The sequence below is a fragment of the Nocardiopsis sp. NPDC055824 genome (assembly GCF_053616335.1).
The window spans coordinates 1-43,439 of sequence record NZ_JBSHDN010000032.1; the positions used below are offsets into that span (position 1 = coordinate 1).

General features: G+C 73.6%; 41 protein-coding genes, 2 tRNA genes and 1 pseudogene. 24 read left to right on the forward strand and 20 right to left on the reverse strand.

Annotation, left to right across the window (positions count from 1 at the left end):
- Nucleotides 1-111: 111 nt before the first annotated feature.
- Nucleotides 112-774, reverse strand: a complete 663-nt coding sequence (locus ACWGL3_RS09840; protein WP_267948039.1) for an AIM24 family protein — start codon at nt 772-774, stop codon at nt 112-114.
- A gap of 150 nt (nt 775-924) precedes the next feature.
- Nucleotides 925-1,800 carry a 16S rRNA (cytidine(1402)-2'-O)-methyltransferase gene (gene rsmI / locus ACWGL3_RS09845; protein ID WP_267948038.1) on the reverse strand — a complete coding sequence of 292 codons (876 nt, stop codon included), beginning with the start codon at nt 1,798-1,800 and terminating at the stop codon, nt 925-927.
- A 111-nt stretch (nt 1,801-1,911) separates the two neighbouring features.
- Here rsmI and ACWGL3_RS09850 point away from each other — a divergent pair, with 111 nt between their 5' ends.
- The 3 genes from ACWGL3_RS09850 to ACWGL3_RS09860 all read left to right on the forward strand — a co-directional run bounded on the left by ACWGL3_RS09850 (nt 1,912) and on the right by ACWGL3_RS09860 (nt 4,535).
- A complete protein-coding gene (locus ACWGL3_RS09850; protein WP_452461154.1) occupies nt 1,912-3,558 on the forward strand; it encodes a dolichyl-phosphate-mannose--protein mannosyltransferase in 1,647 nt (548 codons plus the stop codon).
- Between the two features lie 307 nt (nt 3,559-3,865).
- The gene (locus ACWGL3_RS09855; RefSeq protein WP_267948036.1) at nt 3,866-4,069 is read left to right on the forward strand and encodes a cold-shock protein; all 204 of its coding nucleotides are present in this window, start codon (nt 3,866-3,868) and stop codon (nt 4,067-4,069) included.
- 157 nt (nt 4,070-4,226) lie between these two features.
- Nucleotides 4,227-4,535 carry a sec-independent translocase gene (locus ACWGL3_RS09860; protein ID WP_267948035.1) on the forward strand — a complete coding sequence of 103 codons (309 nt, stop codon included), beginning with the start codon at nt 4,227-4,229 and terminating at the stop codon, nt 4,533-4,535.
- Nucleotides 4,536-4,570: 35 nt separating this feature from the next.
- Here the strand turns inward: ACWGL3_RS09860 and ACWGL3_RS09865 are convergent, their stop codons facing one another.
- From ACWGL3_RS09865 to galU, 9 genes are all read right to left on the reverse strand, one after another.
- Nucleotides 4,571-5,113 (reverse strand): hypothetical protein, encoded by a 543-nt coding sequence (locus ACWGL3_RS09865; RefSeq protein ID WP_267948034.1) that lies wholly within the window; start codon nt 5,111-5,113, stop codon nt 4,571-4,573.
- Nucleotides 5,114-6,330: 1,217 nt separating this feature from the next.
- Nucleotides 6,331-6,960: a TetR/AcrR family transcriptional regulator gene (locus ACWGL3_RS09870; RefSeq protein WP_267948033.1), complete on the reverse strand. Its 630-nt coding sequence runs from the start codon at nt 6,958-6,960 to the stop codon at nt 6,331-6,333.
- A gap of 388 nt (nt 6,961-7,348) precedes the next feature.
- Nucleotides 7,349-7,425, reverse strand: a tRNA-Ala gene (locus tag ACWGL3_RS09875).
- Nucleotides 7,426-7,493: 68 nt separating this feature from the next.
- Nucleotides 7,494-8,147, reverse strand: a complete 654-nt coding sequence (sepX, locus tag ACWGL3_RS09880; protein WP_267948032.1) for a divisome protein SepX/GlpR — start codon at nt 8,145-8,147, stop codon at nt 7,494-7,496.
- Between the two features lie 404 nt (nt 8,148-8,551).
- The gene (locus ACWGL3_RS09885) at nt 8,552-9,259 is read right to left on the reverse strand and encodes a GNAT family N-acetyltransferase (RefSeq protein ID WP_452461155.1); all 708 of its coding nucleotides are present in this window, start codon (nt 9,257-9,259) and stop codon (nt 8,552-8,554) included.
- Nucleotides 9,260-9,509: 250 nt separating this feature from the next.
- Nucleotides 9,510-10,028, reverse strand: a complete 519-nt coding sequence (locus ACWGL3_RS09890) for a MogA/MoaB family molybdenum cofactor biosynthesis protein (protein ID WP_267948030.1) — start codon at nt 10,026-10,028, stop codon at nt 9,510-9,512.
- Nucleotides 10,021-10,539: a cyclic pyranopterin monophosphate synthase MoaC gene (moaC, locus tag ACWGL3_RS09895; RefSeq protein WP_267948029.1), complete on the reverse strand. Its 519-nt coding sequence runs from the start codon at nt 10,537-10,539 to the stop codon at nt 10,021-10,023. Before moaC ends, ACWGL3_RS09890 begins: the two co-directional genes overlap by 8 nt.
- 170 nt (nt 10,540-10,709) lie before the next feature.
- Complete coding sequence (glp, locus tag ACWGL3_RS09900; RefSeq protein WP_267948028.1) at nt 10,710-11,942, reverse strand: molybdotransferase-like divisome protein Glp; 1,233 nt, start codon at nt 11,940-11,942, stop codon at nt 10,710-10,712.
- Between the two features lie 156 nt (nt 11,943-12,098).
- Complete coding sequence (galU, locus tag ACWGL3_RS09905) at nt 12,099-13,037, reverse strand: UTP--glucose-1-phosphate uridylyltransferase GalU (protein ID WP_267948027.1); 939 nt, start codon at nt 13,035-13,037, stop codon at nt 12,099-12,101.
- Nucleotides 13,038-13,241: 204 nt separating this feature from the next.
- Here galU and ACWGL3_RS09910 point away from each other — a divergent pair, with 204 nt between their 5' ends.
- The 4 genes from ACWGL3_RS09910 to ACWGL3_RS09925 all read left to right on the forward strand — a co-directional run bounded on the left by ACWGL3_RS09910 (nt 13,242) and on the right by ACWGL3_RS09925 (nt 15,886).
- Complete coding sequence (locus ACWGL3_RS09910; protein WP_267948026.1) at nt 13,242-13,874, forward strand: 5-formyltetrahydrofolate cyclo-ligase; 633 nt, start codon at nt 13,242-13,244, stop codon at nt 13,872-13,874.
- Between the two features lie 373 nt (nt 13,875-14,247).
- Nucleotides 14,248-14,628 (forward strand): FmdB family zinc ribbon protein, encoded by a 381-nt coding sequence (locus ACWGL3_RS09915; protein ID WP_267948025.1) that lies wholly within the window; start codon nt 14,248-14,250, stop codon nt 14,626-14,628.
- 107 nt (nt 14,629-14,735) lie between these two features.
- Nucleotides 14,736-15,386, forward strand: a complete 651-nt coding sequence (locus ACWGL3_RS09920; protein WP_267948024.1) for an SAF domain-containing protein — start codon at nt 14,736-14,738, stop codon at nt 15,384-15,386.
- 95 nt (nt 15,387-15,481) lie between these two features.
- Complete coding sequence (locus ACWGL3_RS09925; protein WP_267948023.1) at nt 15,482-15,886, forward strand: MscL family protein; 405 nt, start codon at nt 15,482-15,484, stop codon at nt 15,884-15,886.
- Between the two features lie 102 nt (nt 15,887-15,988).
- Here ACWGL3_RS09925 and ACWGL3_RS09930 read toward each other — a convergent pair whose 3' ends face one another.
- A complete protein-coding gene (locus ACWGL3_RS09930) occupies nt 15,989-17,095 on the reverse strand; it encodes a D-alanyl-D-alanine carboxypeptidase family protein (protein ID WP_267948022.1) in 1,107 nt (368 codons plus the stop codon).
- Nucleotides 17,096-17,512: 417 nt separating this feature from the next.
- On the opposite strand from ACWGL3_RS09930, the gene ACWGL3_RS09935 reads away from it, so the two are divergent.
- Nucleotides 17,513-17,585, forward strand: a tRNA-Arg gene (locus ACWGL3_RS09935).
- Nucleotides 17,586-17,786: 201 nt separating this feature from the next.
- Nucleotides 17,787-18,371, forward strand: coding sequence for an SMI1/KNR4 family protein (locus ACWGL3_RS09940; RefSeq protein WP_452461156.1), 585 nt, complete (start codon nt 17,787-17,789; stop codon nt 18,369-18,371).
- A gap of 279 nt (nt 18,372-18,650) precedes the next feature.
- Here ACWGL3_RS09940 and ACWGL3_RS09945 read toward each other — a convergent pair whose 3' ends face one another.
- The gene (locus ACWGL3_RS09945; protein WP_378554025.1) at nt 18,651-19,829 is read right to left on the reverse strand and encodes a right-handed parallel beta-helix repeat-containing protein; all 1,179 of its coding nucleotides are present in this window, start codon (nt 19,827-19,829) and stop codon (nt 18,651-18,653) included.
- A 420-nt stretch (nt 19,830-20,249) separates the two neighbouring features.
- On the opposite strand from ACWGL3_RS09945, the gene ACWGL3_RS09950 reads away from it, so the two are divergent.
- Complete coding sequence (locus tag ACWGL3_RS09950; protein ID WP_344183021.1) at nt 20,250-20,474, forward strand: calcium-binding protein; 225 nt, start codon at nt 20,250-20,252, stop codon at nt 20,472-20,474.
- A gap of 103 nt (nt 20,475-20,577) precedes the next feature.
- Here ACWGL3_RS09950 and ACWGL3_RS09955 read toward each other — a convergent pair whose 3' ends face one another.
- From ACWGL3_RS09955 to ACWGL3_RS09965, 3 genes are all read right to left on the reverse strand, one after another.
- Nucleotides 20,578-21,789, reverse strand: coding sequence for a phospholipase D-like domain-containing protein (locus ACWGL3_RS09955; RefSeq protein WP_267948019.1), 1,212 nt, complete (start codon nt 21,787-21,789; stop codon nt 20,578-20,580).
- Nucleotides 21,790-21,966: 177 nt separating this feature from the next.
- Nucleotides 21,967-22,758 carry a class I SAM-dependent methyltransferase gene (locus tag ACWGL3_RS09960; protein WP_452461157.1) on the reverse strand — a complete coding sequence of 264 codons (792 nt, stop codon included), beginning with the start codon at nt 22,756-22,758 and terminating at the stop codon, nt 21,967-21,969.
- 136 nt (nt 22,759-22,894) lie between these two features.
- Entirely contained in the window at nt 22,895-23,485 is a 591-nt protein-coding gene (locus ACWGL3_RS09965) for a class I SAM-dependent methyltransferase (protein ID WP_452461158.1), read from the reverse strand.
- A 57-nt stretch (nt 23,486-23,542) separates the two neighbouring features.
- Here ACWGL3_RS09965 and ACWGL3_RS09970 point away from each other — a divergent pair, with 57 nt between their 5' ends.
- The 9 genes from ACWGL3_RS09970 to ACWGL3_RS10010 all read left to right on the forward strand — a co-directional run bounded on the left by ACWGL3_RS09970 (nt 23,543) and on the right by ACWGL3_RS10010 (nt 32,175).
- Complete coding sequence (locus ACWGL3_RS09970; protein ID WP_267948016.1) at nt 23,543-24,067, forward strand: MerR family transcriptional regulator; 525 nt, start codon at nt 23,543-23,545, stop codon at nt 24,065-24,067.
- A 40-nt stretch (nt 24,068-24,107) separates the two neighbouring features.
- Complete coding sequence (locus ACWGL3_RS09975; protein WP_267948015.1) at nt 24,108-25,100, forward strand: STM4015 family protein; 993 nt, start codon at nt 24,108-24,110, stop codon at nt 25,098-25,100.
- 75 nt (nt 25,101-25,175) lie between these two features.
- Complete coding sequence (locus ACWGL3_RS09980; RefSeq protein WP_267948014.1) at nt 25,176-26,252, forward strand: STM4015 family protein; 1,077 nt, start codon at nt 25,176-25,178, stop codon at nt 26,250-26,252.
- Nucleotides 26,249-27,376 carry an STM4014 family protein gene (locus ACWGL3_RS09985; RefSeq protein ID WP_267948013.1) on the forward strand — a complete coding sequence of 376 codons (1,128 nt, stop codon included), beginning with the start codon at nt 26,249-26,251 and terminating at the stop codon, nt 27,374-27,376. The genes ACWGL3_RS09980 and ACWGL3_RS09985 overlap by 4 nt, the downstream gene beginning before the upstream one ends.
- Before the next feature lie 68 nt (nt 27,377-27,444).
- Complete coding sequence (locus ACWGL3_RS09990; RefSeq protein ID WP_267948012.1) at nt 27,445-28,302, forward strand: STM4013/SEN3800 family hydrolase; 858 nt, start codon at nt 27,445-27,447, stop codon at nt 28,300-28,302.
- A complete protein-coding gene (locus ACWGL3_RS09995) occupies nt 28,299-29,651 on the forward strand; it encodes an STM4012 family radical SAM protein (protein WP_352986997.1) in 1,353 nt (450 codons plus the stop codon). Before ACWGL3_RS09990 ends, ACWGL3_RS09995 begins: the two co-directional genes overlap by 4 nt.
- Nucleotides 29,652-29,803: 152 nt before the next feature.
- Entirely contained in the window at nt 29,804-30,790 is a 987-nt protein-coding gene (locus ACWGL3_RS10000) for an STM4011 family radical SAM protein (RefSeq protein ID WP_267950237.1), read from the forward strand.
- On the forward strand, nt 30,790-31,608 hold the full coding sequence (locus tag ACWGL3_RS10005) for an HAD family hydrolase (protein WP_267948010.1): 819 nt from the start codon (nt 30,790-30,792) through the stop codon (nt 31,606-31,608). The genes ACWGL3_RS10000 and ACWGL3_RS10005 overlap by 1 nt, the downstream gene beginning before the upstream one ends.
- A 69-nt stretch (nt 31,609-31,677) precedes the next feature.
- The gene (locus tag ACWGL3_RS10010) at nt 31,678-32,175 is read left to right on the forward strand and encodes a DUF2087 domain-containing protein (RefSeq protein ID WP_267948009.1); all 498 of its coding nucleotides are present in this window, start codon (nt 31,678-31,680) and stop codon (nt 32,173-32,175) included.
- Nucleotides 32,176-32,200: 25 nt separating this feature from the next.
- On the opposite strand, the gene ACWGL3_RS10015 is transcribed toward ACWGL3_RS10010, so the two are convergent.
- Together ACWGL3_RS10015 and ACWGL3_RS10020 are read right to left on the reverse strand one after the other, a co-directional pair.
- Nucleotides 32,201-32,884, reverse strand: a complete 684-nt coding sequence (locus ACWGL3_RS10015; RefSeq protein ID WP_267948008.1) for a GntR family transcriptional regulator — start codon at nt 32,882-32,884, stop codon at nt 32,201-32,203.
- A gap of 67 nt (nt 32,885-32,951) precedes the next feature.
- Nucleotides 32,952-34,055: a molybdopterin-binding protein gene (locus tag ACWGL3_RS10020; RefSeq protein ID WP_267948007.1), complete on the reverse strand. Its 1,104-nt coding sequence runs from the start codon at nt 34,053-34,055 to the stop codon at nt 32,952-32,954.
- Nucleotides 34,056-34,260: 205 nt separating this feature from the next.
- On the opposite strand from ACWGL3_RS10020, the gene ACWGL3_RS10025 reads away from it, so the two are divergent.
- From ACWGL3_RS10025 to fdhD, 5 genes are all read left to right on the forward strand, one after another.
- Complete coding sequence (locus tag ACWGL3_RS10025; RefSeq protein WP_267948006.1) at nt 34,261-35,280, forward strand: 2-dehydropantoate 2-reductase; 1,020 nt, start codon at nt 34,261-34,263, stop codon at nt 35,278-35,280.
- 103 nt (nt 35,281-35,383) lie between these two features.
- A complete protein-coding gene (locus ACWGL3_RS10030; RefSeq protein WP_267948005.1) occupies nt 35,384-37,327 on the forward strand; it encodes a molybdopterin oxidoreductase family protein in 1,944 nt (647 codons plus the stop codon).
- A gap of 217 nt (nt 37,328-37,544) precedes the next feature.
- Nucleotides 37,545-39,539 carry an NAD(P)H-dependent oxidoreductase subunit E gene (locus tag ACWGL3_RS10035; RefSeq protein ID WP_267948004.1) on the forward strand — a complete coding sequence of 665 codons (1,995 nt, stop codon included), beginning with the start codon at nt 37,545-37,547 and terminating at the stop codon, nt 39,537-39,539.
- Nucleotides 39,536-40,510, forward strand: a complete 975-nt coding sequence (locus ACWGL3_RS10040; RefSeq protein WP_267948003.1) for a 2Fe-2S iron-sulfur cluster-binding protein — start codon at nt 39,536-39,538, stop codon at nt 40,508-40,510. Before ACWGL3_RS10035 ends, ACWGL3_RS10040 begins: the two co-directional genes overlap by 4 nt.
- 95 nt (nt 40,511-40,605) lie before the next feature.
- Entirely contained in the window at nt 40,606-41,487 is an 882-nt protein-coding gene (gene fdhD / locus ACWGL3_RS10045) for a formate dehydrogenase accessory sulfurtransferase FdhD (RefSeq protein ID WP_267948002.1), read from the forward strand.
- Between the two features lie 222 nt (nt 41,488-41,709).
- Here fdhD and ACWGL3_RS10050 read toward each other — a convergent pair whose 3' ends face one another.
- Together ACWGL3_RS10050 and ACWGL3_RS10055 are read right to left on the reverse strand one after the other, a co-directional pair.
- Nucleotides 41,710-43,257, reverse strand: coding sequence for an aldehyde dehydrogenase family protein (locus ACWGL3_RS10050; RefSeq protein ID WP_267948001.1), 1,548 nt, complete (start codon nt 43,255-43,257; stop codon nt 41,710-41,712).
- Nucleotides 43,254-43,439, reverse strand: a pseudogene (locus ACWGL3_RS10055) (succinate--CoA ligase subunit alpha); the annotation flags it as partial. The pseudogene ACWGL3_RS10055 and the gene ACWGL3_RS10050, both read right to left, overlap by 4 nt.

Genomic DNA, 43,439 nt, shown 5'->3' on the forward strand with positions numbered 1-43,439 from the left:
GGGGCACCGGCCGACCTGGTGGCGTACGACCGCGATCCGACCGCGCACCCGGAGGTGCTGGGGCGGCCCGCGCGGATCGTCTCGCCGTTCCCCGCCCGGACGGGCGGCGGATCAGCCGGCGGCGACGGGCGCCGGCGGCCCCTCGGAGGCCTGCACGAGGACGAAGCCCTGCCCCTCGAAGGACAGCTGGACCGCCTCGCCGCTGCCGCGGCCGATCAGCGCCCCGGCCTTCATCGTGCGGCGCACGCCGGTGCGCAGAGTGCTGGACCAGGCCACGGCGGAGTCGGTGTCGACGAAGGTGGGCTGGTCGACGTTGATCAGCACGGGAGCGCCGTGGCAGGCGACGGCCACGCGGCCACGCCCGCCGAAGACCGTGTTGAACAGGCCGCCGGCCGCTATCCCGGCCCCCTCGACCCGGCGGATGTCCCAGCTCAGACCCCCCTCGAAGGCCAGCACGTTCTGACCGTTCACGGTGAGCTGCTCGTCCTCCAGGTCGATCAGGTGGACGTCCCAGGCGTCGCGGGCGAGGAACACGTCCCCGCGGCCGGAGACCTTCATCAGCGGCAGGCCCTCGCCCGTGAAGGCCTTCTTGAAGAACTTGCCGACGCCCCCCGCCCCCTCGTAGGAGAAGTCGACCTGCCCCTGGTAGGCGACCATGGCGCCCTGGCGGGCGTAGAACTCGCCGTTGAGGCCCACACGGAGCATCTTGTGGTTCTGGAGGTGCATGCCAGGCTGGGTGTTCTCCTGGGCCTGCTGGAAGAGCTGACTTCTCATGAACGATCCTCGATCGACGGTCACGTGTGCTCCTGGTGAGACGCTCCGGACGCGGAAAGGTTCCGCGTGCCGCCCCTGTTCTCCCGGGCTCCGTCCGCCTGTGCCCCCGCTTCCCCCGGGGCCGGGGGAAGCGCGGGGCGGGGCGCGGGGTCAGTCGGCAGCGACGATCCCGTGCACGAGGTCGTAGACCCGGCGCTTGGGCACGCCCGTCTCCTTGGCCACGCGGGTGATCGCCTCCTTGCGGCGCACGCCCTCCTCCTCCAGAGCGGCGACGGCGCCGGCCAGCTCCTCGTCCGTCGCCTCCCCCGCGCGCCCGCGGGCCCCCTCCACCACGACGGAGACCTCGCCCCGCACCCCGTCGGCCGCCCAGGCCGCCAGCTCCCCGAGCCCGCCCCGGCGCACCTCCTCGTAGGTCTTGGTCAGCTCCCGGCAGACGGCGGCCCTGCGGTCGGCGCCGAACGCGTCCGCCATCGCCCCCAGGGTCGCGGCGACGCGGTGCGGGCTCTCGAAGAACACCATGGTGCGGCGCTCCGCCGCCAGGTCGGCCAGGTACCCGCGGAGCCCCTTGCGGGGCGGGAAGCCCTCGAAGCAGAAGCGGTCGGTCGGCAGCCCGGACACGACGAGCGCGGTGGTGACGGCGGAGGGCCCGGGGATGGCCGTGACGGGGATGTCCTCCTCGGCGCAGGCGGCGGCGAGCCGGTAGCCGGGATCGGAGACCCCCGGCATCCCCGCGTCGGTCACGACGATGACGTCGCGGCCCTCCCTCAGGTCGGTCATCAGCTCGTCGGTGCGCCTCGCCTCGTTGGCGTCGTAGTACGACACCACGCGGGCCCCCTCGGCCCCGCCCAGGCGCACATCCGCACGCGAGGCGAACTGGCGTAGCCTGCGGGTGTCCTCGGCCGCGATGACACGTGCCTCCCCCAGGGCCCGGAGCAGCCGGGGCGGCGCGTCCTCCACGTTCCCGATGGGCAACCCGGCGAGAGTCAGGGTCCCGACCCTCCGCGTCGCAGCTCCGCCCTCAACCACTGTGATCCCCGTCCTGTCACGCTACGGTTGGCTCTATCACGCCACCCGAAACCTGGTTTCGTGGTACGTCCGCAATGGACAACCATCTCCGACCCCAACCTACGAGCCGAGATGACCTCCACCGCACTTTCCTCCGAGGCAGAGCCCTCGACGCCGCCCTCTCCGCCCCGCAGGGTCCCGCTGCGCGCACGGTTCCTGCCCGCCGATCCCTCCCCCTGGTGGCTGGCCTGGCTGGGGGCCTCCCTCGTCGCGCTGTTCGCCGGGGCGCTCAGGCTCTTCAACCTGGGGCAGCCCGAGCGGATCTACTTCGACGAGACCTACTACGCCAAGGACGCCTACGGGCTCTGGCGGTACGGCTACGAGCACGAGACCCGCGAGGAGCCGATCGAGGCCGACGACCTCCTCAACAGCGGCAGCCAGGACATCTTCGCGGGAGGCGGCGACTTCATCGTCCACCCCCCGGTCGGCAAGTGGATGATCGCCCTGGGCGACTGGGTCTGGTCGCTGTTCCCGTTCGGCGCCACGATGACCCCGGAGGGGTGGCGGTTCGCCGCGGCCCTGGCCGGCACGGTCTCGGTCCTCGTCCTGGTGCGCCTGGCCACCCGCATGACCCGGTCGCTGCTGCTGGGCTGCACGGCGGGCCTGATCATGGCGCTGGACGGCCTGCACTTCACGCTGAGCCGCATCGCCATGGTGGACATCTTCCTCACCCTGTGGATCCTCGCCGGGTTCACCTGCCTGGTCATCGACCGGGACAGGACGCGGGAGCGGCTCGTCCGGCTGTCGGAGGCGGGGGCGGACCTGGCGGCGGTGGGCTGGCTGGGGATGCGCTGGTGGCGGCTCGCGGCGGGGCTGTGCTTCGGGCTGGCGATCGGCACCAAGTGGTCGGCGCTGTTCTTCGTGGCGGCGTTCGGACTGCTCACGGTGGCGTGGGACTACGGGGCGCGGTCCAGCGTCGGCCAGGTGCGCCCGTTCTGGCGCTGGCTCGGGACCGACGCCGTGCCGGCGTTCCTCCAGACCGTGGTGGTGGCGGGGGTCGTCTACCTGGTCTCGTGGTCGGGCTGGCTGTTCACGCGGGGCGGCTACAACCGCGACTACGCGGACGGGATGCTGCCGGACGTGGTCCCCGGGTTCCTGCACGCCCCGGTGGAGGCGCTGTGGAGCCTGTGGGACTACCACCGGCGGATGATGGGGTTCCACACCGAGCTCACCAGCGACCACTCCTACATCTCCGCTCCGTGGGAGTGGCTCGTCATGCGCACACCGGTGATGTTCCACTACAACGGCGAGGCCGTCGGCTGCGGGACCGGCAACTGCGTGACCTCGGTCGTGTCGATCGGCACGCCGATCATCTGGTGGGTCAGCCTGCTCGCCCTGGTCGTCATGTTCGCCTGGTGGGTGACCTTCCGCGACTGGCGCGCGGGCGCGGTGCTGCTGGCCGTCGCCGCGGGGTGGCTGCCGTGGTTCGCCTACCCGGACCGCCCCATGTTCCTCTTCTACGCGCTCCCGCTCCTGCCCTTCCTCGTCCTGGCGATCGTGCTTGCGCTCGGCCTGGTGATGGGGGCAGGGGACGACAGCCCGCGTTTCGCCCCCTATCTGAGGGCGGGCGGAGGCATCGTCTACGGCGTCGTCCTGTTGTTGATCGTCGCCTACTTCGCGTACTTCTATCCGGTGTTGGCCGCCTATCCGATCGAGGAGTCGGTCTGGCGGGAACGCCTCTGGTTCGACGTGTGGATCTACGGCAACGACGCTTCCTGAACCACCGGTGGAGAACACGCATTCCGCCGATCTCCATTAGTGGCAGAGAGAGCGGAAAGCAACAGTTTCCAGTAGCCGAAACAGGACACCGGGGAAGGGCGGATTCCTGCCGCGAAAGGCTCGGCACGGCACCACCCTCCCTGGTACTGTCTGCAACTGGTTGCTGTTGTAGTTTCCATGGATGCCCGAGGCGCCTCGCGGAACTTCACGTGGGCGCTCGTCGATACGGGGATTACTCGTCGGTTCGGCGCCCGGCGACCCGGGGCCAGCAGGGTGCGGCCCCGCCGTAGTCCCCAAGGGAGAGCACATGGCTCAGGGCACCGTGAAGTGGTTCAACTCTGAGAAGGGTTTCGGGTTCATCGCCGTCGAGGGTGGTCAGCCCGACGTGTTCGTGCACTATTCGGCGATCACGGGCACCGGCTTCCGGAACCTGGAAGAGGACCAGAAGGTCGAGTTCGACATCATCCAGGGCCCGAAGGGCCCGCAGGCGGCGGACGTTCGAGCGATCTAGACCGCCGCACGTGCGTTTCCCCAGCCCTCCGCTCTCCGAGTGGGGGGCTGGTCCGCGTTCCGTCTCCCAGGTGTGACCGGGGCAGGGTTACCGCACCCGGCTGATACCGGTTAACCTGCATGGGGCCGGTAGGTACACCGAGGGACGAGGGTCGCGCATGTTCAACATCAGCGGGGTGGAGTTCGTCATCCTCCTCCTTCTCGCGCTGCTGATCTTCGGGCCCGACCAGCTGCCGAAGGCCGCCCAGCAGGTCGGGCGGGTCCTGAGACAACTGCGGACCATGGCCAACTCGGCGTCCAACGACATCAAGGAGGGGCTGGGCCCGGAGTTCAAGGACTTCGACGTCCAGGACCTCAACCCCAAGCGCTTCGTGCAGAAGCACTTCTGGGAGGAAGAGGAGCAGGAGAGGAAGCCCGCGGCGCGCCTCAACGGCAAGCGCCCGCCCTTCGACGACGAGGCCACCTGACCCCGTCCGCTCCGCAGCCGGCCCTCCCCGCGCCCTCACCCCACGAGCATGAGCACGAACAGGCCCAGGCCGAGCAGGATCACCGAGCCGGTGATGATCGCCGGTGAGCCGAACGCCAGGATGAGCACCTCCACCGCGAGCGCGCCCCCGACGGCGCCCGCCGCCCACGGCCAGCGCGGCGCGGGGTCCCACCCGTGGCGGCGCTCACGCACGACGGTGACCGCGAACGCGACCGCGATGAGCAGCCAGAACACCAGGTGGGCGAAGGCGCGGGTCTCCGGCTCGACGTAGTCGGCCATCCCCCCGACCACCATCACGTAGGTGAGCGTCCCGGCGAGCAGCCGCCAGTGGCCCCCGCTCCTGTGCGCCGGGATCGTCCTGAGGCGGGCCGGCGTGGTGCGCCGGAAGCGCTCCGCCGCGGCCAACGGCCCGCCCTCCTCGTCCCCGGCCGGTCGGACCGTGGTCTCCGGAGGCGGCTGCGGGGGTTCGGGCCGGGGGCCGGGCGGCTCGTACCCTCCGGCCGGAGCCGGTTCCTCCGGGTACTCGTAGCCGCCGGGGGGCTGGGGGGAATCGGGCACGGTCCGCCCCTTCACGGTTGGCGGGACCCGGCCCTGGCCGGACCGGGGGTCGTGTCCGTGTCCCTACCCGGTGCGGTCCGCCGTCAAATCAGCGCGCCGCGAACCGTCGGCCGGCGGAGCGGGGCCGACCGGGCGCCGGAAGGACGAAGGGCCCACCCGATCATGGATCGGACAGGCCCGGGCTTCGGGGTTCAGTGAAACCCGTTCGGCGGACTGGTTACAGCCAGGACCACCCGTTGTTACGGACGGTCATCGCGTGCGTGGTCATGGCATCTACCTTTCGTTTGGCTTCCAGCCCATCCCACGACCACGATGTCGTGGGGTGCTCTGTTCACGCAAGACCCGGAGTGAAACATTCATCGTTTTACGACACGGGGACCGGAAAAATCACCGTGCTCACCTTCCACATAAACGACCTCGACGCGTCTTCGCAGTTCAGAGGGGCTGCTATTCATGTACATGACACTCACCCTGCCCCACGACCTGCCAAAACAAGCCCACCCATCCGCAAAATACATTCCACACGGATAACAGAGAGCGACAGTGGCGAACGTGAACTCCGAGTGAAGACCGGAGCTATTCTTCGACCGACTCCCCCCGAAATCCGCAGGGTGACGGGCGGACACCATCCAGGATCTCACGGACAGAGTGCCAGAAAACGGAGGTATCCACATCTTTTCACCGCGAACTCGTCACCCCTGACGGTGACAGCGCGTCATGGACTCCCTGGCACGCCGGGCGACGACCGTCCGACGATCGGATCTCGGCGCCGAGTTTCGGTCACCCGCTAAGGCTCATAACCACCAGCCCCTTCTGGTCCGCCGCCCCGGGGGCGGCCTCCCCCGGGGAGCGCCGGGCCCCCGCCCCGAGGGGTCGGGAGCGGAGGGGACGGGAGGACCGCGGGTCCCCCGCCGGGGGCTCCCGCACGCGGGCCCGGCGCCCGCGGCCCGCGCGGTCCCGCCGGACGCCGGGCGCCCCGGAGGAGCCGCCTCCGGAGCCCGCGGTCGGCGTCCTCGACCCGGGGTCCCAGCGCCCCCCGATGCCCCTCAGTGCCCCTCCGGCGCCCCGCAGGGGCGCCGGGGCGTCCGCCTCCCGTCACCCGGGCCGCGGAGCCCGCCCGCGGCCGCCGGGGCGCCGTTCCGCCGGTGCCGGGACCGGGCCCGGCGCGGTCGCCGCAGCAGGGGCCGGCAACGGCCGCGGAACCGCGTCCGGCGGGATCAGCCGGACCCGGTTCCCGGCACTCCCCCCGAGGGGCCGGACACCGGGCCGAACAGGAGCCCCGCGCTCCGGCGTGTGATGGTGAGCAGGTCGGTGTCCTCGAACAGCCGCCGGACGCCGGACCTGTCGAGGTTGCCGGTGAGGGCGAGGGTCGCGATGCCGTGCACGATCGCCCAGCCGGCGACCACGGCCGCGGCGCCGTCCTCGACGGGGCGCCCCTCCTCGGCCAGTGACCTCACACCGCCCTGGAGCTCGGCGAACGCCGCCTCGCGCGCGGCCTCCAGCTCCTCGTCGCCCTCGCCCAGCAGGGTGGGCGCGAACATCACCTGGAAGTGGGCCGGGCGGTCCGTGGCGAACCGCACGTACTCGACCCCCGCCTCCAGGAACCCTCCACCGGCCTCCCGGTCGGCCCTCAGCCGCGCGGCGAGGTCCCGGAACCCCTCGACGGCCAGGGCGTTGAGCACGCCCTCGCGGCTCCCGAAGTGGTGTCGCGGGGCCGTGTGGCTCACCCCGAGGTCGGCCGCGAGCGAGCGCAGGCTGAAGGAGTAGGGCCCCTCCCTCTCGATGACCTCCGCGGCCCGTTCCAGGACGGCGGCCCGCAGGTTTCCGTGGTGGTATCCGTCTGCCATGACTCGAACTGTACGCCGGTAAGTTTCCGGCGTGAAGATGACGGGCGGCTCCTGCCGGGAAACCCCCCGGGAGCCCGGGGGTAGTCTGTGGGGCACCGGCCCGCCCCGTCTCAGGGGATGGACACTTCGCCGGTGAAACTCGGGGCTCCGGTCCGGAAACGACCGCCCGCCGCAGGGAAGAGCAGTGCCCCTCGGTCCGGGGCCGCACGGCAAGGGGTCCGCGTCCGACCGGGCGCGGGCCCCTTCCGCCTCTCCCGTCCAGCGGCGGCCGCGGGCGCCCCGGACACACCGGAGGGGCCGCGGCGGCGGCCCCTCGACGCGCCCTCGGTCGGGCCGCGAAAAAAATCCAGGCGGGCCCGTCCCGAAGGACGTGACCCGCCTGGTCTTCTGGTGGAGCTATGGGGATTTGAACCCCAGACCCCCTCGATGCGAACGAGGTGCGCTACCGGACTGCGCCATAGCCCCGAAGACGAGTTAAACGATAGCAGGAATCCCGGGGTGGTCCGAACCGACCGTTCCACCCCGGGCCGGGGTCAGTCCCCGGCGGCTCGCAGACGCGCGTCCGCGTACTGGTCGTACACCTGGCTGCGCCGCTCCTGGAGGGCGATGACCTTGGCCTCGCGCTCGGCGTCGACGCGCTGCTCCTCCTCGGCCCTGCGGGCGCGGAGCACGGCCCTGCGGCGGGCCCGCGCGGCCGCCTCCCGCTGCTCGGCGTCGGCCTTGGCCGCCTCCCGGAGGAGGATCAGGTGCCCGGAGAGCAGGAGCACCGGCGGGGCGATCACCCACCACGGCCCCAGCCCCAGCGAGACGGCGGCGGCCGTGGCGACGGTCACCAGCGTGAGCACGCTGGTGCGGCGCCGGCGGCGGGCGATCACCCGCGCACGCGGCTCGCGGCCGGCCCGGTACTGCTCCCGGGCCCGGTCGATCTCCTGCGCGCCGCGCACCCCGGGATCGGGCTCCAGGTCGTCCCGGTGGATGACCTGGGTCTCGGTGAGGTCGGGGTCTTCGTCGTCGGCCCGGCCGTCGACGTCCTCCCCGGGCCCGTCGGCGCCGGGCTCGCCGGGACCCTCGTCGTCCCCGCGCTGCTCGTCGTAGACGACCTCCGCGGAGTCCTTGCGCAACAACATCGGCACAAGGACTATGAGCCACACCACCACGATGGCCAGGTACAGAGGAGAGCTGCTCATCACCCCTCCTCACGATGACGGCCACTGGACGTTGATCGACACGTCGTCGACACCGCGTCGCGTGGTACCCCCGGTCCTCCCGGATGTAGAGACGTCTCCCGCTGGGACATCGTTCCGGACCCGCCTCGGGTCCGGGGTGATTCCCGGGAGCCATATCCACGCGTTGGCCGCATCGTCAATGCGTCTATGTTCCGCACGGTACGACCCCGTGTCCATAAATGCGCCACATTCCGACCGGAGTGTCGCAAGATTGTGGACCCCCAGTTTCGGCCGCCCGACGCCCGGGGGTAAAAACGCAGGTCAGTAGTTGACTGCGGAGCGCAGTCCCAATTCAACGCAAAGTAATGAGTCAATGTCGCTAAAGCGAGGTTTAGACGCCGAGCGCAACCGTGATCGTGCCACGTTCAGTTCGCCCCGGACTGCGGACTCGCCGGGTCCCGCGGATCTCCGCCGCCGTTCGGGCCCTGTGACCCCAAAGCGGAACCGGGGCCGGAACCGGACCCCGAGGACGACCCGTCGCGCCAGCGGCGCAGCATTCCCTGGGGGACCTCCTCCGACGTGATCGCGTAGCAGATGTGGTCGCGCCATGCCCCGTCGATGTGCAGCTGGCGCCTGCGCACCCCCTCGTCCCGGAACCCCAGCTTGGCGACCACCCGCCTGCTCGCCCGGTTCTCCGGGCGGATGTTGGCCTCGATCCGGTGGAGGCCGACCCCGAAGAACGCGTGGTCGACCGCGAGCGCGACCGCCGTCGGGGTGACGCCCCGGCCTGCGTAGGCGCTGTCGATCCAGTAGCCGACCTGGGCCGAACGCGCCGAGCCCCACACGATGGCGCCCACCGTGAGCTGGCCGACGAACCGGCCGTCGTAGGTCACCGACCACGGCATGGACAGGCCCTGTCTGGCCTCTCTCCGGATGGACTGGAGCATCGCGACGTAGGGCGCCAGCCCCGTGGTGCGCAGCGGCATCTCGGGATACGTGGGCTCCCACGGACGCAGCCACTCCTCGTTGCGCGAGCGGGTGTCACGCAGTGCGACGGCGTCGCGGAGCCGCAGGGGTCTGAGCGCGACCGGCCCCTCCTCCAGAGTGACGGGCCACCCTTGTCTGCGATTCACGACCGTCCCTTCGATCCCCCCGGCGCCACCGCCCGGGGGCGCGCCACCGGGGACGGAGGCGCCGGACCCCCCGCGTCGGTGACGGGTTCCAGTATTCCACTCCGCACGGGTGACGTGGCGGGCGTCACTCTCACAACGCGGGAATCGGCTGATTCCTAACTCCAATACTCACGCACCGAAAAGCGATCCAAGGTCAAAGAATGATCGAGGGACGGAATGCCCGGCCTGTGATTCCGGTCATTGTTCGGCGTCATTCGGGGCGGGCGTGATCTCCGCCACGCAGTTGGTCCAAGGCATGGCCGAGCACCGGCTCCAGCACGTCCATCCCGTCGTTCGCGCCTCCCCGGGAACCGGGCAGGTTGACCACGAGCATCCGGTGGCCTCCCCTCTCCGCCACCCCGGCCAGCCCCCGCGACAGGATCGCGGTGGGCACGCCCTTGTCACGGCCCGCCGCGCGCAGCGCCTCGGCGATCCCCGGGATCTCGTACGACAGCAGGGGCCGGGTCGCCTGGGGCGTGAGGTCCTGCGGCGTGAGCCCCGTGCCTCCGGTCGTGACGACCGCGTCGGCCCCCTCGTCCAGGGCCCGGGAGATCGCCTCCGCCACCGGGGCCCCGTCCGGAACCACCCACGGACCGACGACCGCGAAGCCCGCGGCGCGCAGCCGGTCGGCGACCACGGGCCCCGACCGGTCCGGGTAGACCCCGGCCGCCGCCCGGTTGGACGCCGTCACCACCGCGACGCGGCGCGTACGGCCCCCCGGCTCACTCACCGCCGCCACCGCGCCTCCAGTGGCCCTTGCGCCCGCCGGTCTTCTCCTCGACCCGCACCCGGGTGACCTCGGCCCCGGGGTCGATGGCCTTGACCATGTCGACCAGGCCGAGGGCCGCGGTCATGACGCAGGTGAGCGCCTCCATCTCCACGCCGGTGCGGTCGGCCGTGCGCACCGTGGCGCTGATGTCGACCCCCTCGTCCACGACGGCGAGGTCCACCTCCACGCCGTGCACGGCGATGGGGTGGCACAGCGGCACCAGGTCGGGGGTGCGCTTGGCCCCCTGGATGCCCGCGATCCGCGCGACGGCCAGCGCGTCGCCCTTGGGCACCGTCCCCCCGCGCAGGGCGGCGACCGCCTCCGCGCCGAGCAGGACGCGGCCGGTGGCCGTGGCCGTGCGCGTGCTCACGCGCTTCTCCGAGACGTCGACCATGCGCGCCGCGCCGGAGGCGTCCAGGTGGGTGAAGCCGGAGGGGTGGTCTGCCCCCTCCGTCCGTGGGGTGTCGCTCATCGGTCCGCCAGCTTCTGCGCTCGTACGCGGAACACGGCCGGGACGGCGGTGTCCGGGCGCGCCGCGGCGCGCCATCCACGACCGTACGGCACCCCGGCGACGGTCCGCCCACCGATCCGCGAACTCCCGGACCGCCGCACCCGGGGGAGGCCGGACGCGCGGGCCGCCCCTCAGGCGGGATCGGGGAGGCGCACCACGTCGACGGCTCCGCCCGCGGCCAGCTCCGTGGTCTCCTCCGGCACGACGATCAGCGCGTTGGCCCCGGCGAGCGCGGAGAGCTGGTGGGAGTCCTGGCGCAGGGCCGGGGACACCGTGGGGGCGGCCTCGCGCCCGTGCGGCGACTCCTCCAGGACGCCGCGCAGGTAGGAGCGGCGGCCCTTCGGCGAGGTCACAGGGGCGGTGAGGACCGCGCGCGCGGTCGGCAGCCCCCGGGGGTCGAGCCCGCGCAGGCGGCGCAGCGCGGGGAGGACGAAGATCTGGAACGACACGAAGGCGCTCACGGGGTTGCCCGGGAGGGTGACGATCGGGGTCCGGTCCGGGCCGATCGCCCCGAAGCCCTGGGGCTTGCCCGGCTGCATCGCCACCTGTGTGAACTCCACGGTGCCCTCCCGCGTGAGCACCTCCTTGACGACGTCGTACGCGCCCATGCTCACACCGCCGGTCGTGATCACGATGTCGGCCCGCACCAGCAGGCCCTCCAGCGTGTCCAGCACCGTCCGGGGGTCGTCCCCGACGAAACCGTGGCGGTGGACCTCGCACCCGGCGTCGCGGGCGGCCGCCGCGATCATGAAGCTGTTGGACTCCCAGATCTGGCCGGGCCCGAGCGGGCGCCCCGGCTCGACCAGCTCCTCACCGGTGGAGAGCACGACGACGCGCGGCCGGGGGTACACGGACACCGAGCGGCGGCCGACGGCCGCCAGCACGCCCATCTCCCCCGCGCCGATGCGCCCGCCCGGCCGGAGCACGACCGCGCCCTCGACCACGTCGCCCCCGGCCGGGCGCACCGCGTTGCCGACGCGGACCGGGCGGTCGACGGCCACCGTGGCCACGCCGCCGTCGGTCCACTCGACCGGCACGACCGCGTCCGCCCCGGAGGGCATCGGAGCACCGGTCATGATGCGCGCGCACAGGCCCGGGCGGACCGCCGCGGGGGAGGGGTCGCCGGCGGGGATGTCGCCGACCACCGGCAGGCGGACCGGGGAGTCGGCCGTGGCCGGCTCCAGGTCGGCGGCGCACACGGCGTACCCGTCCATGGCCGAGTTGTCGAAGCCCGGCAGCGACACCGGCGAGGTGACGGTCTCGGCGAGCACCGAGCCGTGTGCCCGGAGCAGGTCCAGCTCGGTGGGCTGCGGGTCGGCGATCAGTGCCAGGACGTCGGCGACGTGCTGTTCGACGCTCTTCACGGGGGTTCCTCCGTTGTCGCGGTTCCTGGGGCGGAGCGTCTCCCCTCCCTCAGGAGTTGATGCGCATCCCATTGTCACCACGTCCGGCCCCGTGTGCGCGGCCTCCCGGCGCCGCCGGGCCGTGCCGGGCCCGCGGGCGGGCGCCCCCGGTGCGGGTCAGGGGCGTCCGGCGTCCTGGCGCTCGACGAAGTCGCGCAGCCACGGCAGGAGCTCGTCCGCGAGGTCGGGCCGGCGGCAGGCGAAGTCCACCACCGTGCGGATGTAGTCGGCCTTGTTCCCCGTGTCGTAGCGGCGGCCGCGGAACAGGACGCCGTGCACGGTCCCGCCGTCCTCGGGCTTGCGCCGGGCGAGCTCGCGCAGGGCGTCGGTGAGCTGGATCTCCCCCCCGCGGCCGGGCGGGGTCTCGTGCAGGACGGGGAAGACCGCCGGATCGCAGACGTAGCGGCCGATGATCGCCCAGCGGCTCGGGGCGTGCTCCGGCGCGGGCTTCTCGACCAGGTCGGTGACGGCGACGACGTCCTCCTCGTCGGTGGGCTCGATGCCCGCGCACCCGTACAGGGAGACCTGCTCGGGCTCCACCTCCATGAGGGCGACGACGCTGCCCCCGCGCCTCTCCCGCACCTCGATCATGCGGCGCAGCAGGTCGGCCGACTCGATGAGGTCGTCACCGAGCAGCACGGCGAACGGGTTGTCGCCCACGTGCGCCTCCGCGCACAGGACCGCGTGGCCGAGTCCCCTGGGCTCCCCCTGGCGGACGTAGTGGACCTGGGCGAGGTCGCTGGACTCGCGCACCGAGCGCAGCCGGGCGTCGTCGCCCTTGGCCTCCAGTGCCTCCTCCAGCTCGTAGGCCCTGTCGAAGTGGTCCTCGATGGAGCGCTTGCTGCGTCCCGTGATCATCAGGACGTCCTTGAGGTCGGCGGCGACCGCCTCCTCCACGACGTACTGGATCGCGGGCTTGTCCACGATCGGCAGCATCTCCTTGGGCGTGGCCTTGGTCGCGGGGAGGAACCGCGTGCCCAGGCCGGCCGCGGGCACGACCGCCTTGGTGACGGGCGCGGACGCGGAGGGTCGCTTCTGCTCGGTGGCGTCGTTCATGTCGGCACTTTAGGACAGTCCCCGGCCGTCTCGGCGCCCCGACGCCCGGCCGGGCGCCAAGAAGTCCCCGCTCTTTCGGGCGGCGGAGCGCAAACCGCCACCGGGCGTTCACCGCCCGGGGCAGGCTCCGCCGGACGCGCCCGGACCGCCCCGGCGGGAGCGGCCCCCTCGCCGCCCGGTCCGTCCCGCTGCCACACTGGCCCCATGAGCGGGAGCAGCGGTGACGGCGGTCCGTCGGAGAAGGCCCGGCTGCGCGGGGACGTCCTCGCCCGGCGGCGGGCCCGGGGCGCGGAGGAGCGCGCGCGGGTCGGGTCGGCGGTCCGGGACGCCCTGATGGGCGTCCCGTGGCTCGCCATGGGCGGGACGGTCGCGTGCTACTACTCCGTCGGCGGGGAGCCCGGCACCCGCAAGCTGGTGACGGCCCTGTGGAAGCGCGGCACGTACGTGCTGCTGCCCGTGTTCCTGCCCGGCGGCGACCTGGACTGGGCGGCCTTCGACGGGCCCGAGGGCCTGGCCCCGGCCGGGCACGGCCTGGTGGAGCCCACCGGGCACCGCTACGGCCCCGGGGCGCTCGCCCGGGCGGACGCCGTGGTCTGCCCCGCCCTCGCCGTGGACCGGAACGGGAACCGGCTCGGCCGGGGCGCCGGCTGCTACGACCGCGCACTCGCGCACAAGGGCCCGCACACCCCGGCGATCGCCCTGGTGCACGACGACGAGCTCGTGGACTCCCTGCCCGCCGAGCCGCACGACCGGCCGGTGGACGCCGTCCTCACACCCGGCGGCGGCCTGCGCGTGTTCGCGGGCGGGGTGTGGCCCGGGGGAGACGACACCGTGTGACGCGGGTCCCCGGCGCGGACGGCGGCCCGCGGACGCGCGGGCCGGGTGGCGGTCCCGCCGAAGGACGGCCCGAGCACGGACGGCGGCCCGCGGACGGGGTGCGGACCGCCCGCCGGGGGCGCCCTCGCGGGGAGGAGCGGTCCGGGAGGGCCCCGGGCAGCCGGCCGGGGCGTCCTTCCCGGCCCGTGGCGGCGGGGATTATCCCGCCCGGGCCGGGCGTTGTCCCTGGCGGTCGCGCCCCGGCGACGCCACCGTTCCGGCACCTGGGCCGCTGCCGCGCGCTCGGCGCGAGGTGCTGTCGCGGCTCCGGTCGGCGAGCGCGTACTATTTAGCAGTCAACGGGCGAGAGTGCCAGCAAGGAGGACCCGGAACAGTGCCTACGTACCAGTACGCGTGCACCGAGTGCGACGCCCAGATGGAGGTCGTGCAGAGCTTCAGCGACGACGCGCTGACCGTCTGCCCCGAGTGCGAGGGACGCCTGCGCAAGGTGTACTCCGCCGTGGGAATCGTCTTCAAGGGCTCCGGCTTCTACCGCACCGACAGCGGCAAGACCTCCAACAGCTCCGTCCTGACCGGGTCCAACGCCGGTTCCGGCGACGGCAAGGACTCCGGCTCCTCCGAGTCCGGCGGCACCGCCTCCTCCGGCACGGACGCCAAGAGCTCCTCCGGCGACTCGGGCTCCAAGGCGGGCACCGGCGCCGGCACGAGCACCAGCACCAGCACGACCAGCAGCACCGCCGCCGCGGCAGGTTAGCCGCAGGGCCGTTGACCGACGCAGCGCCGCCGAACACTCGGCGGCGCTCGGCACGTCCGGCCTGTGGACAACGGCCGCACGGCCCCGCCGCGGCCTAGCGTTGGAACATGACCAGCGCACCACCCCCCTACCGGCACCGCCGGGCGCTCACCCGCCTGCTGGACCGGCACCGGCGCGTCGTCGCCGCCCTCCTCGCGGCCGCCGCGCTCCTCAGCGCCGTTCTGGCGGTGCGCCCGCCCCCGGAGCCGGCCGGCCTCGTCCTCGTCGCCGCCAGGGACCTCGACGCCACGTCACCGCTCGCCGCGGGCGACCTCGCCCCGCGCCCCCTGCCCTCCGACGCGGTGCCGGACGGCGCGCTCCCGGCCGACACGGAGGCGGCGGGCCTCTCCCTCACGTCCCCGGTGCGCCGGGGCGAGGTGATCACCGACGCCCGCCTCTCCGACCCTCCCGCGGGCCCGTACGGGCCCGGCCTGGTGGCCGTCCCCGTACGGGTCTCCGACCCCGGTGCGGTCGGGCTCCTCTCCCCCGGCAGCCGGGTGGACGTCCTCGCCGCGGGGAGCCCCGACGAGTTCGCCCCGGTGCGCGCGGGGCCCGCCGTGGAGGTGGTCAGCGACCGTCCCGTCCTCGCCCTTCCGGCCGAGTCCGACCGGGGCGGCGGGGGAGGTGCGCTGATCCTCATCGCCGCGACGCCCGCGGAGGCCCGGAGCCTGGCGGGGCACGCCACGGCGTCACGCCTGTCCATCACCATTCGCGGTTGACCGATGACGTGTGGTGGTGAAAGCTGGCGGGCGCCGGTGAGCGCCCCTCGGACGCCCCGGCTCTCCCACACACATCGAGTACGTAGGGCTGTTCCATGGAAGGCTTCAAGAAGTTCCTGCTCCAGGGAAACCTGGTGCAGCTGGCGGTCGCGGTCGTGATCGGCACGGTCTTCGCCAACCTCATCACCGCGTTCACCGAGGGGTTCATCACCCCGCTGATCGGGATCTTCGGCGGCATCCCCACCTTCGGGGACCTCTACTTCGAGATCAACGGCAGCCGGTTCATGTACGGCTCGTTCATCGACGCCCTGATCTCGTTCCTGATCACCGCCGCGGTCCTGTACTTCCTGATCGTCCTGCCGCTCGGCAAGCTCATGGAGAGGTTCGTCAAGGCCGAGGAGGCCACCACCCGGGCCTGCCCCTACTGCTGCGTCGACATCGACAAGAAGGCGTCCCGGTGCTCCCACTGCACGAGCGAGGTCGTGCCGGAGACCGTCTGACCGTTCCGGGGCCGGGCCACGGTCCCTCCTCCCTGCCGCGCGGGAGGCCGTGAACGGCCCGGACACAGGTCGGGGGCGGCCCGTGCGGGCCGCCCCCGGGGGTCACCTGCTGTACTCCCAGTGCCAGGGCTCGAAGGGACTGGACTTCGCCCAGGCGGGATGGTGCCAGCCGAAGTCGGCCCCGTTGGCCTCCATCCAGTTCCAGCGCTCGGACCTGAAGTTCTGGATCCCGCAGCCCAGGTCGATCGCCTGCCCCAGGCCGTGGTTGCTCGTGCCGGGGACTGCGGCGAAGCCGGGCGGCTCCTGCGCGTAGACGCGGTGCTGGTTGGGCAGGTCGCGGTAGGCGCTGGTGATGCAGATGTTTTCGCCGAACTCCGTCACGTACCTCATGTTGAGTTCGAGGAAGTCGACCGCGGCGTCGGCGCGCAGCTGCTTGTCGTCGTACAGGTCGCACAGGGCGTCGGACGGCAGCAGGCCGTTGGGCGAGCCGTTCGCCCTCGACGCCGCCGAGGGGTCGCAGTCCGCGGCGGCCATGTAGGCGTCCGGGTCGATGCCCCGGTCCTCCAGCTCCTGGACGAGCTCGTTCATGCTCGTCTCGGACTGCTCGCGCAGCTCCTCGACCTCCGCCGCGAGCTCCACCTGTTCCAGCTGGGTGGTGGTCTGGAGCTCCTGCGCCTGGCTCGCCAGCTCGACCTGCTCCTCGCGGAGGTCGGTGGCGTCCTGGATGAGCGCCTGGTTGTTCTCGGAGATCTTCGCCGCGTAGGACTGCGTCTGGAGGTCGTCGTCGAGCGTGCCCGACGTCAGCATGGTGAGCAGGCCGCCGTCGGGCTGCTGGTACAGGGTGCTGGCGAGGGTGGCCAGGGGCTCGCGCATCTCACCGAGTTCGAGCTCGGTCTGCTGGAGCTCGTGGAGCGTGGAGACCAGCTCCTCCTGGGCGGACTCCAACTCCTCCTGGCGCTCGACGTGGCGCTCGGTGGCCTCCTCCAGCTCCTGCGAGGACGCCTCCGCCCGCTCGCGGAACTCGTCCAGGTCGGCCGCGGCCGGCGCCAGCGCGGCAGGGTGGACGGGGACGACGAGCAGAGCGGTGACCAGCACGAGCGTCAGCGCCTGGACGCAACGGACACGCTGGAACGCCGCGAACGCGGTGAGCGCCCCGCCGCCATCCGGCACGCGGGACCTGCGCCGCGCCGGATCAGAAGTGAACGGCACGAATGATCCTCCGGCTGCTTTTCCTCGAACACCTACCCGTGACCGCAAGGAACGTACTACATGTCCACATGCGGACACACGGAACCGTTGCGCCGGAGGAAGCGGACGCGGTGCGGGCTCGCGCCCGTCCCGCCGCCGTCTTCCCCGGCCGTCGGTGAAGTACCTGGTCATCACTGTGCGGGCCTCACTCCGACCCGCCCTTCAGGGCGATCGGCGCACATATCCGGCCATGACGCACCACGCGTCATGAACAACGTCACAACGCGCCAGGACAACCAATCGTAGGTCAGCGTACTCCGCCATGCACGCAGAGTCCCCCAGTCACACCCCGGGAACACGGTCCGACACCCCATTCACCTCTATCCTGGGTTAGGCTTGGCCCTGCGGCGGGGCAACGCATACCTCCGCCGAACCCATGGCTCCATAGCTCAGGGGATAGAGCACCGCTCTCCTAAAGCGGGTGTCGCAGGTTCGAATCCTGCTGGGGCCGCACGTGTGGATCGGGGTCCCTCCTTCGGGAGGGACCCCGATCCGCTTCCAGGGCCTGCTCCGGATCCCGGTCCACCCGGTCCGCGGATCCCTGTCGGCCCTCGCGCAACGGCGGCTTCCTCCCGCCCCGTCCGGCAGACACGGCGGCGACGCGGGGGTGCGAGAATCGTCGCCGCTCCCCAGCCCCCTAAGGACGACCGACATGGACCCCTCCCCGCCGAGGACCGCGGCCCGGTGGCGTGCGTTCCTGAACGAACACAGTTCCGAGTTCCTGGACTCCGCCTACCTGCGCACGGCGGAGGCCGAGGACAGGGCCGAGTGGATGGTGAGCCCCGCCCAGCGCGAGAACCGCTGGCTCGGGTACGAGCCGGCCGCCGAGGAGGCCGTCCTCGCCGCGGAGGAGCGCCTGGGCGTATCGCTGCCGCCGTCCTACCGGAACTTCCTCCTGGTCAGCAACGGCTGGAGCACCCTGGCCTACACCTTCGACCTGCTCCCGGTGGAGAGGATCGGCTGGTTCCCCGAGGAGGACCCCCAGCTCTACTCCTGGTGGTCGGAACCGCACATGGGCCACTTCGCCGACCGGCTCCGCGTACTGGAGCGCTGCCTGCTGATCTCCGACGACGACGGGGGCAGCGGCGGCATGTGGCTGCTGCACGCCGACAGCGCCGACGGTGACGGCGAGTGGACGGCCTACACGTGGTGGCCCGGCGACGGCGGGGACCCCGAACCGTACGGGGACTTCGCGGCGCTCGTGGCGGAGGCGCACCGGATCGCCGTCGGCTCCTGACCGGGGCCCGGCCTCGGGCCGCGATGCCCGCCCGTGTGTGGGCCGACGGCCGGAGGATCGACGGAAAGCGCTCTCCCCGCCGCCGGGGGCGTCTTCCCCGCGTGGACGCCTCCGCGCGGCGGCGGTGCGGCGAAAGGCCCGTCCGGCCGCCCCGGAGGGCGCCGGACGGGCGGTGGGGGCCGGACCGGCGTGCGTGCACGGGTCCGCGGCCTCAGGGGCCGGTGCGCGCGTCCGTCGGAGAGCCGGGATCCGGCGGTGCGGCGCGCCCGGGGCCCCCTCCTATCGCGTCACCGGGGTGCCGCCGAAGGTGACGACGAGGGTGCCGTCGTCGTCGAAGGACCAGTCCAGGTCCCCGTCGTAGGACGAGCACCGGGGGCCGTCGGAGCCGGACCAGAACTGGTTCGAGCCGTCGGAGTCGCCGATGATCCGGTCGTTGGAGCCGCTGTCGCACGAGGTGTTGCCGCGGAACACCGAGGAGCCGCCGTCGAAGTTGAAGTTGCGCTCCTCGCTGCCGATGGAGATGTTGTCCGACACCGTCATCGAGCCGACGTTGCGGTTGTACGTGAACCCGTGCTTGCCGTTGTCGTAGGCGATGTTGCCCCGGATGACGTGGTCCACCCCGATGTCCTCGCCCCCGAGCTTGAAGCCGTTGCGGTCGCCGTCGCCCGCCTGGGAGCCGTCGCTGAGGGTGCCGTTCCCGTAGGCGAGGGAGTCCTCGACGGTCACGGCGCCGATGGGGCCGGTGTCGGACTTGGTGTAGAGGTCCCAGCCGTCGTCGATGTTGTTGTGGGCCACGGTGTCCCGGAAGACGTTCCCGGGACCCGAGGTGAGCTTGGCCGCGAAGCCGTCGGCGTCCTCGCCGTCGGAGTCGACGTTGTCGTGGGACACCGTGCTCACGACCAGGTTGTTCGCGGGCCACTCGCTCTCGGGGGTGTCGGAGGTCCGGCGGGAGATCTGGAGCCCCGTGTCGCGGTTGGAGCGCGTCACCGTGCGCTCGACGACGTTGTCGCTCCCGCTGATGAAGATGCCGTTGTCGCCGGCGTTCTGGACGACGATCCCGCGGATGTGCCAGTGGGAGCCCTCCAGGGCGAGCCCCCGGTTGGCCGGGTCCTCGCTCTGGGCGGAGAAGTCCAGGACGGGGCTCTCACCGGGGGCGGCGAAGAGCTCGGTGGGGGCGCCGGAGGAGCCGCCGGAGCCCTCCGGGAGGGTGACCGTGTCGGGGAGGTCGTAGACGCCGCCCTGCAGGTAGACCGTCCCGCCCGCGCTGATGCGGTCGATCGCGGAGGTCAGGGTGGTCGGGTCCGACTCCGTGCCGCCCGCGCCGTCGTCGCCGTCCGGCGACGCGTACAGCACGGTGTCCGCCAGGGGGGTCGGCTCGGCCTGCGCCGCGCCGGCGGAGGTGACGCCGAGCGCCGCCGCCAGCAGGCCGGCGCACGCGATGAGGGGTCTGGTTCGCATTCTTCTTCTCCGACTTCGTCCGAGGGTCCGAGGGGGGTGGAACCGTCCCGCCGCGGCGTCCGGACCGTCCCCGGGGTGCCGGGGCCCGCGTCCGCCGCGCGGGTCGCGCCTGCCCCGGCCGCCGCCGTGGCGCCGGTCGAGGTCTTCCCTTCTATTGGAAAGCGCTTTCAGCACAGAAGGTAGAACGCCGCCCACGGGGTGTCAACGGTCTGGCCGTCATGCGGATTTCATGTTATGGAAACATGCCCGCCATGCCGCGGCCCCCGGCTCGGCCCCTCCGCCGGCGCCCGTCCCGGCGGAGGGCGGCCTCCCCCGGCAGAAGGTCGCGCGCCGGCCCCCGTGTCGGCATGACAATTCGCCCCCGCCGATCGATGATGGACCGGTCGGAGCAGACGTCACAGCAGGTCGGGGGGTATTCGGATGACAGACGGGGACCACGCCCCCGACGAGGGGCCGGACGGGGACGAGGAGACCGGCCCGCCCTCCCGGCAGCGGGGCGGATCCGCCTCGGCCATCGCCAACGCGCTCCACCGCACACCGCACCCCGGTCCGCAGCACTGGGGCGGCCCCAGGCCCCGGAAGGCGGATCCGGACCCCTTCTTCACGACCAGGCTGGGGCCGCCGCCCAAGCGCCGCCGCGGCTGACCCGCCCACCCGGCGCCGCGCACGGACTCGGGACGGGACGGGACGGGAACGGCGGCGGCGCCGCGGCCGATCCGCCGGACCTCCACCGCCGGAAGCGGCGCCCTCAGAGGAACGGGCGCCAGGGTGCGAGCACGACCTCGCTGAACTTGGCCGCGAACGGCCGGCTCCGCCACTCCTCGGCGGTCAGCTCCCGGCAGTTGGTGAGGTCCTTGGCGAAGACGTCCTCCAGGTGAGCCGCCACGTGCTCGTCGAAGATCTCCACGTTGATCTCGTAGTTCCCGGTCAGGCTCAGCCGGTCGACGTTGGCCGTGCCGACCGTCGACCAGCGGCCGTCCACCGTCGCCGTCTTGGCGTGCACCATGGCGTCCTGGTACAGCCACAGCCGCACCCCGCCGCCCAGGAGCGCCGAGTACAGCCCGCGGGCCAGCCAGTCGGCGATGATGTGGTTGGAGTTCTCCGGGACGAGGATGTTGACGTCGACCCCGCGCTCGGCGGCGTCGATCAGCGCCCGCTGGAGCTCGCGGTCGGGGATGAAGTAGGCCTGGGTGAACAGCACCCGGTCCTTGGCCCGGTCGATGGCCTCCAGGAACATGGCCCGGATGGGGTAGATGAGCTGCTCGGGCACGTTGCGGTGCACACGGAACCGCGGGTTCCACTCCGCTTCCCCCAGCCCCACCAGTTCCGGGTGTCCGCCCCGGCGGTTCATGTTCCAGAAGTCCGCGAACGCGTTCTCCAGCTCCCACACCGCCGGGCCGGACACCCGGAGGTGGGTGTCGCGCCACTCGGTGGCGTACAGCGACCCGACGTTGTAGCCGCCGACGAACCCCACCTCCCCGTCGACGGTGAGGATCTTGCGGTGGTCGCGGCCGGACTTGCGGACGTTCAGGAGGAGCACGCCCGGCCGGAACGCCGGGTAGCGCAGGACCTTCACGCTGTCGGGGAAGCGGTAGAACGACCGGGGGACCACGAGGTTGGCGAAGCCGTCGTAGACGACGTACACCTCGACGCCCCGGTGGGCCGCCTCGATGAGCGCCTGCTTGAACCGGTGGCCGACCCGGTCGTCCTTGATGATGTAGGACTCGAACAGGACCCGGCGGCGGGCGCCCCGGATCGCCGCGAGCATGTCCTCGAACACGTCCTCGCCGTAGGTGTACACGGTGGCGGCGGTGTCGCCGACCGGCAGTTCGGCGGGGGCGGTCCGGGGGAAGTTCGCGCGGTGCGGCCGCACCTTCCTGCGCCAGTGGTTGATCCCCATGAGGGTCGCGGCGACCGCGACCTGGGTGGTCACCAGACCCACGAGCCCCCACTTGACCACGGATCTGAGCGTGGAACGTCTGGAGCGTGGCAAAGTCGCCTCCCGAACAGGCCGGCCGCCGCGCCGGGGGCCCGACCCCGGAGGCCGTCGCATCCGGCACAAGGTGGACCCCAACCGTAACCCGGCGCGCCGCCCACCCCCTCACACGGTCGGCACGTGTCCCCCGTCACATCGGCGTCACGCCCGCTCGCGGAGGCGGAGCGCGACGAGTTCGGTGGTGGGGCTCTCCTTCCGCCCCCGGACCAGTCGCCGCTCCAGCGGGTAGAGGGCGGCGCCCGCGAGCCAGCCGGTCGGCGCGGTCACCGTGGCGGCGCGCAGGATCCCGCCCCATGCCTTGCGCCACGGCAGGGCGGCGTCGACCTGGGCGTTCATCAGCACGAGCATCGGGACGCGGCGCACGATGTCGAACCCCGCCTTGTCCGCGGTCCCGGCGATCCACGCGAGGGTCCGGTTGACCTGGTGCTCACCGCGCTGCTCCGGCCGCCGGAGGCAGTTCTCGGAGATGACGAGCAGGCCGCCGGGGCGCAGGACCCGCGCGAACTCGCGGACCGCGGCCGTGTAGCGCTCGTCGTCGGTGATGTGGAAGAGCATGTCCATGCAGGAGACCGCGTCGAAGGAGCCGTCCTCGAAGGCGTCCAGCTCCGAGGCGTCCTGGCGGACGAACCGGTGCTCGGGGAACCTCTCGCGCAGGCGTTCGACGGCCGCTTCGGTCATGTCGGAGCCGGTGACCGCGGACGCGCCCAGCCGGTCCCACAGCCGCACGTAGAAACCGGTGCCGCTGCCGACGTCGAGGACGTCGGCCCCGCGCGGCCGCAGGCCCGCGACCTCGCGCAGGAACACCTCCTCGCGCACCCGGTACATCCACGTGTTGAAGGGCCTTCCGAGGGCCCGGTACCCGACGCCGCTCTCGGTCCAGTCGCCTTCGAGCCGGCGTTCCCAGAAATCGCGGAGTTCGCTGTGCGTAGCCATGCCACCACTGTCACACCGGCCACCCGGGCTTGTCCCGTCGCAGCGCCGGTGAGGCCCCGGAACCGCCGCGGCGCCGTCCGCGCGGGGCGGGCCGAGGGGGACCGCCCGTCCCACGGGGCGGGCCCGCTCCGCCCCGTCAGGGCCCCCGGTGGGCGGCGACGAGCTCGACGAACCCCAGGGCGACCCGGTCGTGGGAGTCCACCGTGAAGCCCGCCTCCGCGGCGACCGTCCTCGGGAGCCGCCGCGGGTGCTCCTTGCGCGCCTCCCGGAGGCGGAAGGGCCAGCGCGTGTAGTCGACGTGGTCGACCAGCAGCAGGCGCCCGCCGGGCCGGAGCACCCGGTGCATCTCGTCCAGGGCCCGGCGCTGGTCGGGGATCGTGCACAGGGCGAGCGCGCACACGACGGTGTCGAACTCCCCGTCCGCGAAGGAGAGCGCCTGGGCGTCGCCCTCCCGGAGCACAGCGTCCACGCCCAGGGCCGAGGCCCGGGCCCGCGCGTGCTCCAGCATGGCGGGGCTCAGGTCCACGCCGGTGACCTCCGCTCCGGCGGGGTAGTGGGCCAGGTTCCGGCCCGTGCCCACCGCGACCTCCAGGACCCTGCCCTGGGCCGGGGCGCACAGCCTCGCGCGGACGCCCCCGAGCACGGCCTCCTGGAGGCGCGCCCCCTGTTCGTACCGCCCCGACAACCGGTTCCAGTCACCGCGCACGCGCTCGGTCCGCTCGTCCATGACACCCTCCCCGTTCCCGCCCTTGACCGGACCTCCAGTCTGGAAGTTAATGTCCACATGAAGTCAAGTGCGTCGGAGCTGTCCATCGGGGAACTGGCCGGGGAGTTCGGCCTGGCCGCCCACGTCCTGCGGCACTGGGAGGCGGAGGGGGTGCTGGAGCCGGCCCGCCGCTCCGGCGACCGGCGCCGGTACGCGCCGGAACAGCGCGTCCAGGTCGCGCTGGTCCTGCAGGCCCAGGAGGCGGGGCTGAGCCTCGCCCAGATCCGCGGGGTGGTCTCCGCCCCGGACGGCGGGTCGCGCCGGGCGCGGCTGGCCGAGCACCTGGCCCTGCTGGACGAGCGCCTGGAGCGGCTGCGGGCCGCCCGCGAGATGGTGGCGCACGTCGTGTCCTGCGGCGCCGAGGACTTTCTGGAGTGCCCGCGGATGCGGGAGATGCTGGAGGCGTCGTCGACGTGTCCCGCCCTCCACGGCCCCGGCCGCACCCCCCGGGAGAGGCTCCCGGACGCCCTCCGCCCCCCGGCGGGCACACCGTGCCCCGGGACCGGGACGCGGTCCGGGCGGCATGTCGTCCCGGACTGCTAGAACGGGTGCCGAAACCCCGGACCGGCCCCTGGAGCAGACGATGCCGAACAGCACCCACCTCACCGAGTACGCCGACCTCCCCGTGGTCGAGTTCCCCGCGACGGAGGCGAAGGAGCCGGCCCCCGGCGAACTGGCCGCGGCGCTCGCCGACCCGGGTTCGGTGGCGTGGCGGCTGCGGGCCGACCCGTACGAGGCGGCGGAGACCTTCCCCGCGTACTTCGCCCGCTTCCTGGCGGACGTGGACACGGCCCGGGTGGGGGCGCTCGTCATCGGGACCTGGGGGGACGGCCCCGAATCGCCGTCGACGGTCCCGCGCGACCTGCTCATCGCCCACGCGGAGGCCTTCCCGTCGCTCCGGGCGCTGTTCTTCGGGGACATCGTCTACGAGGAGAACGAGATCTCCTGGATCGAGCAGAGCGACCTCTCCCCCCTGGCCGCGGCCTTCCCCGCGCTGGAGGAGCTGGCCGTGCGCGGGACCGGCGAGACCTCCGTGGGCGGCGGCAGGCTCGACCTCCACCTCCCCGAGCACACCGGCCTGCGGACCCTCACGGTCCAGAGCGGCGGCCTGCCCGGGCGGGTGTGCCGGGGGATCGCCTCCTCCGGCCTGCCCGCCCTGGAGAACCTGGAGCTGTGGCTGGGGGTGGACACGTACGGGTGCGACACCACGCCGCAGGACCTGGCGCCCGTCCTCTCCGGCGGGGCCTTCCCCGCCCTGCGCTACCTGGGCCTGCGCAACGCCGAGGGGATCGACGACTGGATCGCCGTCCTGGCGGGGGCGCCCGTGACCGCCTCCCTGGACGTCCTCGACCTGTCCCTGGGCACCCTCACCGACACCGGCGCCGAGGCCCTGATCGGCGCCGCCGACGCCTTCCGGCACCTGCGGAGGCTCGACCTGCACCACCACTACGTGTCCGAGGGGACGGCCGAACGCCTCCGCGCCGCGCTCCCCGGCGTGGAGGTCGACCTGTCCGATGTCCAGAGCCCGCGTGCCCACGACGGGGAGTTCCACTACTACACGGCGGTCTCCGAGTGAGCGGAGGCGCCGTCGGCGGTGTCGCACCAGGCTGTTAGACATAGGGGCGTCCGCAATCCCAGGCAGGAGAAACCATTGCCGAACCGCAGCCACCTGACGGAGTTCGCCGGCCTCCCCGTGGTCGAGTTCACGGGGTGGGACGCCCTCAGGGACGACTTCGGGCTCGCCATGTACTGGGCCCGCAACCGCCGCGAGCCGCACACCGAGCACCCGAAGAACTACGAACGGCTCTTCGAGGCCATCGCCGACCCGGGTTCGGCGGCCTGGCGGCTGCGGATGGAGACCCCCTCCTACGGCACGGGCTCCAACGGCCCGATCGACACCCTGGGCCAGTACCTCGGCCGGTTCGCGGAGATCGTCGCGCCCGCGGAGGTGACCGCCCTGATCGTCGGGTACATGGGGGGCGACTACGAGGCGATGCCCCCGGACGAGGTCCGCGACCGGCTGCTCGACATCGCGCCGAAGCTGACCGCCCTGCGGTCCCTGTTCTTCGGTGAGATCCGCCAGCAGGAGAACGAGATCTCCTGGATCGAGCACGGCGACCTCTCCCCGCTCCTCGCCGCGTTCCCGGACCTGGCCGAGTTCACCGTCCGCGGCGGCAGCGCCGGCCTGGGGCTGGCGCTCGGGGAGCACCGCGCGCTGCGCAGCCTCACCGTGCAGAGCGGGGCGCTCCGGCCCGAGGTCGTGCGGGACGTGTGCGCGTCCCCGCTGCCCGGCCTGGAGCGCCTGGAGCTGTGGCCGGGCTCCAAGGAGTACGGCGGTGAGAGCACCCCGGAGGACCTGGCCCCCGTCCTCTCCGGCGAGGCCTTCCCGCGCCTGCGCCACCTGGGACTGCGCAACGCCGAGGAACTGGACGACTGGATCCCCGCGCTGGCCGGGGCGCCCGTACTCTCCTCGCTGGACACGCTCGACCTCTCCCTGGGCACCCTCACCGACGAGGGCGCCCGGGCGCTCCTCGGGGCGCCGGCCTTCCGCGGCCTGAAGCGGTTGGACCTGCACCACCACTACATGTCCGAGGAGACGGCCGCACGCGTCCGCGCGGAGTTCGCCGGGGCCGGGGTGGAGGTCGACGTGTCCGACCCCCGGGAGCCCGACGTCGGCGAGTACGGCGGAGAGACGCACGTCCACCGCTACTCGGCGGTCTCCGAGTGACCCGGGAGCGGCCCCTGGTCGTGGTGGGGGTCCCCGGCAACCGCCGCCTGGACCTGTTCCTCGCGGCGGCCCGGTCCGCGGGCCTGGCGCCGCCCTCGGTCGTGCCGTGGCGGGAGCTGGCCGCCGGGCCGGTCCGCCTGCCCGACGGCGGACTGGTCCGGGTGGACTCCCCCGGCGGCGACGTGGAGACCGAGCGCCTGCTGCGCGGCTGGGACCGCGCCCCGGACCCGTACCGCGCCGAGGGCACCGCCGACCACCACGCCGGGTTCCGGGCCGCCCTGGACCGGCTCTCGGAGGCGGTGGCCGCCGCCCCGGGCGCACGCCTGCTCCAGGATCCGCAGGACCTGGTGGACATGTGCGACAAGCGGCGCTGCCACACCCGCCTGGCCCGCGCGGGGGTCCCGGTCGCCCCCGCGCTGCCCGGCCCGGTCACGGGCTACGCGTCGCTGCGCGCCGCGATGGCCGACCACGGCTGGACACGGGTGTTCGTCAAGCCCGCGCACGGCTCCTCCGCCTCCGGGGTGGTCGCGCTGGCCGTCGCGTCCGACAGCCGGGTCCGGGCGGTGACCACCGCCGACCTCGTGCGCGGCGGGGACGGGTCCGTGCGCCTCTTCAACAGCCTGCGCCCGCGCACCTACACGTCGGAACCCAACATCGCGGCGGTCGTGGACGCCCTGGCCCCCGAGGGGCTGCACGTCGAGCGGTGGGTGCCCAAGGCCGGTTTCGACGGCCGCGTCCTCGACCTCCGGGTGGTGGTGGTCGCGGGGCGAGCCACCCACGTCGTGGCGCGCACGTCGTCCTCGCCCATGACCAACCTGCACCTGGGCAACGCCCGGGGCGACATCGACGCCCTGCGGGAGTCGGTCGGCCCCCGTGCCTGGGCCGAGGCGACGGCCACCGCCGAGGCCGCCGCCGCGTGCTTCCCCCGCACCCTGCACGCGGGGGTGGACCTGATGCCCTCGCCCGGCTGGCGGCGGTTCACGGTCTGCGAGGTCAACGCCTTCGGCGACCTCCTCCCCGGGGTGCTGCACGAGGGCCGCGACACCTACGCGGAGCAGCTGCACGCCCTGGCCGCCGGCCGCTTCCCGACCGGCGCGCCCGCCCCTCCCGTCCCCGCCCCCTGAGGGACCGCCCCCGAAGAGCCGGACCCGCACACCGGGCCTGCGCGCACACCTCCTCCCGAAGAAGAACGATGAGCACCGAACCCGACATGAACGCCGTGGTGGGCACGCACGACATCCTGCTGCTCACCCTGGACACGCTGCGCTTCGACGTGGCCGACGAACTCGCGCGGGCGGGCCGCACCCCCCACCTCGCCCGTCTGCTGCCGGACGGGGGGTGGGAGCGCAGGCACGCCCCGGGGAGCTTCACGTACGCCTCCCACCTGGCGATGCTCGCCGGGTTCCTGCCCACCCCGGCCGCGCCCGGCCCCCATCCGCGCCTGTTCGCCGCCGCCTTCCCGGGAAGCGTGTCCACCGCGCCGCACACCTGGACCTTCGACACCCCCGACCTGGCCTCCGGCCTCGCCGAAGCGGGGTACCACACGGCCTGTGTCGGGGGGACGGGGTTCTTCAACCGGCGGTCGGCGGTGGGGTCGGTGATCCCGGACATGTTCGCCGAGAGCCACTGGGAGGAGTCGTTCGGCGTGGCCGACCCCCGCTCCTTCGAGAACCAGGTGGCGCGGGCCGTGCGGATCGCCGGGGAGCGCCCGGCCGACCGGCCCCTCTTCCTGCTGCTCAACGCGTCCGCACTGCACCAGCCCAACTGGTTCCACCTGCCGGGGGCCTCCCCCGGGGACGGCGACACCCCGGAGAGCCACGCGGCCGCCCTGGAGTACGTCGACCGGCACCTGCCGCCCCTCCTCGCCGCGATGTCCGCCCGCCGCCCGTGCTTCGCGATCGTGTGCTCCGACCACGGCACCGCCTACGGCGAGGACGGGTACACCGGCCACCGGATCGGCCACGAGACCGTATGGACGGTCCCCTACACCCACGCGTTCCTGCCCCGGGGACGCACCGCACCCGTCCACGCCGAGGAGGCGACCCCGTGACCGTCACCCCCGTGCCGCGCCCGGAACCCGTGCGCGAGGACTCCCCGTACCGGTCGTACGTGTACGCCTATCCGCACAAGAGCGCCTACCGGCCCTTCGCGGACCGCCCGCCGCTGGCCGACCTGTGGCGGGACGAGGACGTGAGCGCGCTGTCCCTGTACGCGCACATCCCGTTCTGCGAGATGCGCTGCGGGTTCTGCAACCTGTTCACGCGGTCCACGCCCCCGGCCGAGCAGGTCACCGCGTACCTGGACGCGATGGAGCGCCAGGCCGGGGAGGTGGCCGCGGTGCTGCCCGACGGGTTCCGGTTCGCGCGCGCCGCCCTGGGCGGGGGGACGCCCACCTACCTGACCGCGGACGAACTCGTCCGGGTCTACGACCTGACCGAACGCGCGTTCGGGGTGGACCTCTCCCGGACACCGGTCTCGGTGGAGACCTCCCCCGCCACGGCCACGCCCGACCGGCTGGACGTGCTCCAGGCGCGCGGCCTGACCCGGATCAGCATGGGCGTGCAGAGCTTCCTCGACTCCGAGGCCCACGCCGCGGGGCGTCCGCAAAAACGCGCCGAGGTGGACCGGGCCCTGGCGGCCGTGCGCGGGCACACCTCCGCCGACCTCAACCTCGACCTCATCTACGGGATCGACCGGCAGGACGCCCGCACGTGGGCGTACTCCCTGGACACGGCGCTGGAATGGGCCCCGGAGGAGGTCTACCTCTACCCCCTGTACGTGCGGCCTCTCACCGGCCTGGGCCGCCGCGCCCGGGACTGGGACGACCACCGGCTGGGCCTGTACCGGCAGGGGCGCGACCACCTGCTGGAACGCGGCTACGAGCAGGTGTCCATGCGCATGTTCCGGCGCGCGGACGCGCCCGCCACCGGCGCGGACGTGCCGGACCACTGCTGCCAGACCGACGGCATGGTCGGGCTCGGGTGCGGGGCGCGGTCGTACACGGCGTCCGCCCACTACTCGTTCGACTACGCGGTGGGGGTGGGCCACGTGCGGTCGATCATCGCGGACTACGTGGGACGCGGCGCGGGGGACTTCGCGCACGCGGAGGTGGGGTTCCTGCTGGACGACGGGGAGCGCCGGCGCCGCCACCTCGTCCAGTCTCTGCTGCGGGCCGAGGGCATGGACGCCGCCGCCTACGCGGAGCGGTTCGGCGGCCACCCCGCGGAGGACTTCCCGGAGCTGTTCGCCGCGCTCGGCGCGCGCGGCTGGCTGGAACCGGACGGCGGTCCGGGCACGGTGCGGCTGAGCCCGGAGGGCCTCGCGCACTCCGACGCCGTCGGGCCGATGGCCTTCTCCGCCCGGGTGTCGGCGCTGATGGCCGAGTACGAGGCCCGGTGAGCGCCGTGGAACCCGCCGCGGACCACGGGGCTCCCCCCGCCCGCGCCTCCGACCCGGCCGCGTGCCCCGCCGCGGCCGGGTCGGAGCGTCCCCCCGCCCCGGCCGCGCCCCCGCGGGTGACACCGCTCCCCTGGCCGGGGATCCACGGGGCCCTGTCCCCCGCGCCCCGCGCCCCGGGCGCCCCCGACCGGGCGCGCCCCGCGCCGGAGCTCCCCCCGCACCTCACCCTCCTCTACCGGGGGCCGCTGGCCAGCTGCGACTACGACTGCCCGTACTGCCCCTTCGCCAAGCGGCGCGACGACCCCGGGACCCTGCGCGCGGACCGGGCCGCCCTGGAGCGGTTCGCCGACTGGGTGGCCGACCGCCCCGCCGAGAACCCGGGAACCCGGGTCTCGGTGCTGTTCACCCCCTGGGGCGAGGGGCTGGTGCGCTCCTGGTACCGGACCGCGATCGTCCGGCTCAGCCGCCTGCCCCACGTGGAGAGGGTGGCGATCCAGACCAACCTGAGCGGCCGACTGGGCTGGCTGGCCGACTGCGACCTGTCGTCCACCGCGCTGTGGACCACCTACCACCCCGGCCAGGTGTCCCACGAGCGCTTCCTCGCCAAGGCCCGGGAGCTGGCCGCCGCGGGGGTGCGGTTCAGCGTCGGCGTGGTCGGCGAGCCCGACCACCTGGAGGCGGCCCGGAGGATGCGGGCCGACCTGCCCGGTGACGTGTACCTGTGGGTCAACGCCGCCGAGGGCCGGACCTACACCGACGGGGAGGCCGCGGAGTGGCAGGCCCTGGACCCGCACTTCCACTACAGCCGGCACCCCCACCCGAGCCTCGGACGGCCCTGCCGCACGGGTGACAGTGTGCTGTCCGTGGACGCCGACGGCGGGGTGCGCCGATGCCACTTCGTGGACACCCCGATGGGCAACCTCTACGACGGGTCGTTCGCCCTGGACCCCGGACCGTCCCCCTGCCCTCTGACCAGCTGCGACTGCCACATCGGCTACGTGCACCTGGAGACCCTCGACCTCTACGACGTCTTCCGGGGCGGCGTCGTGGAACGCGTCCCGGCGGTCCTCCCGGCCGCGGCGCCGCCCGCACCGGGCCCGGACGGCGCCACTTCAAACCGTCACCGGAGACAGACATAATGCGACACATGGTCTTTCCCCGGGTCATCGCGACCGACCTCGACGGCACTCTCCTGGGCTCCGGAGGCCTCGTCTCCGCCCGCAACCGACAAGCGCTGGCGGCGGCCGCCGACGCGGGGGTGAGGGTGGTCGTCTCCACGGCCCGCCCGCCCCGGGAGACGTGGCACATCTCCTCCCAGTTCACCTCCGCCGCCGTCCTCTGCGGCAACGGCGCGCTCGCCCACCTCCCCGACGAGGAGCCCCTCGTACGCGCCCTGTCCCCGGAGACGGCGGGCACCGTGGTCGAGAAGCTGCGCGGCGCGCTGCCCGACCTCGGCTTCGGCGTGGAGACGGGTACCGGCTTCTTCCACGAGCCCGGCTACCTGCTCGAACCGTGGGCGCACCGCGACTGGGTGAGCGGGGTCCTGGACTCCGCCGAGGAGCTCCTGGAGCGCACCTCCCCGATCGCCAAGCTGCTGGTGCGCTCCGGCGGCACCCCGGTCCACCTCCTGCACGAGGCGGCCGTGGAGACGGTCGGATCGCTGGTGGAGGTCACCTACTCGGGCGGGCACGGACTGCTGGAGCTGAGCGCGTCCGGGGTCAACAAGGGCACCACCCTGGCACTGGTCTGCGAGCGGTGGGGGGTGGCCGCGGAGGAGGTCGCGGCCTTCGGCGACATGCCCAACGACCTGGCCGCGCTGTCCTGGGCCGGTATGGGCTACGCCATGGCCGACGGGCACCCGGACCTGCTCGATCCCGCCCTGGGCCTGGGCGTCGCCCCGGCGAGCACCGAGGACGGGGTGGCCAGGGTGGTGGAGCGGCTGCTCGCCGGGCGCTGAAAACCGCTGGCGGGGCGCCCGTCCCCTCCGGTCTCATGGGTGCGGACAACCCATGCCAGGAGGAGCACCGTGCCGCACCCCGCCCAGATCGTCTCGTCCCTCGCCGACCCCGACCGGCTCGCGCTCTACGCCCGCGTGGTCGCGGCGGGCGCCGGCGGCGCCGCCCCGGAGGACCTCCGCGCGGGCGGCTCCGCGGCCGTACGGCACCTGCGCCGGTTGGCGGACGCCGGCCTCGTGAGGGAGGAGGGCGGGCGCGTGGTGTGCGTGCCCGGGGTGTTCGCGGCCGCCCTGGAGGAGAACGCCCCCGCCGGGCGCGACCCCGTGGACGCGCTGTTCCACCAGGGACGGCTGACCGCCCTGCCCGTCCGGCGCGAGCTGCGCCGAGGGGTCTTCGCGCGGATCGCGGGGCGGCTCTTCGCGCCCGGGGTGGTCTACACCGAGAAGCAGGTGAACACGGCGATCCGCACCTGCTTCGACGACCCGTCCTCGATGCGCAGGTACCTGGTGGAGGAGGGGTACCTGACGCGCGAGGCCGACGGGAGCGCGTACCGGGTCGCGGCGGACTGAGCCGCCGCGACCCCGCCGCGGGGACTCAGGAGCCGTCGCCGTCCACGCGCTCGTGGTAGGTGCGCCGGGTGCGCTCGGTGTGCTCGCTCATCAGTCTGAGGGCCTGGTCGGCGTCCCCCGCCTCGATGACGTCGACGAGGCTGGCGTGCTCGTCCCAGGAGGCGGCGCCGCGGATGCGGGCGACCGGGGCGTAGTACCAGCGGACCCGCCGGTCCACCTGGGCGGCCAGTTCGGCGAGCACCCGGTTGCCCGAGGCCTCGGTGACGGTGCGGTGGAAGTCGGCGTTGGCCTGGACCACCGCGTCGGTGTCGGCGAGCTCGGTCGCCGCGCGCCCGGCGGCGACCAGGTCGCGCAGGTGGCCGACCTGTTCGGGCGAGGCGTTGGCGGCGGCCAGGCGGGCCGACTCGGTCTCCAGCAGCGCGCGGACCGCCAGGAGCTGGTCGGCCTCGCTCTCGGTGGGCGTGTGCACGAACGCCCCGTAGCCGGGGCGCAGGTCCACCCACCCCTCGTTGCTGAGCCGCTGCATCGCCTCGCGGACGGGCTGGCGCGAGACGCCCAGGGTCTGGGCCAGCTCCGTCTCGACCAGGTGGTGGCCGGGTGAGAGCGCCCGGGTGGTGATCAGGTCCAGGATGGCCTCGTACACGGCTTCGCGCAGCGGTACGGGACGCTGGATCCGTCCTGCGACGGTGTTCAACCCCTGCGAGGCCATAGGGAATCTCCGGAATCCTGGTGCGCGGTCTTTGTAGACAGTGTACAAAACGCAGGACGTGCGTGGGTCACGTCGGAACCTCCACGAGCTCGACCCTTCCGGGGACGCGCCCCGGGACGCGCGAGGGCGGGACCACGGCGAGGGCGTCCGCCGTGGCGGCGCCCCTCAGGTCGGCGGAGCCCGAGACGGGCAGCTCCACCGCCAGGTCCTGGCTCACGCGCACCGGCACCAGACGGGTGTCGGACGGGTGCGGGCCGGTCGGGCCGATGAGCCCGATCCGCCGGCCGGCGTGCGCGGGGTCCCGCCGGTCCGCACGGCCGCTGAGCACCGGAACCAGCAGGGTGAGGGCGGCGGCCAGGGCCGCGCCGGGGTTCCCCGGCAGCCCCACGACCACGGTCCCGGAGGGCAGGACGGCCAGCAGCTGCGGATGGCCGGGGCGGCAGGCGACGCCGTCGACGACGACCCTGGCGCCCAGCCGGGCCAGGACCGGGCGCAGGTGGTCGGCCGGGCCGGCCGAGGAGGAGCCGCAGACCGCGACGACCTCGGCCGGCCCTGCGACGCCGAGCGCCCGCGCCAGGTCCCGGCCCCGGTCGGGGACCCGCACCGCGGGGGCGCAGGCGCCCCCGGCCCAGGCGACGAGCCCGGGCAGCACGGGACCGATCGCGTCCCGCACCGCCCCGGGGCGCGGCGCCCCCTCGACCACGACCTCGTCCCCCGTGACCAGGACCCGCACGAGGGGCCGGACCACGGGCAGGGTGTCGCGGCCCAGGCTCGCGGCGAGCCCCAGGAGGGCGGGGGTGACGGGGCTACCCCGGCGGGCGACCGGCGTTCCCGCCGCCGTGGTCTCGCCCCGGCGGCGGATGTGCCGCCCCTCGCCGATCCCGCCGCGCACGGCGCCGGAGGACTCCGTCGCCAGCTCGCGCGGCAGGACCGCCGTGGTGCCGTCCGGCAGGACGGCGCCGGTGGCGACCTCCACTGCCTCACCGCCCCCCAGCCGGACGACCGGGCACCGCCGCCCCGCGAGCGAGCGCCCGAGGACCGACCAGGGGCCCTCCCCGGACACCGCGTACCCGTCCATGGCGGCGCTGTCGAGCGCGGGGACGTCGACCGCCGCGACGAGGTCGGCGCCGAGGGTGGCGCCGAGGGCGCCGGCGAGCGGCTCCTCGGCCATGGGCGTGCCACCCTCGGCACCGGTCACCCGCGCCAGCTCCCGCGCAGCGGTCCAGGGCAGCGGGGGTCGCGGGTGGTCTCCGACGTGAAGAAGCGGAGAAGTTTCCGGGGAACCCTGGTCGGGCATTCCTTCTCTCCCTACCGACATGTGGAGAACGATATCTCGGAGCATACTGTATACAGTATGTGAAAGGAAGGGAGTCCTCATGCGAATCGCCGTACTCGGCGCCGGAGCGATCGGCGCCTACGCGGGCGCCGCACTCCACAGGGGCGGGGCCGACGTCCACCTCATCGCCCGCGGCGCCCACCTGGAGGCCCTGCGGGAGCGGGGCGTCCGCGTGCTCAGCGCGCGCGGCGACTTCACCGCGCACCCGCACGCCACCGACGACCCGTCCGAGGTCGGCCCCGTCGACGCCGTCCTCCTCGGCCTGAAGGCCCAGCACTACGCGGGCTGCGGCCCGATGCTGCGCCCCCTGATGGGCCCCTCCACCATGGTCGTCGCCGCCCAGAACGGCATCCCGTGGTGGTACTTCCACGGGGTCGAGGGCCCCCTCGCGGGACACCGCATCGAGAGCGTGGACCCGGGGGGAGCGGTCAGCCGGACGATCCCGGTCGAGCGCGCGGTCGGGTGCGTGGTCTACGCGGCCACCGAGCTCGCGGGCCCGGGGGTGATCCGGCACATGGAGGGGACCCGGTTCTCCATCGGCGAGCCGGACCGGTCCTCCTCCGCGCGCTGCCGCGACTTCCAGGCCGCGATGGAGGCGGGCGGCCTCAAGTGCCCGATCGAGCAGGACCTGCGCGAGGACATCTGGGTGAAGCTGATGGGCAACATCGTCTTCAACCCGCTGAGCGCGCTGACCCGCTCCACCATGGCGCAGATCTGCCGGAACCGCTCGACCCGGGAGATGGCGCGCACCATGATGGCCGAGACCCTGGAGGTCGCGGCGCGGCTCGGCGTGCACCCCGCCGTCTCCATCGACCGCCGCCTGGCCGGGGCCGAGCGCGCCGGGGACCACCGCACCTCGACCCTGCACGACCTGGAGCGCGGGCGGCCCATGGAACTGGACGTCATCCTGTCCGCCGTGGTGGAGCTGGCCGACCTGACCGGCACCCCCGCCCCGGCCCTCCGGGCGGTGGACGCCGTGGCCGGGCTGCTCAACGACCGGATGCTCGACGCCCCCGGACCCCCGGCTCCCCCCGCACCCGCGCCGGCCGCCCGGTCTTGACCCATGACTCATGATCGCTAAATACTGTATGCAGTATCCCCGTCAGGCGCCACGGGCGCCGTCGGACCAGGCGAATCCGGCCACGACCACCAAGCGAGGCCACATGCGATCCGACGATTTCTCCGCTCCCTACGACCGACTCACCCGCCCCCTCGTCCGCGACGGCGGCGAACTGCGCCCGGCCTCCTGGGAGGAGGCCCTCGACCGCGCGGCCGCCGGGTTCCGGCGCGGCGTGGACGAGCACGGGCCCGACTCCTTCGGCATGCTCTCCTGCGCGCGGGCGACCAACGAGATGAACTTCATGGCGCAGAAGTTCACCCGCGTCGTCGTCGGCACCAACAACGTCGACTCCTGCAACCGCACCTGCCACGCGCCCAGCGTCGCCGGCCTGGCCGCGGCCTTCGGCTCGGGCGGGGGGACCTCCTCCTACGCCGAGGTCGAGGACACCGACCTCATCGTGATCTGGGGGGGCAACCCGCGCTTCGCCCACCCCATCTTCTTCCAGCACGTGCTCAAGGGCGTGCGCAACGGCGCGCGCCTGTTCGTCGTCGACCCCCGGCGCACCTCGACCGCCGAGTGGGCCGACCGCTGGCTCGGACTGAACGTGGGCACCGACATCCCGCTCGCGCACGCGATCGGACGCGAGATCCTGCACGCGGGCCTGGCCAACGACACCTTCGTCCGGCGCGCCACGAGCGGGTTCGACGAGTACCGCGCGCTGGTCGAGCCCTGGACGCTCGCCGCCGCCGAGGCCGAGACCGGCGTGCCCGCCGAGGCCATCCGCGAGCTGGCGCACGCCTACGCCCGGGCCGAGCGCGCCCAGATGTGCTGGACGCTCGGCATCACCGAGCACCACAACGCCACCGACAACGTCCGCTCGCTCATCAACCTGGCCCTGCTTACCGGGCACGTGGGACGGCACGGCTCGGGGCTCAACCCGCTGCGCGGCCAGAACAACGTGCAGGGCGGCGGCGACATGGGCGCCATCCCCGACCGGCTGGCCGGGTTCCAGGACATCCTGGACCCGGAGGCGCGCGCGCCCTTCGAGGCCGCGTGGGGCCGCGAGATCCAGGGCACCAAGGGCAAGACCCTGACCCAGATGTTCGAGGCGATGGACGAGCGGGAGCTCAGGACGCTCTACGTGATCGGCGAGAACCCGGTCCAGTCCGAGCCCGAGACCGAGAAGACCACCCGCCGCCTGCGCAGCCTGGACCACCTGGTGGTGCAGGACATCTTCCTGACCCGCACCGCCGAGCTCGCCGACGTGGTGCTCCCCGCGAGCGCCTCCTGGTGCGAGTCCGACGGCACCTTCACCAACAGCGAGCGCCGCGTGCAGCTGGTCCGCAAGGCCCTGGACCCGCCGGAGGGCGCCCGCGACGACATCGAGATCATGTGCGACCTCGCGACCCGCCTCGGCGTCGACTGGTCCCGGCCCTCGGCCGAGGAGATCTGGAACGAGGTCCGCTCCCTCTCCCCCATGCACCGGGGCATGAGCTACGCGCGCCTGGCCGAGCTGCACGGCATCCAGTGGCCCTCCTACTCCGAGGACGCCCTGGAGCCGAGCTACCTGCACTCGCGCCTGTGGTCGGAGGACCCCGCCGAGCGCGGCGAACCCGCCCCGTTCGGGATCGTGGGCCACTCCCCGCCGGTCGACCTGCTCGACGAGGACTTCCCGTTCCGGCTGACGACGGGGCGGCGCCTGGACGACTACAACACCGGGGTGCAGACCGGCGGCTTCTCGTCGCCGCTGCGCCGGGGCGAGCTGCTGGACCTCTCGCCCGAGGACGCGGCCAAGCTCGGCGTCGCCGACGGCGAGACGGTGCGGGTGACCTCGCGCCGGGGCTCCGTCCTCGTCCCCGTCTCCGTCACGGAGGCGATGCGGCAGGGGTTGGTGTTCATGACGTTCCACTTCCCCCACCAGGTGGACACCCAGCTGCTGACCATCGACGCCACCGACCCGATCGCGGGGACGGCCGAGTACAAGGCCGCGGCGGTGCGGATCGAGAGGGTGGAGGAACACGCCGGCAGTGCGGCGCCGGCGCCCTGACGTGCGCGGACGGCGGACCGCGCCGTCGCCCCAGCCCCCTGCGGCGACGGCGCGGTCCCCTCCCTGGGCGACGCGTTCGGGCGCGCGCCCCGGGGGCCGGGTCTCCTTACGCGATCTTGGCGCGTACGGGGGTTGTCAACCCGATAACCAGCATCATACTGTCCTCTGTATACAAAATCCTGTGATCTGGATTACACGAGATTGAGGTGACACAGACGTGGACCTGCGATTCCTGGACGAGGCGCCCACCGCCGTCGAGCGCGAAGCCGTCGACAGCGTGCTCGGTCCCCCCGAATCCGGTTGGGACGGCGGCGCCCGCCAGGACGTCGACCTGCGCTACGCGCGGGGAGGCCACACCGCCCGGGACAGACGCGACCTGCTCATGCCCGCCCTCCACGCGGTCAACGACCGGGTGGGCTGGATCAGCAGGCCCGCCCTGGACCACATCTGCCGACGGCTCACCGTCCCGCCGGCGGAGGCCTACGCCGTCGCCTCCTTCTACGCGATGTTCTCCCTGCGCAAGCGCCCCCGCCGGGTCGTGCACCTGTGCACCGACATCGCCTGCGCGGCGGCCGGGTCGTCCGGCCTGCGCGACCGGCTCGCCGAACGCCTCGGCCCGCCCGGCGGACACGACGGCGACACCACCTGGCACGAGAGCCCCTGCCTCGGCATGTGCGAACGCGCGCCCGCCGCCCTGGCCCTCGAGGCCGGCGCCCCGGCACGGTACGCCGTCGCCGCGCCCGCCGCCCCCGGGGACCTGGACGCGCTGGCGGGGGACGCCTCCCCCGGCTCCGCCGCACCGGTCTCCGCGAACGGACACGGCGCCCCCTCCCCCACCACCTTCGGCGCCGATCCCCTGCCCGGCGCCGCCCCGGAGCCCGCCCCCTCGGCGGCGGTCCCCGACGCCGGGTCGCCCGGCCACGTGCTCCTCCGGCGCGTCGGTACCGTCGACCCCCTCAGCCTGGACGACTACCGCGCCGCCGGCGGCTACGCGGCACTGCGCCGGGCGCTGCGGCTCGGCCCGGCCGGCGTGATCCGGGAGGTCTCCGACTCCGGCCTGGTCGGCCGGGGCGGAGCCGCCTTCCCCACCGGCCGCAAGTGGCAGGCCACCGCCCAGCAGCCGGACGGCCCGCACTACCTGGTGTGCAACGCCGACGAGAGCGAGCCGGGCACCTTCAAGGACCGCGTCCTGATGGAGGGCGACCCCTTCTCCGTCATCGAGGCGATGACGATCGCCGGCTACGCCGTCGGGGCGCGGCTCGGGTTCCTGTACATCCGGGGGGAGTACCCCCGCGCGCTGCGGCACCTGGAGAACGCCGTCGCGCTCGCACGGGAGCGCGGACTCCTCGGGCCGGACGTCCTGGGCTCGGGGTTCGCCTTCGACATCGAGATCCGGCGGGGCGCCGGGGCCTACATCTGCGGCGAGGAGACCGCGATCTTCGGCTCCATCGAGGGCTACCGGGGCGAGCCCCGCACCAAGCCGCCCTTCCCCGTGGAGAAGGGCCTGTTCGGCAAGCCCACCGCCGTGAACAACGTCGAGACGCTGGTCAACGTCCTGCCGATCATGCTGATGGGCGGCCCCGCCTACGCGGCCGTCGGCACGGGCGGGTCCACGGGACCCAAGCTGTTCTGCCTGTCCGGCGGCGTGCGCCGCCCCGGGCTGTACGAGCTGCCGTTCGGGGCCACCCTGCGCGACCTCATCGAGGCGGCCGGGGGCATGCCGGAGGGCCGCACCGTCCAGGCGGTCCTGCTCGGCGGGGCGGCCGGGGCGTTCGTCCGCGGCGACGAACTCGACATCCCCCTGACCTTCGAGGGCGCCCGCGCGGCCGGGACGACCCTGGGCTCGGGCGTGGTCCTGGTCCTGGACGACACCGCCGACCTGGTCGCGACCCTGGTCCGGGTGGCGGCCTTCTTCCGCGACGAGTCCTGCGGCCAGTGCGTCCCCTGCCGTGTCGGTACGGTGCGCCAGGAGGAGTCGCTGCTGCGGATCAGCGCGGGGGCAGACGCGGCCGCCGAGGTCCCCCTGCTCCGCGAGGTCGGCCGTGCGATGAAGGACGCCTCGATCTGCGGACTGGGGCAGACGGCCTGGAACGCCGTGGAGTCGGCGATCGACCGGCTCGACCTGTTCGGCGGCCCCGACCGGGCCGCCTCCGACGACATCCAGCAGAGCACCGCCGCGGGCGACCGGGCGGCAACCGAGGAGGCCCGATGACCGTCCCCGTACTCCTGGCCCCGCCCAGGCGGCTGATCGACGCGACCATCGACGGAGAGCAGGTCCGTGTGCCCGAGGGCACCACCGTCCTGGAGGCGTGCGCCGAGCGCGGCACCGAGATCCCCACCCTCTGCCACGGCGACACCCTCACGCCCAGGAACGCCTGCCGCGTGTGCGTGGTGGAGGTGGAGGGCGCGCGCACGCTCGCCCCCGCCTGCTCGCGCAAGCTGGAGCCCGGCATGTCCGTGGCGACCGACTCCGAGCGGGTGCGCCACAGCCGCAAGCTGGTCCTGGAGCTGCTCGGCTCCTCCGTGGACCTGTCCACCACCCCGAAGGTCGCCGAGTGGATGGAGCGCTACGAGGCGGAGCCCGACAGGTTCGGCCCGCGCGCCGAGGCCGCCGCGCTCGGCGTGCGCGACGCCCGGCGCTCCGGCGAGCACGAGCCCGGCGACGGCTCGGTCGCGGCGACGGTCGAGCAGCCCGCGAAGATCGACAACGACCTGTACGTGCGCGACTACTCCAAGTGCATCATGTGCTACAAGTGCGTCGACGCCTGCGGGGACCAGTGGCAGAACACCTTCGCGATCGGGGTGGCCGGGCGCGGGTTCGACGCCCGCATCTCCACCGAGCACGACGTCACCCTGCCCGACTCGGCCTGCGTGTACTGCGGGAACTGCATCGAGGTCTGCCCCACCGGGGCCCTCTCCTTCGGCACCGAGTTCGACATGCGCCAAGCGGGGACCTGGGACGAGGACAAACAGACCGAGACCACCACGATCTGCACGTACTGCGGGGTCGGCTGCAACGTTACGCTGCACGTGCAGGACAACGAGATCGTGAAGGTCACGTCCCCGCACGACAACCCCGTGACCCACGGGAACCTGTGCATCAAGGGACGGTTCGGCTTCCAGCACGTGCAGCGCCGCGGCGGCGACGGCAAAGGCAGTGGCGCCGGCGGCGGCGGTTCCTGAACCGTTCCGCCCCGCGCGGAACCACGAGGATGAGAATCCCGGACATATCGTGTAGAACCGGGGACGGCAGGACACCGGAAGGCGGTGGGGCGGAGATGGGACGGGTCACTGTCCGGGGGAAGGTGCTCCGGATCAAGGACGGGTCCGCGACCGAGCGCGTGGACACGTTCGTCGTGGAGGAGCCGCTGGAGATCAGGCTGGACGGTGAGCCGCTGAGCGTCACCATGCGCACGCCCGGCGACGACTTCGACCTGGCCGCCGGGTTCCTCGTGAGCGAGGGCGTGGTCTCGCGGGCCGAGGAGATCACCGCGATCCGCTACTGCGCGGGCGCGACCGAGGACGGCTCCAACACCTACAACGTGCTCGACGTGTCCCTGGCCCCGGGCGTCCCCCGCCCGGACACGTCGCTGGAGCGCAACTTCTACACCACGTCCTCCTGCGGCCTGTGCGGCAAGGCCAGCCTGGACGCCGTCCGCACCCAGGCCAGGTGGCAGGTCGCGGAGGACGGGGCCCGGATCGGCGCGGACACCCTGACGGCCCTGCCCGACCGCCTGCGCGAGGCGCAGCGGGTGTTCGACCGCACGGGCGGGCTGCACGCCGCCGGGCTGTTCACCGCGGAGGGCGAACTCCTCGCCCTGCGCGAGGACGTGGGCCGCCACAACGCGGTCGACAAGCTGGTCGGCTGGGCGCTGCGCTCCGGCCGGCTGCCGCTGGAGGGCACGGTGCTGATGCTCTCGGGCCGCGCCTCCTTCGAGCTGGTGCAGAAGGCCTGGATGGCCGGCGTCCCGATGATGGCGGCCGTCTCCGCGCCCTCGTCCCTGGCCGTCGACCTGGCCGAGGAGGCGGGCATCACGCTCGCCGGGTTCCTCAGGGGCACCTCCATGAACGTCTACGCCGGAAGGCATCGGATCCTCCTGAAGAAGGCGCTCAGCGCGCCCTCGGCGGCCACGGGAGGCGTCCGCAGTTCGGGTCAGTAGACGCGGGGGCGGTCGGCGCGCTCCAGCCCCCTGCACCGACCGCCCCCGACACCCGGCCCCGTGTCCGCACCGCCGCTCGGAGCGGCGCCCGGACACCCCGGACGTGCCCCCGCGACCGGTCCGGATCCTCCGGCCGGCCGCGGGAGCGGCCGTGCCGGGCCCGGTGCGCCGGGAGCCGTGTCCCGGCCCCGCGCACCGGACCCGTCCCGGGTCCCCCGCCGGTCAGACGCGCCCCTCGGGGCGCAGCGTGTAGTGCGGGAAGTTGCCGGGCAGGCGCTCGGCGGCGGGCCCCCGGGTGACCGCGTGGACGAGGAGCTCCCCGCCGACGAAGGCGCCCCGCCAGGAGTCGCCCCAGCCGCCGAACAGCTCGTCGCGGTCGCCGCGCGAGCGCGGCCGGTTGACGCCGACCTTGAAGGCGCGCACGCCCCCGGCCAGGCGCGAGGCGGTGTCGGGGTCGTCGCAGGAGACCGTGGCGACCAGGGCCCCGTTGCTGGCGTTCATCCCGGCCAGGAGTTCGGCCTCGGTGTCCACCAGCACGATCGAGTCGACCGGGCCGAAGGGCTCGGCGTGGAACAGCGGTGAGGAGCGCGGCGGCTCCAGGAGGGCCACCGGCGCCACGTAGGCGTCCGTGTTCTGGCCCGGGAGCAGGAGGGCGTCGTCCAGTCCGCCGCGGTAGAGGGGCACGGCCCCGCCCGCGACGGCCTCGGCGACGCGGTCGGTGAGCTCCTTGGCCTTGGCCGCGTTGACGAGGGGGCCGAAGTCCAGCTCCGGCAGGTCGTCGTCGGGGGACTCCACGGCGAGCGGGTGGCCGAAACGGACGCCGCGGACCGCGGTGAGGTAGGCGTCGAGGAACGCGTCGAAGCGGGACCGCTGCACGACGAACCGCGGGTAGGCGGTGCAGCGCTGCTTGGCGTAGTCGAAGGTCTTGCGGATCTGGCCGGAGAGGGTCTCCCAGTCGCTGAACTCCCACACTCCCCAGCAGTTCAGCCCCTCCTGTTCCAGGACGTGCGGCCGCCCCAGGTCGGCGACGTCGGCCGCCACCCGGCCGCCGGCGTCCCGGCCTCCGACGAAGGACACGCAGCCGATCTCGGGCCCCTTCACCAGCGCCGGGGACAGCTCGCGCCCGCCCCCGCTGACGAGGGTGAACGGCAGCCCCTCCCGGACCGCGAGGGCCACGGCGAGGGTCAGGCAGACCAGCCCGCCGTCGGTGGGCGTCTTGGCGATCACCCCGTTGCCCGCGAGCGCCTGGACGCACATCGCGTGCGCGAGCACGCTCATCGGGTAGTTCCAGCTCGCGATGTTGCTGACGGGGCCGTCCAGGGGGAGGCGGCCGTCGAGCATGGGCCCGATGCCGTCCAGGTACCACTCCACCCCGGAGATCGCCCGGTCCACGTCCTGGCGGGCCAGCCGCCAGGGCTTGCCGATCTCCCACACGAGGGCGAGGGCGAGGGTGTCGCGGTGCCGTTCCCAGGCGCGGACCGCGGCGCGCACCCGTGCCTGCCTCTCCGCGAGGGGGAGTGCGGCCCACGCGCGGTGCCCGGCGGCGGCCCCGGCCACGGCGAGGGCCGCGGTGGCGCCGTCCAGCATGGGCAGGTCCGCGGTCCGCGAACCGTCCACGGGCGAGTAGGAGGCCCGGGGCTCGCCGTCGGGGCGCCACCGCCCGCCCCAGTGGTTGTGGACGCGGTCCGGGCCGAAGGCCTCCGGGGCGGCCTCCCGGCAGCGGGCGTACAGTGCGGCCCAGGAGGTGCCGGGCTTGGGCATCGTCGTCATGGGGCCGTGGGCGCCGCCGTGGAGAGGGCGCCCGCCTCCTCTCCGCCGTGGGTTCCGCCGAGGACGGCGCGCACGAGGCGGGCCGCTTCGCTGGGGGTCTTGCCGACCTTGACGCCGGCGGCCTCCAGGGCCTCCTGCTTGGCCGCGGCCGTGCCCGCCGAACCCGACACGATCGCGCCCGC

What these genes read in the sequence shown, in the direction of transcription:
- moaC (WP_267948029.1), bottom strand. Translation starts at nt 10,539, where the DNA reads ATGAGCGACACCCCACGGACGGAGGGGGCAGACCACCCCTCCGGCTTC.
- ACWGL3_RS09855 (WP_267948036.1), top strand. Translation starts at nt 3,866, where the DNA reads ATGGCTCAGGGCACCGTGAAGTGGTTCAACTCTGAGAAGGGTTTCGGG.
- ACWGL3_RS10015 (WP_267948008.1), bottom strand. Translation starts at nt 32,884, where the DNA reads ATGGCCTCGCAGGGGTTGAACACCGTCGCAGGACGGATCCAGCGTCCC.
- ACWGL3_RS09940 (WP_452461156.1), top strand. Translation starts at nt 17,787, where the DNA reads ATGGACCCCTCCCCGCCGAGGACCGCGGCCCGGTGGCGTGCGTTCCTG.
- ACWGL3_RS09920 (WP_267948024.1), top strand. Translation starts at nt 14,736, where the DNA reads ATGACCAGCGCACCACCCCCCTACCGGCACCGCCGGGCGCTCACCCGC.
- ACWGL3_RS10030 (WP_267948005.1), top strand. Translation starts at nt 35,384, where the DNA reads ATGCGATCCGACGATTTCTCCGCTCCCTACGACCGACTCACCCGCCCC.
- ACWGL3_RS09910 (WP_267948026.1), top strand. Translation starts at nt 13,242, where the DNA reads ATGAGCGGGAGCAGCGGTGACGGCGGTCCGTCGGAGAAGGCCCGGCTG.
- ACWGL3_RS10025 (WP_267948006.1), top strand. Translation starts at nt 34,261, where the DNA reads ATGCGAATCGCCGTACTCGGCGCCGGAGCGATCGGCGCCTACGCGGGC.
- ACWGL3_RS09870 (WP_267948033.1), bottom strand. Translation starts at nt 6,960, where the DNA reads ATGGCAGACGGATACCACCACGGAAACCTGCGGGCCGCCGTCCTGGAA.
- fdhD (WP_267948002.1), top strand. Translation starts at nt 40,606, where the DNA reads ATGGGACGGGTCACTGTCCGGGGGAAGGTGCTCCGGATCAAGGACGGG.
- ACWGL3_RS09975 (WP_267948015.1), top strand. Translation starts at nt 24,108, where the DNA reads ATGCCGAACAGCACCCACCTCACCGAGTACGCCGACCTCCCCGTGGTC.
- ACWGL3_RS09850 (WP_452461154.1), top strand. Translation starts at nt 1,912, where the DNA reads ATGACCTCCACCGCACTTTCCTCCGAGGCAGAGCCCTCGACGCCGCCC.
- ACWGL3_RS10005 (WP_267948010.1), top strand. Translation starts at nt 30,790, where the DNA reads ATGCGACACATGGTCTTTCCCCGGGTCATCGCGACCGACCTCGACGGC.
- ACWGL3_RS09990 (WP_267948012.1), top strand. Translation starts at nt 27,445, where the DNA reads ATGAGCACCGAACCCGACATGAACGCCGTGGTGGGCACGCACGACATC.
- ACWGL3_RS10040 (WP_267948003.1), top strand. Translation starts at nt 39,536, where the DNA reads ATGACCGTCCCCGTACTCCTGGCCCCGCCCAGGCGGCTGATCGACGCG.
- ACWGL3_RS09965 (WP_452461158.1), bottom strand. Translation starts at nt 23,485, where the DNA reads ATGGACGAGCGGACCGAGCGCGTGCGCGGTGACTGGAACCGGTTGTCG.
- ACWGL3_RS09860 (WP_267948035.1), top strand. Translation starts at nt 4,227, where the DNA reads ATGTTCAACATCAGCGGGGTGGAGTTCGTCATCCTCCTCCTTCTCGCG.
- ACWGL3_RS09970 (WP_267948016.1), top strand. Translation starts at nt 23,543, where the DNA reads ATGAAGTCAAGTGCGTCGGAGCTGTCCATCGGGGAACTGGCCGGGGAG.
- ACWGL3_RS09960 (WP_452461157.1), bottom strand. Translation starts at nt 22,758, where the DNA reads ATGGCTACGCACAGCGAACTCCGCGATTTCTGGGAACGCCGGCTCGAA.
- ACWGL3_RS09840 (WP_267948039.1), bottom strand. Translation starts at nt 774, where the DNA reads ATGAGAAGTCAGCTCTTCCAGCAGGCCCAGGAGAACACCCAGCCTGGC.
- ACWGL3_RS09945 (WP_378554025.1), bottom strand. Translation starts at nt 19,829, where the DNA reads ATGCGAACCAGACCCCTCATCGCGTGCGCCGGCCTGCTGGCGGCGGCG.
- ACWGL3_RS09950 (WP_344183021.1), top strand. Translation starts at nt 20,250, where the DNA reads ATGACAGACGGGGACCACGCCCCCGACGAGGGGCCGGACGGGGACGAG.
- galU (WP_267948027.1), bottom strand. Translation starts at nt 13,037, where the DNA reads ATGAACGACGCCACCGAGCAGAAGCGACCCTCCGCGTCCGCGCCCGTC.
- ACWGL3_RS10050 (WP_267948001.1), bottom strand. Translation starts at nt 43,257, where the DNA reads ATGACGACGATGCCCAAGCCCGGCACCTCCTGGGCCGCACTGTACGCC.
- ACWGL3_RS10020 (WP_267948007.1), bottom strand. Translation starts at nt 34,055, where the DNA reads ATGGCCGAGGAGCCGCTCGCCGGCGCCCTCGGCGCCACCCTCGGCGCC.
- ACWGL3_RS09925 (WP_267948023.1), top strand. Translation starts at nt 15,482, where the DNA reads ATGGAAGGCTTCAAGAAGTTCCTGCTCCAGGGAAACCTGGTGCAGCTG.
- sepX (WP_267948032.1), bottom strand. Translation starts at nt 8,147, where the DNA reads ATGAGCAGCTCTCCTCTGTACCTGGCCATCGTGGTGGTGTGGCTCATA.